The 56,529-nt window shown below is 68.3% G+C and carries 56 protein-coding genes, 1 tRNA gene and 1 other RNA gene (2 of these 58 running past the window's edge); 28 read left to right on the top strand and 30 right to left on the bottom strand.

Translation table 11 applies throughout. From position 1 onward, the window contains the following. The 3 genes from ACFWUR_RS15810 to ACFWUR_RS15800 all read right to left on the bottom strand — a co-directional run. Positions 1-2,124, bottom strand: the 5' portion of a protein-coding gene (locus tag ACFWUR_RS15810; protein WP_378907355.1) for a bifunctional [glutamine synthetase] adenylyltransferase/[glutamine synthetase]-adenylyl-L-tyrosine phosphorylase. It extends 888 nt beyond the left edge of the window; the window shows 2,124 of its 3,012 coding nt (coding positions 1-2,124); the start codon lies at positions 2,122-2,124; its stop codon lies off the left edge, out of view. Positions 2,125-2,175: 51 nt separating this feature from the next. Beyond that, positions 2,176-3,516, bottom strand: coding sequence for a type I glutamate--ammonia ligase (gene glnA, locus ACFWUR_RS15805; RefSeq protein ID WP_378907352.1), 1,341 nt, complete (start codon positions 3,514-3,516; stop codon positions 2,176-2,178). Positions 3,517-3,637: 121 nt separating this feature from the next. Beyond that, entirely contained in the window at positions 3,638-5,170 is a 1,533-nt protein-coding gene (locus tag ACFWUR_RS15800) for an alpha/beta hydrolase (RefSeq protein WP_378907350.1), read from the bottom strand. Between the two features lie 199 nt (positions 5,171-5,369). On the opposite strand from ACFWUR_RS15800, the gene panB reads away from it, so the two are divergent. The 4 genes from panB (at position 5,370) to ACFWUR_RS15780 (ending at position 8,600) form a co-directional block, all read left to right on the top strand. Further along, positions 5,370-6,236: a 3-methyl-2-oxobutanoate hydroxymethyltransferase gene (panB, locus tag ACFWUR_RS15795; RefSeq protein ID WP_378907347.1), complete on the top strand. Its 867-nt coding sequence runs from the start codon at positions 5,370-5,372 to the stop codon at positions 6,234-6,236. A 114-nt stretch (positions 6,237-6,350) separates the two neighbouring features. Then, positions 6,351-6,776 (top strand): hypothetical protein, encoded by a 426-nt coding sequence (locus ACFWUR_RS15790; RefSeq protein WP_378907345.1) that lies wholly within the window; start codon positions 6,351-6,353, stop codon positions 6,774-6,776. Then, positions 6,776-7,738: a prolyl aminopeptidase gene (pip, locus tag ACFWUR_RS15785; protein WP_378907342.1), complete on the top strand. Its 963-nt coding sequence runs from the start codon at positions 6,776-6,778 to the stop codon at positions 7,736-7,738. Before ACFWUR_RS15790 ends, pip begins: the two co-directional genes overlap by 1 nt. 4 nt (positions 7,739-7,742) lie before the next feature. After that, positions 7,743-8,600, top strand: coding sequence for a CHAD domain-containing protein (locus ACFWUR_RS15780; protein ID WP_378907339.1), 858 nt, complete (start codon positions 7,743-7,745; stop codon positions 8,598-8,600). 1 nt (position 8,601) lies between these two features. Here the strand turns inward: ACFWUR_RS15780 and ACFWUR_RS15775 are convergent, their stop codons facing one another. Together ACFWUR_RS15775 and ACFWUR_RS15770 are read right to left on the bottom strand one after the other, a co-directional pair. Further along, positions 8,602-10,038: an RNB domain-containing ribonuclease gene (locus ACFWUR_RS15775; RefSeq protein ID WP_378907337.1), complete on the bottom strand. Its 1,437-nt coding sequence runs from the start codon at positions 10,036-10,038 to the stop codon at positions 8,602-8,604. A gap of 19 nt (positions 10,039-10,057) precedes the next feature. Beyond that, positions 10,058-10,390: a hypothetical protein gene (locus ACFWUR_RS15770; RefSeq protein WP_378907334.1), complete on the bottom strand. Its 333-nt coding sequence runs from the start codon at positions 10,388-10,390 to the stop codon at positions 10,058-10,060. 413 nt (positions 10,391-10,803) lie between these two features. Here ACFWUR_RS15770 and ACFWUR_RS15765 point away from each other — a divergent pair, with 413 nt between their 5' ends. Next, on the top strand, positions 10,804-11,169 hold the full coding sequence (locus ACFWUR_RS15765; protein WP_378907331.1) for a hypothetical protein: 366 nt from the start codon (positions 10,804-10,806) through the stop codon (positions 11,167-11,169). A gap of 61 nt (positions 11,170-11,230) precedes the next feature. On the opposite strand, the gene rnpB is transcribed toward ACFWUR_RS15765, so the two are convergent. Further along, positions 11,231-11,638, bottom strand: an RNA gene (gene rnpB, locus ACFWUR_RS15760) — RNase P RNA component class A. 36 nt (positions 11,639-11,674) lie between these two features. Between rnpB and ACFWUR_RS15755 the strand changes: the two genes are divergently transcribed. Continuing rightward, positions 11,675-12,562 (top strand): alpha/beta hydrolase, encoded by an 888-nt coding sequence (locus tag ACFWUR_RS15755; protein ID WP_378907329.1) that lies wholly within the window; start codon positions 11,675-11,677, stop codon positions 12,560-12,562. 123 nt (positions 12,563-12,685) lie between these two features. Here the strand turns inward: ACFWUR_RS15755 and ACFWUR_RS15750 are convergent, their stop codons facing one another. From ACFWUR_RS15750 to ACFWUR_RS15740, 3 genes are all read right to left on the bottom strand, one after another. Then, positions 12,686-13,375, bottom strand: coding sequence for a S1 family peptidase (locus ACFWUR_RS15750; protein WP_378907326.1), 690 nt, complete (start codon positions 13,373-13,375; stop codon positions 12,686-12,688). A 140-nt stretch (positions 13,376-13,515) separates the two neighbouring features. Further along, entirely contained in the window at positions 13,516-14,655 is a 1,140-nt protein-coding gene (locus ACFWUR_RS15745) for a bifunctional RNase H/acid phosphatase (protein ID WP_378907323.1), read from the bottom strand. Between the two features lie 16 nt (positions 14,656-14,671). After that, positions 14,672-15,409 carry a zinc ribbon domain-containing protein gene (locus ACFWUR_RS15740; protein WP_378907320.1) on the bottom strand — a complete coding sequence of 246 codons (738 nt, stop codon included), beginning with the start codon at positions 15,407-15,409 and terminating at the stop codon, positions 14,672-14,674. 133 nt (positions 15,410-15,542) lie between these two features. Between ACFWUR_RS15740 and ACFWUR_RS15735 the strand changes: the two genes are divergently transcribed. Continuing rightward, positions 15,543-16,145 carry a hypothetical protein gene (locus tag ACFWUR_RS15735; RefSeq protein WP_378907317.1) on the top strand — a complete coding sequence of 201 codons (603 nt, stop codon included), beginning with the start codon at positions 15,543-15,545 and terminating at the stop codon, positions 16,143-16,145. A 6-nt stretch (positions 16,146-16,151) separates the two neighbouring features. Here ACFWUR_RS15735 and ACFWUR_RS15730 read toward each other — a convergent pair whose 3' ends face one another. Further along, positions 16,152-17,267, bottom strand: a complete 1,116-nt coding sequence (locus ACFWUR_RS15730) for a Nif3-like dinuclear metal center hexameric protein (protein WP_378907315.1) — start codon at positions 17,265-17,267, stop codon at positions 16,152-16,154. Between the two features lie 88 nt (positions 17,268-17,355). After that, entirely contained in the window at positions 17,356-18,417 is a 1,062-nt protein-coding gene (gene cobC / locus ACFWUR_RS15725; RefSeq protein ID WP_378907313.1) for an Rv2231c family pyridoxal phosphate-dependent protein CobC, read from the bottom strand. Positions 18,418-18,469: 52 nt separating this feature from the next. Here cobC and ACFWUR_RS15720 point away from each other — a divergent pair, with 52 nt between their 5' ends. Together ACFWUR_RS15720 and ACFWUR_RS15715 are read left to right on the top strand one after the other, a co-directional pair. Further along, complete coding sequence (locus ACFWUR_RS15720; protein ID WP_378907310.1) at positions 18,470-18,964, top strand: low molecular weight protein-tyrosine-phosphatase; 495 nt, start codon at positions 18,470-18,472, stop codon at positions 18,962-18,964. Next, positions 18,964-19,815: an SURF1 family protein gene (locus ACFWUR_RS15715; RefSeq protein WP_378907308.1), complete on the top strand. Its 852-nt coding sequence runs from the start codon at positions 18,964-18,966 to the stop codon at positions 19,813-19,815. Before ACFWUR_RS15720 ends, ACFWUR_RS15715 begins: the two co-directional genes overlap by 1 nt. 95 nt (positions 19,816-19,910) lie before the next feature. Here ACFWUR_RS15715 and ACFWUR_RS15710 read toward each other — a convergent pair whose 3' ends face one another. Further along, positions 19,911-20,831, bottom strand: a complete 921-nt coding sequence (locus tag ACFWUR_RS15710; RefSeq protein ID WP_378907305.1) for a cobalamin biosynthesis protein — start codon at positions 20,829-20,831, stop codon at positions 19,911-19,913. Positions 20,832-20,950: 119 nt separating this feature from the next. Here ACFWUR_RS15710 and sigJ point away from each other — a divergent pair, with 119 nt between their 5' ends. Continuing rightward, positions 20,951-21,877, top strand: a complete 927-nt coding sequence (gene sigJ / locus ACFWUR_RS15705; RefSeq protein ID WP_378907495.1) for an RNA polymerase sigma factor SigJ — start codon at positions 20,951-20,953, stop codon at positions 21,875-21,877. Between the two features lie 86 nt (positions 21,878-21,963). Here the strand turns inward: sigJ and ald are convergent, their stop codons facing one another. Beyond that, a complete protein-coding gene (gene ald, locus ACFWUR_RS15700) occupies positions 21,964-23,076 on the bottom strand; it encodes an alanine dehydrogenase (protein WP_378907302.1) in 1,113 nt (370 codons plus the stop codon). Between the two features lie 296 nt (positions 23,077-23,372). Here ald and ACFWUR_RS15695 point away from each other — a divergent pair, with 296 nt between their 5' ends. The 3 genes from ACFWUR_RS15695 to ACFWUR_RS15685 all read left to right on the top strand — a co-directional run bounded on the left by ACFWUR_RS15695 (position 23,373) and on the right by ACFWUR_RS15685 (position 24,823). Then, on the top strand, positions 23,373-23,888 hold the full coding sequence (locus ACFWUR_RS15695) for a gamma carbonic anhydrase family protein (protein WP_378907299.1): 516 nt from the start codon (positions 23,373-23,375) through the stop codon (positions 23,886-23,888). A 115-nt stretch (positions 23,889-24,003) separates the two neighbouring features. Beyond that, positions 24,004-24,192 carry a hypothetical protein gene (locus ACFWUR_RS15690; protein WP_378907297.1) on the top strand — a complete coding sequence of 63 codons (189 nt, stop codon included), beginning with the start codon at positions 24,004-24,006 and terminating at the stop codon, positions 24,190-24,192. A gap of 7 nt (positions 24,193-24,199) precedes the next feature. Then, the gene (locus ACFWUR_RS15685) at positions 24,200-24,823 is read left to right on the top strand and encodes a TetR/AcrR family transcriptional regulator (RefSeq protein ID WP_378907295.1); all 624 of its coding nucleotides are present in this window, start codon (positions 24,200-24,202) and stop codon (positions 24,821-24,823) included. On the opposite strand, the gene ACFWUR_RS15680 is transcribed toward ACFWUR_RS15685, so the two are convergent. Continuing rightward, positions 24,791-26,563, bottom strand: coding sequence for an Eco57I restriction-modification methylase domain-containing protein (locus ACFWUR_RS15680; protein ID WP_378907292.1), 1,773 nt, complete (start codon positions 26,561-26,563; stop codon positions 24,791-24,793). The genes ACFWUR_RS15685 and ACFWUR_RS15680 overlap by 33 nt on opposite strands. Positions 26,564-26,756: 193 nt before the next feature. Here ACFWUR_RS15680 and ACFWUR_RS15675 point away from each other — a divergent pair, with 193 nt between their 5' ends. Continuing rightward, positions 26,757-28,592, top strand: coding sequence for a VWA domain-containing protein (locus tag ACFWUR_RS15675; protein ID WP_378907289.1), 1,836 nt, complete (start codon positions 26,757-26,759; stop codon positions 28,590-28,592). A 115-nt stretch (positions 28,593-28,707) separates the two neighbouring features. Next, a complete protein-coding gene (locus ACFWUR_RS15670) occupies positions 28,708-29,403 on the top strand; it encodes a nitroreductase (protein ID WP_378907287.1) in 696 nt (231 codons plus the stop codon). An 11-nt stretch (positions 29,404-29,414) separates the two neighbouring features. Here the strand turns inward: ACFWUR_RS15670 and ACFWUR_RS15665 are convergent, their stop codons facing one another. From ACFWUR_RS15665 to aceE, 8 genes are all read right to left on the bottom strand, one after another. After that, positions 29,415-29,879, bottom strand: a complete 465-nt coding sequence (locus ACFWUR_RS15665; protein ID WP_378907284.1) for a winged helix-turn-helix transcriptional regulator — start codon at positions 29,877-29,879, stop codon at positions 29,415-29,417. 73 nt (positions 29,880-29,952) lie between these two features. Then, the gene (locus ACFWUR_RS15660) at positions 29,953-30,609 is read right to left on the bottom strand and encodes an MBL fold metallo-hydrolase (RefSeq protein WP_378907282.1); all 657 of its coding nucleotides are present in this window, start codon (positions 30,607-30,609) and stop codon (positions 29,953-29,955) included. A 170-nt stretch (positions 30,610-30,779) separates the two neighbouring features. Further along, entirely contained in the window at positions 30,780-32,210 is a 1,431-nt protein-coding gene (locus tag ACFWUR_RS15655; protein WP_378907280.1) for an acyl-CoA carboxylase subunit beta, read from the bottom strand. Between the two features lie 121 nt (positions 32,211-32,331). Beyond that, a complete protein-coding gene (locus ACFWUR_RS15650) occupies positions 32,332-33,588 on the bottom strand; it encodes a KasA/KasB family beta-ketoacyl-ACP synthase (RefSeq protein ID WP_378907277.1) in 1,257 nt (418 codons plus the stop codon). Positions 33,589-33,597: 9 nt separating this feature from the next. Beyond that, positions 33,598-33,903 carry a meromycolate extension acyl carrier protein AcpM gene (gene acpM, locus ACFWUR_RS15645; RefSeq protein WP_056821158.1) on the bottom strand — a complete coding sequence of 102 codons (306 nt, stop codon included), beginning with the start codon at positions 33,901-33,903 and terminating at the stop codon, positions 33,598-33,600. Positions 33,904-33,983: 80 nt separating this feature from the next. Further along, a complete protein-coding gene (locus ACFWUR_RS15640; RefSeq protein ID WP_378907274.1) occupies positions 33,984-34,898 on the bottom strand; it encodes an ACP S-malonyltransferase in 915 nt (304 codons plus the stop codon). A 127-nt stretch (positions 34,899-35,025) separates the two neighbouring features. Continuing rightward, the gene (locus ACFWUR_RS15635) at positions 35,026-36,327 is read right to left on the bottom strand and encodes a PucR family transcriptional regulator (RefSeq protein ID WP_378907492.1); all 1,302 of its coding nucleotides are present in this window, start codon (positions 36,325-36,327) and stop codon (positions 35,026-35,028) included. A gap of 44 nt (positions 36,328-36,371) precedes the next feature. Beyond that, positions 36,372-39,161: a pyruvate dehydrogenase (acetyl-transferring), homodimeric type gene (aceE, locus tag ACFWUR_RS15630; RefSeq protein ID WP_378907489.1), complete on the bottom strand. Its 2,790-nt coding sequence runs from the start codon at positions 39,159-39,161 to the stop codon at positions 36,372-36,374. A gap of 308 nt (positions 39,162-39,469) precedes the next feature. On the opposite strand from aceE, the gene ACFWUR_RS15625 reads away from it, so the two are divergent. The 4 genes from ACFWUR_RS15625 (at position 39,470) to ACFWUR_RS15610 (ending at position 41,210) form a co-directional block, all read left to right on the top strand. Further along, positions 39,470-40,018: a hypothetical protein gene (locus tag ACFWUR_RS15625; protein ID WP_378907271.1), complete on the top strand. Its 549-nt coding sequence runs from the start codon at positions 39,470-39,472 to the stop codon at positions 40,016-40,018. Positions 40,019-40,145: 127 nt separating this feature from the next. Then, entirely contained in the window at positions 40,146-40,568 is a 423-nt protein-coding gene (locus tag ACFWUR_RS15620; RefSeq protein WP_378907269.1) for a DUF3052 domain-containing protein, read from the top strand. 73 nt (positions 40,569-40,641) lie between these two features. Continuing rightward, positions 40,642-41,106, top strand: a complete 465-nt coding sequence (locus ACFWUR_RS15615) for a peroxiredoxin (RefSeq protein ID WP_378907266.1) — start codon at positions 40,642-40,644, stop codon at positions 41,104-41,106. Positions 41,107-41,138: 32 nt separating this feature from the next. Continuing rightward, a tRNA-Val gene (locus tag ACFWUR_RS15610) sits at positions 41,139-41,210 on the top strand. 100 nt (positions 41,211-41,310) lie between these two features. On the opposite strand, the gene ACFWUR_RS15605 is transcribed toward ACFWUR_RS15610, so the two are convergent. The 3 genes from ACFWUR_RS15605 to ACFWUR_RS15595 all read right to left on the bottom strand — a co-directional run bounded on the left by ACFWUR_RS15605 (position 41,311) and on the right by ACFWUR_RS15595 (position 44,110). Next, positions 41,311-41,595 (bottom strand): tyrosine-type recombinase/integrase, encoded by a 285-nt coding sequence (locus ACFWUR_RS15605; protein WP_378907263.1) that lies wholly within the window; start codon positions 41,593-41,595, stop codon positions 41,311-41,313. Between the two features lie 124 nt (positions 41,596-41,719). Then, a complete protein-coding gene (locus tag ACFWUR_RS15600) occupies positions 41,720-43,480 on the bottom strand; it encodes a hypothetical protein (RefSeq protein ID WP_378907260.1) in 1,761 nt (586 codons plus the stop codon). A 132-nt stretch (positions 43,481-43,612) separates the two neighbouring features. Further along, positions 43,613-44,110 (bottom strand): hypothetical protein, encoded by a 498-nt coding sequence (locus ACFWUR_RS15595; RefSeq protein ID WP_378907258.1) that lies wholly within the window; start codon positions 44,108-44,110, stop codon positions 43,613-43,615. Between the two features lie 283 nt (positions 44,111-44,393). On the opposite strand from ACFWUR_RS15595, the gene ACFWUR_RS15590 reads away from it, so the two are divergent. Further along, entirely contained in the window at positions 44,394-44,630 is a 237-nt protein-coding gene (locus ACFWUR_RS15590) for a hypothetical protein (protein ID WP_378907255.1), read from the top strand. A gap of 115 nt (positions 44,631-44,745) precedes the next feature. On the opposite strand, the gene ACFWUR_RS15585 is transcribed toward ACFWUR_RS15590, so the two are convergent. After that, a complete protein-coding gene (locus tag ACFWUR_RS15585; protein WP_378907252.1) occupies positions 44,746-45,033 on the bottom strand; it encodes a hypothetical protein in 288 nt (95 codons plus the stop codon). A gap of 149 nt (positions 45,034-45,182) precedes the next feature. Here ACFWUR_RS15585 and ACFWUR_RS15580 point away from each other — a divergent pair, with 149 nt between their 5' ends. Beyond that, positions 45,183-46,361 carry a helix-turn-helix domain-containing protein gene (locus ACFWUR_RS15580; RefSeq protein ID WP_378907249.1) on the top strand — a complete coding sequence of 393 codons (1,179 nt, stop codon included), beginning with the start codon at positions 45,183-45,185 and terminating at the stop codon, positions 46,359-46,361. Between the two features lie 57 nt (positions 46,362-46,418). Next, positions 46,419-47,579, top strand: coding sequence for a helix-turn-helix domain-containing protein (locus tag ACFWUR_RS15575; RefSeq protein ID WP_378907246.1), 1,161 nt, complete (start codon positions 46,419-46,421; stop codon positions 47,577-47,579). Between the two features lie 212 nt (positions 47,580-47,791). Here the strand turns inward: ACFWUR_RS15575 and ACFWUR_RS15570 are convergent, their stop codons facing one another. Together ACFWUR_RS15570 and ACFWUR_RS15565 are read right to left on the bottom strand one after the other, a co-directional pair. Beyond that, complete coding sequence (locus tag ACFWUR_RS15570) at positions 47,792-48,310, bottom strand: hypothetical protein (RefSeq protein WP_378907243.1); 519 nt, start codon at positions 48,308-48,310, stop codon at positions 47,792-47,794. A gap of 183 nt (positions 48,311-48,493) precedes the next feature. Beyond that, entirely contained in the window at positions 48,494-49,456 is a 963-nt protein-coding gene (locus ACFWUR_RS15565) for a helix-turn-helix transcriptional regulator (RefSeq protein WP_378907241.1), read from the bottom strand. 63 nt (positions 49,457-49,519) lie between these two features. Here ACFWUR_RS15565 and ACFWUR_RS15560 point away from each other — a divergent pair, with 63 nt between their 5' ends. Further along, a complete protein-coding gene (locus ACFWUR_RS15560) occupies positions 49,520-50,662 on the top strand; it encodes an epoxide hydrolase family protein (protein WP_378907238.1) in 1,143 nt (380 codons plus the stop codon). Between the two features lie 105 nt (positions 50,663-50,767). Here ACFWUR_RS15560 and ACFWUR_RS15555 read toward each other — a convergent pair whose 3' ends face one another. After that, positions 50,768-51,511 carry a GTP-binding protein gene (locus tag ACFWUR_RS15555; protein WP_378907235.1) on the bottom strand — a complete coding sequence of 248 codons (744 nt, stop codon included), beginning with the start codon at positions 51,509-51,511 and terminating at the stop codon, positions 50,768-50,770. Between the two features lie 119 nt (positions 51,512-51,630). On the opposite strand from ACFWUR_RS15555, the gene ACFWUR_RS15550 reads away from it, so the two are divergent. Continuing rightward, a complete protein-coding gene (locus ACFWUR_RS15550) occupies positions 51,631-52,077 on the top strand; it encodes a Zn-ribbon domain-containing OB-fold protein (protein ID WP_378907232.1) in 447 nt (148 codons plus the stop codon). Continuing rightward, entirely contained in the window at positions 52,070-53,272 is a 1,203-nt protein-coding gene (locus tag ACFWUR_RS15545; protein WP_378907229.1) for a lipid-transfer protein, read from the top strand. The genes ACFWUR_RS15550 and ACFWUR_RS15545 overlap by 8 nt, the downstream gene beginning before the upstream one ends. Before the next feature lie 81 nt (positions 53,273-53,353). On the opposite strand, the gene ACFWUR_RS15540 is transcribed toward ACFWUR_RS15545, so the two are convergent. Continuing rightward, complete coding sequence (locus ACFWUR_RS15540) at positions 53,354-54,007, bottom strand: FMN-dependent NADH-azoreductase (RefSeq protein WP_378907227.1); 654 nt, start codon at positions 54,005-54,007, stop codon at positions 53,354-53,356. A 134-nt stretch (positions 54,008-54,141) separates the two neighbouring features. Between ACFWUR_RS15540 and ACFWUR_RS15535 the strand changes: the two genes are divergently transcribed. From ACFWUR_RS15535 to ACFWUR_RS15525, 3 genes are all read left to right on the top strand, one after another. Next, positions 54,142-54,483, top strand: a complete 342-nt coding sequence (locus ACFWUR_RS15535; RefSeq protein WP_378907224.1) for a winged helix-turn-helix transcriptional regulator — start codon at positions 54,142-54,144, stop codon at positions 54,481-54,483. 166 nt (positions 54,484-54,649) lie between these two features. Then, positions 54,650-56,497, top strand: coding sequence for a hypothetical protein (locus ACFWUR_RS15530; protein ID WP_378907487.1), 1,848 nt, complete (start codon positions 54,650-54,652; stop codon positions 56,495-56,497). Next, positions 56,497-56,529, top strand: the beginning of a protein-coding gene (locus tag ACFWUR_RS15525; protein ID WP_378907485.1) for a hypothetical protein. Its footprint extends 150 nt past the window's final position; 33 of the gene's 183 nt are visible here — the first part of the coding sequence; it begins with the start codon at positions 56,497-56,499; its stop codon lies beyond the right edge, outside the window. Before ACFWUR_RS15530 ends, ACFWUR_RS15525 begins: the two co-directional genes overlap by 1 nt.

The following is a 56,529-nucleotide window of genomic DNA, read 5'->3' as shown; positions in this document are numbered from 1 at the left end:
GGCGCGGATGACGGCGCTCAGCGACGCCTCGAGCACCGCGACCCAGACCGACGACAGCGCCGCGCACACCCGCGGGACGTCGAGCATGCCGAGCACATCGGCCGAGGCGACCCGGGCGAGTTCGTGGCGGCGCAGTGAACGTGCCGCCGCGACTGCGCGTTTCGGGTCGTCGTAGCGGGCGGCCGCGGTCTGCATGCCGCGGGCGACGTCTACGGGTTCGGTGCTGAGCAGCTGCGATCCGCCGGGGCCGTCGGCGTACATGCGGATCGTGTCGGGCGCGTTGATCAGCAGGTCGGGCAGGTACTCCGAGGAACCGAGCACGATCATCAGCCGCTGGGCGACCGCGCCCTCGTCACGCAGTTCGCGCAGGAACCAGATCTGATCGGCGAGTCCTTCCGACACCCGGCGGTAGGCGAGCAGGCCCGCGTCGGGATTCGGTGTGTCACCGAGCCATTCGAGCAGAGTCGGCAGCAGCAGTGCCTGGATGCGGCCCTTGCGCGAGACGCCACCGGTGAGCGCTTTGAGGTGGCCGAGCGCGTTGGCCGGTGCGCCGTAGCCGAGGGCGGCGAGCTGGCGGACGGCGGCGTCGGGGCTCAGGCGCAGTGCGTCGGAATCCATTCGGGCGACCGCGTCCAGCAGCGGGCGGTAGAACAGTTTGGCGTGCAGGCGCCGCACCCGCACGGCGTTGCGGCGGATCTCGGTGTCGAGCACGCCGACCGCGTCCTGGCGACCGTCGGGGCGGATGTGGGCGGCGCGGGCGAGCCAGCGCATACCCTCCTCGTCGTCGGCGGCGGGCAGGGTGTGGGTGCGCTTGAGCCGCTGCAGTTGCAGGCGGTGTTCGAGCAGGCGCAGGAATTCGTAGGAGGCGGTGAGGTTGGCGGCGTCCTCACGGCCGACGTAGCCGCCCGCCGCCAGGGCGCTGAGCGCCTCGACGGTATTGGTGACGTGCAGCGCGTCGTCGACCCGGCCGTGCACCAATTGCAGCAGCTGCACAGCGAATTCGACATCGCGCAGGCTACCCGCACCGAGCTTGAGTTCGCGCTCGCGCATGTCGGCGGGGACCAGGTCCTCGACCCGGCGGCGCATCGCCTGGACGTCGGCCACGAAGTCGGGCCGTTCCGAGGCGGTCCAGACCATCGGCATCAGCGCGTCGCGATACTGCTGTCCGAGTTCCAGATCGCCGGTCATCGGCCGGTTCTTCAACAGCGCCTGGAACTCCCAGGTCCGCGCCCACCGCTTGTAATAGGCCAGATGGGAGTCGAGGGTGCGCACCAGGGCGCCCGCTTTGCCCTCGGGTCGCAGTGCGGCGTCGACCTCGAAGAAGGCCGAGCTCGCGACGCTCATCATCTCCGCCGCCAGCCGGGTCGCCATCGCGTCGGCGGGCTCGGCGACGAACACCACGTCGACATCGCTGACGTAATTCAGTTCTCGCGCACCGCATTTGCCCATCGCGATCACCGCGAGGCGCACCGGCACCGGGCCGTTCTTACATACCCTGGCCACCGCCACCGACAGGGCGGCGGTGAGCGCGGCATCGGCCAGATCCGACAGGTGCTTGCCGACCAGCAGATACGGCGGGACCGGTTCGTTCTCGACCGTGGAGGCGAGATCGACCGCGGCCAGCAACATCAGCTGATCGCGGTACCTGCTGCGCAGGAGCGCGACCGCCTCCGGGCCTGCGATACCGGCGCGGAACAGCATCGGCCCCGCGTTCGGCCCGGTCTCCGGTATCGCGTCGACGGCGTCGAGCAGATCGGCGATCAGTTCGTCGCGGCGCGGAAGTTCTTTCGCGCGCAGCACTTTCCACGTGGCGGGGACGGCGACGAGGTGGTCACCGAACGCCGTCGACGAGCCGAGCAAGCCGAACAGCCTGCCGCGCAACCGGGTATCGGAACGGATCGCCGCATCCAGTTCGGGCCACTCGTCTGCCAGGGATTCGCGCAGCCGGATGAGCGTGGACAAGGCGAGATCGGCGTCGGGCGAACGCGACAGTGCCCAGAGCACGGGCACTCCGTCGACGTTGTCCCAGCCGAGCTGGTGCAGTGAGTCCGCCGCTGTCGGTTCGAGTAGACCGAGCCGGCCGACGCCGGGAACAGCGGAGCGGGCAGTCGGTGGCCGGACCATAGCTGTAGAGCTTAGCGGCTGGCGCCGCGGGATTTCGGCCGCGGGCCGGCCTTACAAGCTCAGGTATTCCTTCAGCTCCCAAGGGGTGACCTGTGAGCGGTAGTCGGCCCATTCACGACGCTTGTTGCGCAGGAAGAAGTCGAAGACGTGTTCGCCGAGGGTCTCGGCGACCAGCTCCGAGCGCTCCATCGCCTGCAGGGCCTCGTCGAGGGTGCCGGGCAGAGTGCGGAAACCCATGGCGCGGCGCTCGGCGTCGGTCAGCGACCACACGTCGTCCTCGGCCTCAGGAGGCAGGGTGTAGCCCTTTTCGATGCCGCGCAGGCCGGCGGCCAGCAGCACCGCGAAGGTCAAGTACGGGTTGCAGGCCGAGTCGGGGCTGCGGATCTCGACGCGACGCGAGGACGACTTGTTCGGGGTGTACATCGGCACGCGCACCAGCGCCGAGCGGTTGGAGCGGCCCCAGGAGGCCGCGGTCGGGGCTTCGCCGCCGTGGATCAGGCGCTTGTAGGAGTTGACCCACTGGTTGGTGATCGCGCTGATCTCGGGCGCGTGCTCGAGGATGCCCGCGATGAACGAGCGCGCGGTGCTCGAGAGGTTGTTCGGGTCGTCGGGATCGGCGAAGGCGTTGTTCTCGCCCTCGAACAGGCTCATGTGGGTGTGCATGGCCGAGCCGGGGTACTGCGAGAACGGCTTGGGCATGAACGTCGCGCGCACGCCCTCGTCGATCGCTACCTCTTTGATCAGGTAGCGGAAGGTCATCACGTTGTCGGCCATCGAGAGCGCGTCGGCGTAGCGCAGGTCGATCTCCTGCTGGCCGGGGGCGCCCTCGTGGTGGCTGAACTCGACCGAGATGCCCATCGATTCGAGCGAGTCGATGGCGTGGCGGCGGAAGTTCGGTGCGGCATCGTGCACGGCCTGGTCGAAGAAGCCGCCGTTGTCGGCCGGGGTCGGCTCGTAGCCGTCCTTGAGCTGGTCCTTCAGCAGGAAGAACTCGATCTCGGGGTGCACGTAGCAGCTGAAGCCCGCGTCGGCGGCCTTGTTCAGCTGGCGGCGCAGCACGTGGCGCGGGTCGGCCCAGGACGGGGAACCGTCGGGCATGGTGATGTCGCAGAACATCCGCGCCGAGTGCTGGTGGCCCTTGGAGCTGGCCCAGGGCAGCACCTGGAAGGTCGACGGATCGGGCCGCGCGACCATGTCCGCCTCGGACACGCGCGCGAAGCCTTCGATGGCCGAACCGTCGAAGCCGATGCCCTCTTCGAAGGCGCCTTCGAGCTCGGCGGGGGCGATGGCGACCGACTTGAGGTAGCCGAGCACATCGGTGAACCAGAGACGGACGAAGCGGATATCCCGCTCTTCGAGCGTCCGCAGCACGAATTCCTTCTGGCGATCCATACCGGCGAGCGTAAGCACCCGGCGTTAAATCCGTGTTACATACGCAGACAGGTTTGCGATCTCGTCACATCGTTCGCACATCTCACCGGGCACGACGGGGCGCAAAGAGGAAAGTCGCCTCTCAGCATGTGAGACCAGGAGCGGGCGCGGCGAGATCGACGAGGTAGTCGATCACCGCGCGGTCGAGGCACTGATCACCGGCGACGAGCGCGGCGGTGTGCCGGTTGCCGCGGAAGGTGATCAGGTCGGCGCCCAGCTGAGCGGCCAGGTCGACACCGGCCTGATAGGGCGTGGCCGGGTCGTCGGTCGTGGAAACCACCACGGTCTTGGGCAGACCCGGCGCCGAGACGCGGTGCGGCGAGCTGGTGTTGGCGACCGGCCACGAGGCACACAGCTCCAGCGGGGCGGCACCGGTGCCCTTGCCGTCGTCGAGGAACGGGGCGGCCTTGCGGTATTCGGTGTCCTGACGGCCGGTCACCGCGGGATCGGTGATGCGGGGATCGTCGACGCAGCGGATCGCGTTGAAGGCGTCCTGGGTGTTGGCGTAGGTGCCGTCCTGGCGGCGACCGTCGTACATGTCGGCCAGTTGCAGCAGCGTGTCGCCGGTTCCGCCGCGCAATTCGGTGAGGCCGTGGGTGAGGATCTGCCACAGGTCGTCGCTGTAGAGGGCCTGTTGGACGCCGGTGATCGCGTCGTTGTAGCTGAGGCCGCGCGGGTCGGCGGTCGGCGCCGGAGACTTCTCCAGCGGGTCGACCAGCTCGCGGAAGCGGGTCACGGCCTGGGCGGGGTCGGTCCCGAGGGGGCAGTCGGCACTGGTGGCGCAGTCGGTGGCGTAGGCGTCGAAGACGCCCTGGAACCCCGCCGCTTGGCGCAACGATTCCTGGACCGGGTCCTGCGAGGAGTCCACGGCACCGTCGAGCACCATCGCGCGCACGTTCTGCGGATACTTCTCGGCGTAGGCGGAGCCGAGGCGGGTGCCGTAGGAGTAGCCGAGGTAGCTCAGTTTCGCGTCACCGAGGACCGCCCGCAAAACGTCCATGTCCTGGATCACCTCACGAGTGCCGACATGTCCGAGCAGGTCGACCCCCGAGCGCTGGGCGCAGCGGTCGGCGTATTCGCGATTGTCGGCCTCGGCGGCGGCGATGCCGGCCGGGGTGTTGTCGGTGGGCGGCTCGGCGCGCTCGGCGTCGGCCTGCGCCGGGGTCAGGCAGACGATCGCAGGCAGCGACGAGCCGACCCCGCGCGGATCGAACCCGACCCGATCGAACTTCTCCGCCAGTTCGGTGCGGTTGCCGACGCCGATCATCGACAGGCCGGAGACGCCGGGTCCGCCCGGGTTCATCAGTAGCGAGCCGACCTTCTCACCGGTGGCCGGGATCCGCGAGAGCGCGATCTGGGCGGTCGGACCGTCCGGTCGCGCGTAATCGATCGGAACGGTGATCCGCGCGCACTCGGCCTTGGGCGGCAGCCGATCCTCCGGGCTGCCGTAGCCCTCGCACGAGCCCCAGCCGATCCGCTGGTCGTAGAAGGCGTTCAGGCCGGGAGGTGGCGGGGGCAGTTCGGCGCGGGGCGCGCTGTCCTCGCCGATCCCGCATCCGGTGACGATCAACGCAGAGACAGCGCCGAGGAGCACGACGAGCCGGCCTCGCTGCACAGTGGGCCCACCTTTCCGCGCCCTGCGACGCACACAACGCACCCGAACGGGCTCGCAATCACGGTAGCCGAATCACCGGTGTGACCGATCACACCGGTGATCGGCCTTAAGCCGAGGCGGGCGCAGGTGGCACACTGGGATTGTCAGAAAAGCCCGGGGACCCGGAATGGGCCTCGAGGAACCGACGAAAGGGACGATGATGTCCGTATCCGATGAGCAGAATCCTGCCTACGGTGCCACTCCCGCCGAAGCTGTCCGCACCGAGCAGCCACGCCGCAAGACCCGCGTCCAGCATCTGCAGCAGATGAAGGCCGACGGTGAGCGCTGGTCGATGCTGACGGCCTACGACTACTCGTCCGCTCGACTGTTCGAGGAAGCCGGGATCCCCGTGCTCCTGGTCGGCGACTCCGCCGCCAACGTCGTCTACGGCTACGACACCACCGTGCCGATCACCGTCGACGAACTCATCCCGCTGGTGCGCGGCGTCGTGCGCGGCGCACCGCACGCGCTGGTCGTCGCCGACCTGCCGTTCGGGACCTACGAGTCCTCGCCGCAGCAGGCCCTCGCTACCGCCATACGCTTCATGAAGGAGGGCGGCGCGCACGCGGTGAAGCTCGAGGGCGGCGAACGTGTCGCCGAGCAGATCGCGCTGATCACCTCCGCGGGCATTCCCGTGATGGCCCACATCGGCTTCACCCCGCAGAGCGTGAACACCCTCGGTGGTTTCCGCGTGCAGGGCCGTGGCGACGGCGCCGAGCAACTGGTCGCCGACGCGATCGCCGTGCAGGAAGCGGGCGCGTTCTCGGTGGTCATGGAAATGGTCCCCGCCGAGATCGCCGGTCAGGTCACCCGCAAGCTGACCATCCCGACCGTCGGCATCGGCGCCGGTGTCGAATGCGATGCCCAGGTGCTGGTCTGGCAGGACATGGCCGGCTACACCAGCGGCAAGACCGCGAAGTTCGTCAAGCGCTTCGGCAACGTCGGCGACGAACTGCGCACCGCCGCGGCCACTTACGCCGCCGAAGTCCGTCAGGGCACCTTCCCCGGCCCCGAACACAGCTTCTGAGATCGCCCACGGCGGCCGCCCTCGCGACGGGGCGGCCGCCGTGTGCTCCGAATGTGCTGATCCACGGCTGATGGCAGACTCGAAGGTGACATTCTTCGACCAGCAGAGGTATCGATGCCGCAACGCCGTTGGATTTCTCGTTCTGTGCTGCTCACGGCGGGTGTACTCACCGTCGCGGGGCTGACCGCGTGTGGAGGGGCGACGCCGGCTCCGACCGGCAGCGCGGGCACCACCACCTCGACCGTGGCGACGCCGACGCCCGCGGGGACCTTGGAGATCAGTCCCTCCTCCGCCGCGCAACTGTGCGACATGATCAGGCCCGAGCTGTCGAACTTCCGGGTGCAGGGCCCGACCCTCGGGAGGATCTCGCTCAACGCCATGGTGCACGACTGGGGGCTGCGCAACGGCGGCATCAACGGGCACGTGCTCGCCGACAAGGCGATGATCGACAGGGTGACCACCGAGAGCTGCCCCGACGTGCGCACCGAAGCGCTCACCGCACTCGAATTGCCCTCCCTCGCCGCGGGATTGGCATTCTGATGCGCTCTCTGTACCCCGAGATCGAACCGTTCGAGCAGGGACTGCTCGACGTCGCCGACGGCCAATCAGTGTACTGGGAGGTCAGCGGCAACCCCGACGGCAAGCCGGTGGTGTTCGTGCACGGTGGACCCGGCGGCGGCACCGGGCCGCTGCAACGGCGCTTCTTCGACCCCGCCGTGTACAAGATCGTGCTGTTCGATCAGCGCGGATGCGGAAAGTCCATGCCGCACATCGCCGATGGGGCTTCCCTGGAGACCAACACCACGCCGAACCTGATCGCCGACATGGAACTGCTGCGGGTGAGTCTCGGCATCGAGCGCTGGCAGGTTTTCGGCGGTTCGTGGGGGTCGACCCTGGGCCTGGCCTATGCGCAAGCCCACCCGCGGCGCGTGACCGAACTGGTGTTGCGTGGCATCTTCTTGTTGCGGCGCAAGGAAATCGACTGGTACTACAACGGTGCCGCGGGCAACGTCTACCCCGCCGAGTGGGCGAAGTTCCTGGCGCCCGTGCCCGTCGAGGACCGCGACGACGACCTCGTCGAGGTATACCATCGCCTGCTGCACTCCGCTGACCCGCAGGTCGCACTGGATGCGGCGGTCGCCTGGTCGACATGGGAAGGCGCGACGAGTTCGCTGCTCCCGCAACCGGATCGGGTCGCCGAAACCGCCGAGGCACGCTTCGCCCTCGCGTTCGCCCGGATCGAAAACCACTATTTCCGCCACGGTGGATTCCTCGACGAGGGACAGTTGCTACGAGACATAGATCGGATCGCCGACATCCCCGGTGTGATCGTGCAGGGCCGCCACGACATCGTGTGCCCCGCGGTGAGCGCATGGGATCTGCACACGGCGTGGCCGGCCTCGACCCTGCACATCGTCGAGGACGCCGGGCACACCGCGCACGAGCCCGGCATCACCCACCACCTGGTGGAGGCGACCGACGCGTTCGGGAAGCGAGGCTGACACCATGGCGCCCAAAGCCGGAAAAGCCGTTGTCGCGGCACTGCGCGAGGACATCGACCGGCTGTTCGCCGCCGAACCCGATGTCCGCGCCGACGCCGACGATTCGGTCCACCAGATGCGGGTGGCCACGCGCAGGCTCCGTAGCGTTCTGCGCTCCTATCGCAAGCTGTTCGATGCCGACGAAGCGGCCGCCACCGAAGCGGAACTGAAGTGGCTGGCCGACCTGCTCGGCGTAGCCCGCGACGCCGAGGTCCGCGCCGACCGGTTCACCGATCTGCTGTCGGACTTCGACGACGCCCCCACCGTGGTCACCGATTCCCTGGTCGGCGCCTCCCGCGAGGCCTACACCGAGGCCCACGCCGAGATACTGACTGCACTGGACGGCAAGCGCTACCGGCGCCTGCGCAAAGTCCTGAAAACCTGGCGCACCGATCCCCCGCTCGCCCCCGAACTCGCCCGCGACAAGGCGAAACACGTCTTCGGCCGAGTTCTACGCCGCGACCGAAAACGATTGCGCAAGTTGGTCTTCGCCGAACCCGCGGCTACCGCGGCCGACCGGGTGGAGCTTCTGCACGACATCCGCAAGGGCGCCAAACGCCTGCGCTATTCCTGCGAAGCCGCGGGCACGGTTCTCGGCTCCGACGCCACCGATCTGGGCACCCGAGCCAAACGCCTGCAATCGGTGCTGGGCGACCACCGTGACGCCGTCGAATCCCGCGCGGCGATCCTGGCCGTCGCCGCGGGCACCCGCGCCCCCGCGGCCACCGTCTACGAACTCATGGCCGACACCGAGGAGGCGGCCGCGGGCCGAGCGCTGGCCCACTACCCCGCGGCGGCGGCCTTCTGCTCTGCCACCCCGTGATTCAGCGGGTCGTCGGGGAGCTGTCGTAGGCGAAACCGATCGTCCTTGTGTCCGGATCGGCGACAGCCAACCGCACCGTGACGGTCTTGCCCTCCGGCGGCTCCCCCGCACACCGTGCGAGGACCGGCGGTTCGCTGACGAAGATCTCGGCCGGGCGCGAACCGTTGGCATCACGCAGAACCACGGCGGAGAACTCGCTGCCGACCCGTGGGGCGAGAACGGTGGCCTCGGTCAGATCGACGCATGCACGATCCACCTTGTTCGCCACCGCGTCGGTGCGCCGCATCGTCTCGGCCGCGCCCTTCAACCCGTCCACCGCCCATCGCGGGACCTCGACCCCAGCGCTGTAGGCCAGACAGATCTCGGTGGTGAACCGGTCGGCCAGCCGCCGCAGCGGTGCCGTCACGTGCGCGTAGGGCGCCCCGATCGCACTGTGCGTCAGCTGCTCCGGAGCCGGATCGTCGAGTTCTGCGAGCAGCGTATAACCGGCCCCACGCAACAACCCGGTAGCTTCCGACATGAGCACCAGCGCCGTGGGCGTATTCGCGTCGAGCCCGGCGAGCATCCGCCCCACCGGCATCTCGGCGGGCCATTCGACCCCCAGCGCCGCCGCCGTACGCCGCAACGATTCGATCGCGCTCTCCGGCGGCGGGGGCATGGTCCGCAGCAACCCGGCACCCTTGTGTTCCACCATGATTCGCGCCGCGCACATTCCGGTGAGCAGCGAGACCTGCTCGTTCCAGTCGTCGGCGGCGGTCCGCGGCTCCACCCGCAGGCGCCAGCCGTCACCGTCGGGCACCACCTCCTGCGCGGGCAACCGCAGCGAGACAGCCCCTCGAGCCAACCCCGCCTCGATCCGCAGTCGCCCGAATTCGGGCAGCGCGAGCAACGACGGCGGCAGCGCGCCCGCGTCGGCGGCGGCCTGCACCTGTGCGTAGTCGAACCGCTCCCGGGAGCGCACCAACGCGCGCGTCACCGAAAAGCTCAGCGGCACAGCCTCGTTGTCGAGTTCGATGGTCCACAATGCCGCGGGCCGGTCGACACCGGGCAGCAGGCTCGCGGCTCCCTCGGAAAGGACCGTCGGGTGGAGCGGAACAGAGCCGTCGGGCAGATAGAAGGTCTGCCCGCGCACGTCGGCCTCGGCGGCGAGCGCGCTGCCCGCCACGATCACCGCGCCGAGATCGGCGATCGCGTAGTGCAGGGTGAAGCCGGTGGAGGTGCGAGCGATATGCAGCGCCTGGTCCAGATCCAGCGCGCCGGGCGGGTCGATGGTCACCAATTCGATATCGGTCCGATCGACCCGGGTGCCCGCGAACGCGTCCACCGCGTCGCGGGCGTCGGAGACGGCCTCGGCCGGATAATCCGAGGCCAGTCCGAATTCGGAACGGATGGCGCCGAAGTCGACCGGCGCCGAGACGATCCGCTGATGAAGTTGCATTCTCGCAGACTAGCGAGTCCTACTGCAGAGCGAGCATGGTGCCGTTGAGCTGATCGAGCGGGCCGTACACCGTGAAAGTGACCCGACCGTTGGGAACGGCGGAGGACACGGTCGCAGCCGCGTCGAGCGCCTGACCGAAGGAGGCCGCCGAAGGATGCGGCAGACCGGCCACGGTCAGGCCGAATCGGGACTGATGCACCCAGGCGGTGTCAGCCGGGCTGAGGTCGACCTGGACCCCGCCGGCGAGCGGCGTCACCGCGACCGCGCTCGCCGAACCGGCACTTAGCGACGCGAAAACCGCAGCGGCTCCGGCGATCAGTGCACCGGCGACAATGGAACGAACTACCCGCATGTAAATGTGACCTGCTTCCGCGATCGAATGTATCGGGCTCGAGGATTGGCAGCGAGCCCTGCCGACGGCGATCACTCTATGACCTCGCTCACGTTCCCGGCGAGTTCCAGCGCATTTTCACCGTCTCGACACACGAACGCCGAGTCCGCGCGGGCAATTGTTACTGTGGCCCCGGCGCACTCGGCAGCTGCCGAGTTGTGCGGCACTCACGTCGATAAATGGGAGTTTACGAACGTATGTCGTGGCTGATTTTCGATTACCTGTCGCCGATCCTCGGACCTGACGCGGCCAGCTATTGGGCGAATCTACTGGCGATCAACCCCGGATAGCTCACCACCTCGATCCAGAACATGTCGCTTCCCGTCAGCCACAGGGGAAGCGGCGTGTTTCCTGGACCGCTAGCATCCCGCTGCGTGAGTAGAACTACCGCCGCCTTCGCGGCCAGCGCCACCGTCCTCGCCCTGCTTCTGGCCGGGTGCGGCGACGACTCTTCCTCCGCCGAGGCCTCCGCCCCGGCCACCACCCCCACCTTCCAGGTCGAAGCCAGCAAGGCCGGCATGTTCGTGGTGAGCTACCGCAATGCCTTCCCCAAACTGGCGCAGGGGCGTGACGACGCGGCCGTGGCCGCGGTGCTGAACCATTCCTGCTCCGACATCAAGGCGGGCAAGTCCGAGGCCGACACGATCGCCACCGTGCTCGCGGCGGCCGAGAACGGCGACACGGCCGCGACCACCGAAGAGGCCACGGCCATTTACCAGATGGCCAAGCTGATGTGCTGAGCAGCGACGAAACGAGGCGGCGGCTCCCGGTGGGAACCGCCGCCTTTCTCGTACGCGTGGGCGGGCGAGCCGGCCTGTAAGCCGGATCCTGTCCCCGATTCGCATCGGGGGGCGACCATCCATCTGGACACACCGTCGCCGGGTGCCTCGAGCGGTCCACCCGCAGGCTCGGGCGAGCAGCCCTCGAACACCTGCGCAGCCGCACCGTTGCCGATGCGACCTTCGACCTTGCTCCGGGCGGGGTTTACCTAGCCGCCCCGGTCACCCGGGGCGCTGGTGCGCTCTTACCGCACCGTTTCACCCTTACCGCACTCGCGTGCGGCGGTCTGTTCTCTGTGGCACTGTCCCGCGGGTCGCCCCGGGTTGCCGTTAACAACCGCCCTGCTCTGTGGAGTCCGGACTTTCCTCGGCACCGGGCAGCGGCACTGTTCGTGCCCGTTCCCGTCACCGCGGTCGCCCGACCGACTCGCCCGCCGGTACAGAGTACTCGCTACGGTATTGACTCATGGAACGTGTCGACGTCAGTTTCCCTTCGGGTGAGCAGCAGTGCGCCGCGTGGCTCTACCTGCCCGACGGCGCGCCTCGGCCGCGCCCGTTGGTGATCATGGGGCACGGGCTCGGGGCCACCCGTGACATGGGGTTGGATCGGTATGCGCGGCGGTTCGTCGCCGCGGGGATGGGGGTGCTGGCGTTCGACTACCGGGGTTTCGGTGCCAGTGAGGGTTCACCTCGCCAGGTACTCCATATCGCCCGTCAGCGGCAGGACTGGAAGGCCGCAATCGCCTACGCGCGCAGCATCCGGGGCTTCGACGCCACGCGGATCGCGTTGTGGGGCACCTCGTTCGGTGGTGGGCATGTGCTCGCGGTGGCGCCCGACGACGATTACCTCGCCGCGGTGGTGGCCCAGGTGCCGTTCACCAGCGGTTGGGCGTCGGCTGTGGCCAAGGGCCCGATCAGCTTGACCAAGGTCTCCGTCCTCGCCGCCACCGACCTGCTCTTCGGCCCGATCCGCCGCAAGCCCATCCGAATCCGACTGGCCGGGCGCAAACGCGCCGCCGCACTCATGAGCGCGGTGGATGTTCCGGAGGGCTACGGCAGGCTCGCCGAGGAGAGCGCGAGCTATGACCCCAAAGTCGGTGCCCGCGTGGCCTTCTCGACTCTCTTCGACGCCCCCGGCCGCCGAGCCAAGACCTTGAAGATCCCCGTCTTCTACGCCATCGCCGAAAACGACTCGATCGCCCCCGCCGGCCCCACCCACAAAGCCGCCGAGCGCACCAAACACGCTGTGGTCAAGCAGTATCCGGTCGGCCACTTCGACGTGTACTTCGACGATGTCTTCGAGCAGGTGGTGCGCGACCAGACCGACTTCCTGGTGTCGGTCCTTCGCCCCTGACTCATGCCCGACACCACGGCCGCGGCCCTGCGCGCAATGGGCGACTCGCAGCCACGCCGATGATCGACGACAAGGGGCGCAGCACCTGTACGGTGCTGCGCCCCTTGTGGTTTCGTGGGTCGATCAGATGGGCTGGAAGCCCGCGCCCACGCCGCCCGCGCGGTTGAGCACATCGAGGATCACACCGATGGGCTGGAAGTAGGCGGGCGAGTGGATCGGGTTGGCGCCGCCGGTGCAGGGGACGTCGAAGTCGACGGGACCCAGGCCGGTGAGGCGGCCCTGGTTCATGCCGACGAGACGGTCACCGACCACGACGGGGCCACCGGAATCGCCTGGCTGCGAGCAGTACTGGTTGATGGAGGTGCCTTCGAGCTCACCCCACACCACGCCGCAGCTTCGACCGCTGGTGCGGCCGTCCGAGCACACCGTGGCGCCGGGTCCCGGCGTTGCGCCGATGCCCGCGACGGTGGTCTGCCCGATGGTGCGCACCGGCAGTACTTTCGACGCATCCAGTTGCAGCACAGCGAAATCCAGATAGTCACCGTCGTCGGAGAACGCGACGGTGCCGATCACGCCCGCCTGCAGCGCCTGCTCGGCGCCGACGCGAGAACCGGTCGGCGCGCAGTGTCCCGCGGTGAGACCGACAAGGCGGCCCGCGCTGTCGTGGCCGATGGCCGTGAGCGAACAACCGGAGTTGTTGTCGAAGACGATGCCCGAAGCCGCGCCGAGCACCACGCTCGGATCGGCCGTCACGCTACCGGCGCCCGCGGACGCGGTGAGCACCCCCGCGATGGCCGCCGCAAACGCCGCCATCCGTAGAAACCTCATCAAGTACCTTTCCTGTGTGGCCGCGCATTCCGCACGCCCGAAGATCTTTCGGGCGATACGGCGTGGTCGTTACGCCGACCCTGCGCCGGGGCGACCGTACCGTGCCCGGGTGACAAGCGGCCAGCTCACAGGTAGGAGGTGTCGTTGACCAGGCGCACCGAAGCGCCACCGTCGGGATAGAACTCGGCGACACACAGCGACGCGAGGTCCAGGTGCAGGCGGTAGAGCAGCGACGGGCCGACGCCCAGCGCCAGCTGCAACAGGGTTTTGATCGGGGTGACGTGGCTGACCACCACCACGTTCCGACCCGGGTACAGCGCGACCAGATCGCGGCGCACCCCTTCGACGCGTTCGCGCACCTGATCGAAGCTCTCACCGCCGGGCGCGGGGATCGACGGGTCGCCGAGCCAGTCGCTGTGCAGCTGCGGATCGCGCTGGGCGGCTTCGGCGAAGGTGAGACCTTCCCAGTCACCGAAGTCGGTCTCGGTGAGGCCGTCGAGGATTCGCAGCGGCACCTCGAGGGCGGCCGCGGCGGCTTCGGCGGTGGACCGTGCCCGCTGTAGTGGTGAACTCACGACGGCGGCGATATCGCCTTTGGCGGCGAGCGTTTTCGCGGCGCGATCGGCTTGCTCGCGACCGAGGTCGGTCAGCGGCGGGTTACCGCGACCGGAGTAGCGGCGCTGCACCGACAGCGCGGTCTGGCCGTGACGCAGCAGCAGCAGGCGGGTCGGCTTGCCGACGGCGCCGGTCCAGCCGGGTGAAACCTTGCTCGCGTCCACCGGTTCCGACGGCTTCGGCACGGCCACTTCGTCACCGGCCGCGTATCCGGCACCGACGGCCTCGCGCACGGTCGCGGTGAGTCCGCCGTCGTCCATCGCCTCGTTCGCGAGCCGGTCGGCGTGTGAGTTCTGCGCACGGGGAATCCAGGTGAAGCTGACCCGATCGAAGCCGGCGACCAGTGCCCGCGCCTGTTCGGCGAGCGGAATCATCGAGGCGTGCTTGATCTTCCAGCGTCCCGACATCTGCTCGACGACGAGTTTGGAGTCCATCCGCACCGTGACAACCCGCGCGCCGAGTTCGGCCGACGCGGCCAAACCCGCGATGAGACCACGGTATTCGGCCACATTGTTGGTGGCGACGCCGATGAACTCTTTGCGTTCGGCGAGCACCCGCACGTGATCGGCGGCGAACACGACCGCACCGTAGCCGGCCGGACCGGGGTTGCCGCGCGAGCCACCGTCGGCTTCGACGATCACCTCGAGCATCAGCGCGCCGCTCCGGTCACAGCCCCGATTCCTTGGTGCGCACCATGATCGCGCTGCACTCCGGGCAGCGCAGGACCGCGTCGGGAGCGGCCTTGGCGATGCGCTGCATCTCGCCGCGGTCGATCTCGATCCGGCAGGCGCCGCAGCGACGCGCCTGCAGCAGGGCCGCACCGACACCGTGCGCCGCGCGCTGCTTGTCGTAGACGGCGATCAGCTCGCCGGGGAACAGGCCGATCAGCTCGGCGCGATCCTTCTCGCAACGCTGTTGCGCCACTTCGAGATCGGCCATCGCCTCGTCGCGCAGGCGTTCGGCGTCTTCGAGGTCTGCCTCGGCCTTGCTCAGCCGCGCTCCCGCGTGGTCGTGGTCGGCGAGCATCGCCTCGCGCTGCTCCATCACGGTCAGCAACTCGTCCTCGAGCACCGCGCGGCGGCGCTCCAGGCTGCCCAGTTCGTGCTGGAGCTCGGAGAGCTGCTTGGCGGCGACGGTGCCCGCGGTGAGCATGCCGCGATCGCGGTCCTCACGCTTGCGGACGGCGTCGACCTCGCCCTCGAGCTTGCGGATGTCGCGATCCAGATCGTCGATGCCGATCTCCACCGCCACGGCCGCGTCCTTGTAGCCGTTGCGCTCGGCCGCCAGCCGCGTCACTTCCTGCTGCTCGGGCAGCGCGGAACGACGATGGGCGATGCGCGTCAACTCGGCATCGACTCCTGCGAGCTGCAACAGCTTTGTCTGGACCGACGGTTCGACATTCAACGCGCACGAACTCCTACAACACAGTGGACGGATGGATCGATCAACCGTACCGCGCCGCAGGGTGTGATCACGCCATGACCCGAAGATGGCCGAACGAGGGAACCGAATGGGCGCAGGGCGCGTCCAAGCAGGTGTGACCACAGCGAACCCGAGAATCGACCTGGTACTTCCCCTCCGACCGCATGTCTTCGACTCCCATGCCGAACAGCGCCAACGTCAGCTGACGGTGGCGGGGTCGCTGCCCCCGGTGTGTCTCGTGCACGGGCGAGCCTCGATCGGAGACAAAAGCCAGAACCTGCGGTTCTGGGGGAAGCCGGGCGCCTACCGCCAGGAAGGTATCGGGCGGCTGCTGTGGGAGCTGCCGAAGAGTTCCCTCGGCGCGCTCGTGGTCGACTGCAACGAGCCCCTCGCGATCGTCGCGGCGCGGTGGCCGGAATGCGAGCAGTGCGCGGCGCGGGCGGACGCACGGATCAAGAAGCTGATCGTCTACTACGTGGGCAGTCTGGTGCCGCTGTTCGTCGGAGGGACGCTGATGCTGGCCCGTCCGTCCGCGTTCGCGTGGATTCTCTGCGCGGCCGGAGTCGGGGTGCTGCTGCTCGCGGTCGCGATCGGCTCCGCGGTGTTCGCGCGTACCGACCGCTACCTCGAGGCGTCACTGGCACCGGACGCGACCGCGGTCACCGTGCGCGCCCATCCCGACTTCGCCCGGGCGTGGTCCGGGCGGGTGCAGTGGTGAGTCCGCTCAGCCGCTGACCGTCCACGGGTCGGTGCGCAAGGTGCAGACGCGGGTCCGCACCGCGGGCAGGGCGGCGTTGACGAACCCTTCGGCCTGCCCGCACCAGGGGAACTCGGTGGCCCAGTGCGCGGCGTCGACGAGCGCGGGGCCGCCACGGCGCAGGTGTTCGTCGACGGGGTGGTGGCGCAGGTCAGAGGTGAGATAGGCGTCGACGCCGGCCCGGATGGCCGCGTCGAGGTAGGAATCACCGGCGCCACCGCACACGGCTACCCGGTGGACGATGCGCTCGGGATCACCGGCGGCGCGCACGCCCCAGACGGTGCGGGGCAGGCCGACGCCGACGCGGGCGGTGAATTCGGCCAGGGTTTCGGGCTGCGGGAGTTCGCCGATGCGGCCGATGCCGAGTGTGGAGGGCAGGGGTGCGCGTTCGGTGACGTGGTAGGCGGGTTCCTCGTAGGGGTGCGCGGCGCGCAGGGCGGCGAGTACGGCGAGGCGGGAAGTCGGGGGCGCGACCACCTCGACCGCGTCCTCGGTGACGGTTTCGACGGTGCCGATCGCGCCGATCGCCGGGTTCGCGCCGGCGATCGGGCGGAATCGGCCGGTCCCCGCGGTGTACCAGGCGGCTTCGCGATAGTCGCCGATCGCGCCCGCGCCCGCGGTGAACAGGGCAGACATCAGGGAAGCGGTGTGGGTCTGTGGCACCTGGATGACCCACTTGTCCACGGAGACGAGCGGTTTGGGATCCAAGGGGCCGGTGACCGTCAGGCCGACGGCCGCGGCCAGCGCGTCGGAGACGCCCGGGTCGGCGGAGTCGGCGTTGGTGTGGGCGGAGAACAGGGCACAGCCCGATCGGATCAACCGGTGCAGCAGTGCGCCTTTCGGCGTATCGGCGGCCACGGTGTCGACCCCGCGCAGCAACAGCGGATGGTGCACGACCAACGCCTGCGCGCCCCAGCCGATCGCCTCGTCGACGACATCGGCGGTCGTGTCGACCGCGAACACGACCTTGTCGACTTCCTGCGCCGGGTCACCACAGACCAGACCCACCGAATCCCACGATTCGGCCAGTCTCGGCGGGTACGCCGCGTCGAGGACCCCGATCAGTTCGGCCAGGTCGGTCACCGCCGCCTCCTTCGTCGCGTGGGAATTTTCGTCGAGGTGCTCATACGCACCGGGTGGATCGCCCGACTCTCGGGTATTCGGGGTCGAGTCACCACAGCGCCGCATTCAGCGCGTCGATCAACCGGTCGACCTCGGCTGTGCCGCGAACCGCAACGCGGAGATGGTCGGGACCGAGTCCGGGAAAGGTGTCGGCGCGGCGGACCGCGATGCCGCGGTCGGCGAGCCGTTTGCGCAGCAGGGCGCCGTCGGGAACGCGCAGCAGGAGAAAGGGCCCGGTGGCCGGGGTGTGGACGTCGAGGCCGAGCGCGGTGAGGCGGTCGATCATCGCGGCGCGGTCGGCGGCGATGCGGTGTGCGTGTCGGCGGGATTCGGCGACGGCGACGGGTTCGGCGGTGGCGATGATCGCCTCGAGCTGGAGGGTGCCCAGCGGCCAGTGCGGGCGGCCATGGGCCAGTCGGGCCAGAACCTCGGGAGCACCGAGCGCGTAGCCGCAGCGCAGACCGGCCAGCGCCCAGGTCTTGGTGAGACTGCGGAGAACGACGACATCGGGGGCCGACAGACCGGCCAACGACTCCGGTTCCGCAGCGTCGGTGGGCGCGCGCCCACCGACAACCGCGTCGGCGAAGGCTTCGTCGACCACGATGATCCGGCCGGGGCGGCGAAGTGCCCGCATCGTCGCGGCGGGATGCAGGATCGAGGTGGGGTTGGTGGGGTTGCCGACGACCACGAGGTCGGCGTCTTCGGGGACCAGGGCGGGGTCGAGGGTGTACGGACGTTCCAGGATCACCCGGGTCACCGCGACGTCTGCCTCGCGCAGTGCCAGCTCGGGCTCGGTGAAGGACGGGTGGATGACGGCGGCCAGCCGGGAGGCCAGGCGCGGCAGCATCGCGAACCCCTCGGCGGCGCCCGCCAGCAGCAGCACCTCGTCGGGTGAGCGGCCGTGGCGGGCCGCGACGGCGGTGCGGGCGGCGTGTTCGTCGTCGGCACTCGGGTAGCGGCCGAGGTCGGTGAGACGAGCGGCTAGGCGTTCGCGCAGCCATCGCGGTGGCGCGAGGCCCTGGACGTTCACCGCGAAATCGAGCATGCCGGGGCGCGCTTCCACGTCGCCGTGGTGGCGCAACATCGCGGGGTCGACGGAGTCCTCGAGCACAACTGAACACCCTACGTGGCGGCGATCGGGCGCCACGGGCGACAATGGCTGTGTGGGTCCACTACATGTCTCGTTCATTTGCACAGGCAATATCTGCCGGTCACCGATGGCCGCGAAGATGTTCGAGGCGCACCTCTATCGAGCCGGTCTCGCGAACCGGGTCCGGGTGAGCAGCGCGGGCACCGGATCGTGGCATGTCGGCGATGCGGCCGACCCGCGCACCGAGTCGACCCTGCGCCACGCCGGGTACCCCACCGAGCACGTCGCGGCCACCTTCGGTCCCGAGCACAGTGACGCCGACCTGATCGTCGCCTTGGACACCGGCCACGACCGCGAGCTCGCCCACCGCGGCGTCCCCACCGATCAGCGCAGGCTGCTGCGCAGCTTCGATCCCGCTGCCGACGGTCCGGACGTGCCGGACCCGTACTACGGCGACCAGTCCGATTTCGACCTGGTGCGCGACCAGATCGAAGCCGCTGTCCCCGGCCTGCTCGACTGGGTCCACGCCGAACTCGCCGCCCGCGACACCGCCGACGCGCAGCTGTGATGCGCAGACTCACATTCCTGCTGCGCCCCAGCTGGCTGATCCTCGCGGTGATCGTGGCGGCGTTCGCGTACCTGTGCTTCACCGTCCTCGCGCCGTGGCAGCTCGGCAAGAACGACAGCACCGAACACCGCAACCAGCTGATCGCCGACTCCGTCCGGGCAGACCCCATAGCCGTGACCGAGGTCCTCGACGACGACTCCGGCGCCCACACCGAATGGCGCAAGGTCACCGCGACCGGCGCCTTCGTCCCCGAGTCCACCGTCCTGGTCCGGCTACGCCACCTCGACGGCGCCCCCGGTTACGCGGTCCTCGCCGCCTTCCGGCTCGACGACGGTCGCACCCTGCTGGTCGACCGCGGTCTGGTCGCCTCGGTGGAGGGCACCCGCCCACCCGCGATCGCGGACCCACCGGCGGGCCCGCAACGCATCGAAGCCCGGGTGCGCGCCTCCGAAGGCGTGGTGCCCGACAAGACTCCCACCACCCAAGACGGATTCCGCCAGGTGTACACCGTCGACACCACCCAGGAATCCACCGTCCTCGGCACCCCTCTCACCCCCATCCCGACCGGCACCGACAAGGGCGGCTACCTCCAACTGGCCGCCGACCAACCCGGCGCCTTCACCCCAACCCCCCTCCCACAACTCGACGCGGGCCCCTACCTCTCGTACGGCCTGCAATGGCTCGCCTTCGGCCTGATGGCCCCCCTCGGCCTCGGCTATTTCGTGGTAGCCGAAATGCGAGCCCGCCGCCGAGACCGCGCACAGCCGGCCACCGCCGAGCCCACCCAGACCACCACCCCGGCGCCACCCACCACCGAAGCCCGCCTAGCCGACCGCTACGGCCGCAACTGACCCTCCGGGTCCCCGCGAACGCACTCAGCCACCGGGGCTCGACCCTCAGCCCTCGGTCCGTGTGACGCACGGACCCATCTCGCCGAAGCCGGCCGTCATCTGCCGCGCAGCACGGTGATCGCGGCAGCAACCGCGAGCGCCCCCACCTGCACCGCCGCCGACATACGCACCGCACGCCGCAGGTCCGCGGGCCCCGGCGTCGGCCCGTCGCCCAGCGTGGGACGCAGTTCCGTGCCGTGCCGATACTGTGTCCGGCCCCCGAGCCGGATACCGAGAGCACCGGCCATCGAGGCCTCGACAACACCGGCATTGGGACTCGGATGCCGGGCAGCATCACGCCGCCAGGCGCGCACCGACGACATCGGAGTACCGCCGACCAGCGGAGCGAGACCGGCCGTGAGTAGCCCGGTAACGCGGGCCGGGAGCAGGTTGGCGATGTCGTCGGTCCGGGCTGCGGCCCAGCCGAAGTTCTCGTAGCGCTCGTTCCGATACCCGATCATCGCGTCGAGCGTGTTCACAGCGCGGTACCCGAGCAGCCCGGGGACCCCGGCCACCGCACCCCACAGCAGCGGCGCCACCGCCGCATCCGAGGTGTTCTCGGCGATGGATTCCAGCGCGGCCCGCGCCAACCCGTCGGCATCGAGCACCGAGGGATCGCGTCCGCACAGCGACGGCAGCAACTGCCGTGCCCCGTCGATATCCCCGGCGTCGAGCCGATCCGCCATCGACCGACCCGCCCGCACCAGGCTCCGGCCCCCGAGCGCGGTCCACGTCGCCAATGCCGTGGCCGACACACCGCCCCGGGCGCCGATCACTGCGATCCCCACCACAGAACCGACCGCGACGACCTCGTGCACCACCCCGGCCCACCGATCGTCGGCATAGGTCACCTTCTCCAATGCCACTGCCGCCGAACCGAATCCGGCCACCGGATGCCCGCGCCGCGGATCGGCGAAGACCCGATCGAGCACAAATCCCAGCACCAGCCCGGCCGCCGCCGATGTCGCTTTTCGCACCGGCCGAGGGTAGCGGGCGGCGGAAATGTCACACCCGCAACCGCTGGTTCGTCATCATCGTGACGGCACTTCTAGACTCGCCGGAGCCGAGCAAGATCACACCGGAACGGGCGCACACCATGACCTCACCGCAGCCTCTCGATCAGGCCGAACTGGCCCGTCGCTTCGAGGAACATCGCCCCTACCTGCGGCGACTCGCCTACAGCACGCTCGGCAGCATCAGCGACGCAGAAGACGTGGTGCAGGACGCGTGGCTGCGACTACAACGGCAGTTCGAGGCAGGCAAGGCCGGCGAGATCGACAACCTGCGCGCCTGGCTCACCACGGTGATCGGCCGCCTCGCCCTGGATCAACTCGGGTCCGCGCGCGCTCGCCGCGAACAGTACGTCGGCGAGTGGCTGCCGGAACCGGAGGTCACTTCCTGGGACGACCCGGCCGACCGCATCTCCCAGGACGAACGCGTCACCACCGCACTGCTGGTTGTACTCGAGTCGCTCTCGCCGGCCGAACGCACCGCGTTCGTACTGCAGGACGTGTTCGGTATGACCGGCCCCGAGGTCGCCGACGTGGTCGGGCGCACGCCCGCCGCGGTGCGACAGCTCGCTTCCCGCGCGCGCAAACATGTGGAGAACGGCACCCCTCGTTTTCCCGCTTCCCCGGCCGAGCAGGAGAAGGTCGTCTCGGCGTTCGCGTTGGCCTGGCGCTCGGGTGATCTGAGTTCGCTGCTCGGCGTGCTCGACGAGAACGTGGTCCTCACCGCCGACGGCGGCGGCAAGGTGCCCGCCATCCGTCAGCCGGTGCGCGGTGCGGAGCTCATCGCCAAGATGCTGCTCGGTTGGTACAACACCGCCGATGGCTGGGGCCGGTCGGTGCTGGTCAACGGCATGCCCGGCCTGGTGGTCTTCGACGGTAAGAACGTCGGCGTCTTCTCGTTCACCATCGACGCCGGTCGGGTCGTCGCGATCAACGTCGTCCGCAACCCCGACAAACTGCGCGACGTGTCAGTCGAGGGCGCTCCGGACTGGTACCTGGGCGGCGGCGAATAGCCACCGACCGGGGTTCTCCACCACGGACGAGCACTTGTGCGATGTCGGGCGAGTGGGCATCGGCGCCCAGGTACCGACGGACCCGGTCAGGCATCGAGGGCGTACCCGTGCGCGGCCGCGACCTCGGCGGACAGCAACGTGCCGTCGACCGCCGTGAGACCTGCGGCCAGACCGGGGTCCGCGGCGCAGGCTGCGCGCCACCCCTTGTCGGCGATCACCGAGGCGAACGGCAGCGTGGCGTTGGTGAGCGCCACCGTCGACGTGTGCGGCACCGCGCCGGGCATGTTCGCGACGCAGTAGAACAGCGAATCGGCTACTCGGAACGTCGGATTCGCGTGCGTGGTCGGCCGGGTCGAGGCGAAGCACCCGCCCTGGTCGACGGCGATGTCGACGAGCACCGAGCCGGGCCGCATTCGCGCGACGAGCTCGTCGGAGACCAATTTCGGCGCCCTGGCTCCCGGCACCAGCACCGACCCGATCACCAGATCTGCCGCGAGCACAGCCTTCTCGATCTCGAGTACGTGCGAGGCGAGAGTGCCGACCCGGCCGGCGAAGCGTGCGTCGAGCGCACGCAAGCGCGCCGAATTCGTATCGAGCACGCTCACCCTGGCGCCCATCCCGACCGCGATGCTCGCCGCGTTCGTCCCCGCGACACCGCCTCCGAGCACCACCACATCAGCCGGGCGCACCCCGGGCACGCCCCCGAGCAGCACCCCGCCACCACCCATCGGCGCCATCAGGTGATAGGCCCCCACCTGGGCACTGAGCCTGCCTGCCACCTCGCTCATCGGCGCGAGCAACGGCAGTGATCCGTCGGCCCCGCGCACCGTCTCGTACGCGATGGCGACGATCCCCGAGGACAGAACGGCGTCGGTGCACTCCTTCGACGCCGCCAGATGCAGGAAGGTGAACAGCACCTGATCGCGGCGCATCAACGAATATTCCTGCGCGACAGGTTCTTTCACCTTCACCACCAGGTCCGCCCGGGCCCAGACCTGGTCGGCGTCGGCCACGATCCCAGCACCGGTGGCGCGATAGTCGTCGTCGGCGAATCCCGACCCGACACCGGCGCCCGCCTGCACGAGCACCTCGTGCCCGTGCGCGACCAGCTCGGCGGCACCCGCGGGCGTGAGCGCCACCCGGAATTCCTGCGGCTTGACCTCCGTCGGCACCCCGACGATTACGCCCGTTCGCGTCATCGGGCAAGCCTAGGACCCGTGCCGGAGCTCGACGGCCGCCTCGATCGCGTGTCGCGGCCGAGGCATCACGCGGGAGCCGGGACCGTCGGTCCGGAGGTGGATTCCGGGCCGGTCGCCGCGACGGCGGTGCGGGCATTCGACGTGACATCGCTGTCGCCGAAGCGCCTCGGGTCGGCCCGTCGATGGTCGACACCGCGCCCAACGGTCCGCCCGATCCGCGCTACCGACGCCACCGACGTGGCGTCTGTGACGGCCCACCGCGCGCGGTTGCGCGGTGGGCCGCAATAATCACGTTCATGATCATCAAGGTGAGCGGGTTCACTCCCGAGATCGACGACACTGCCTGGATCGCGCCGAACGCGACCGTGATCGGCCGGGTGCGCCTGGGCGCCGAGGTGGGTATCTGGTATTCGGCGGTGCTGCGCGGCGACCTCGAGCAGATCAGCGTTGGGGCTCGCACCAATATCCAGGACGGCAGCGTGCTGCACGCCGACCCCGGTTTCGAGCTCTCCATCGGCACCGGGGTCTCCGTGGGACACAATGCGATTCTGCACGGTTGCACCATCGGCGACGATGTTCTCGTCGGCATGGGCGCCACGGTGCTCAACGGCGCGGTGATCGGCGCGGGCAGCCTGATCGCGGCCAATGCCCTGATTCCCGAGGGCGCGCAGATTCCGCCCGGCTCGCTCGTGGCCGGCGTACCGGGCAAGGTGCGTCGCGAACTCACCCAGGCCCAGCAGGACGGGATCAAGCTCAACGCGGCGGTGTATCTGCACAATCTGACCAATCATCGCGACGCCGAGGTGTTGTGACCCGTCACACTGAGCAAGTGACCAGTAGGGAACCCTGATAGCATTTGTCCTGCGTATTGCGTGGCGATCATGAGAGCGGCGATCGGACCGGATACGCGAGGCAGGAGGTATCACGGTGGCATACGTACATTCCGGTGTGCACCGAACGGCGAGTCGGCTCAGCGTGGCCGACATCGCGGCACAGCCCGGCGGGATCGAGGCACTCCAATCCCGCGTTCACGAACTCCGTTCTCGCGGGGTACATTTCGCGGCCAACGCGATCGAGCAGGAGATGGCTGCGTTGGATCTGCCCCCACAGGGATAATGGGGTAATGCCTACCGTTTCGTCGATCCTCGCGCGGATACTCGACAAACCCGTCACCGACGGTGAGAAACTGCTCGACAGTGCGCTGTCGGCGTTTCTGGACTTCGGGATCAAACGCACGAGCATGGGCGAGATCGCCCGGCGGGCCGGCATCAGTCCGGCCACCCTCTACCGGCGTTACGAATCCAAGAACGACCTGGTCGAAGCCGTCGGTGTGCGCGAGGCGCAGCGCTATGTGACCGACATCGACGAGCGGGTGCGCGCGGTCACCGAACCCGGCGAGCAGCTCATCGAGATCTTCGTCGCTTTCGTCACCACCATCGCGGGCAACGAACTGCTGCGCCGGTTGCTGAGCACCGAGCCGGAGATCATCCTGCCCCGACTCACCACCGAGGCCGGGCCCATCCTCGCTGTCGGGCGCGCGTATCTGGCCGAGAAGCTGCGCGAGCTACAGGTCAGCGCGCCGGTGCCCGAATTCGACCCCGATCTGGTCGCCGAGGTCATGGCGCGCCTCGCCCTGTCGCTGGCACTGACCCCAGACGGACTCATCCCGCTCGACGACCCGGAGGCCGGGCGCGAGTTCGCGCGGCGCACGCTGCTACCGATGGTCGGCATCCGCGATATCCACTGAGACCCCGAAGGCGTCCGCCACCACCTCGTCGATGCCCGAGTCAGCTACTGCCACACCGTCTTCCAGCAACGCTCGCACCTTGCGCACGATCTCGCCCGCCGCTGGACCGGCGGGATCGGGCAGCGGCAGTCGCCCTACGTACTGGGTGATCCAGCGGCGTCGACCCGAGTACAGCCGGTTGCCGCAGACGGCATCGTAGAACCGCAGTCCCAGCGCCGAATTCGCCACGCCCATCAGCAGATACGCCAGATCGGTGGCCGACCGGCCCGTGCCGAGGTCGGTGAGCGAGATCCAATAGCAGTCACCGTTGACGACCGCGCCCGATCGATCGAGGGCGAATCGCGGGCGGGCACTGATGTCGGGGAACACCAATTTCGGAGCCCCCCACAGGTGCGGTCGCTGCGGGACCCAGATCTCGAACCACTGGCGGCCGCCGTCGAGCACGTACCGCCGACCCGACAGCGCCTGTTCGTGGGACCGTAGATAGGCTGCCGCGCCGGGGAATTCAGCGAGATCGATCGGGGTGCGGCGGGGTTGCCGCAGATCGTAGGGGTAGAGCACCCTCGTGCCACGCCCCGTCGCGACTCGCCACGGTTGCAGGTCGTGGTGAGTGATCAACTCCCGCAACAGTTCCGGCTCGGGCGTCGGATCCATGTGATCCCATCGGTCCGAGATGAACACCCGATCCGCCGTGGTCTTGATCCCCACTCTGATCCGCGCGACCTCCCCGAACGAGCGCCAGGTGCGATCGGCGATCCGGCCGAGCCACTGATCCACCGAGGGGCGGGACATGCGCCAGGCGGTGTCACCGTGACGTTCGGACCGGGCACTGTCGACCGGTCGCGAGTCGGCGCGCGGGGCGACCGGCGCGGTCGGCGCCGGTGCGAGAACCGCCGGTCCTTGCGCCCTCGCATCACCGGTCGCCAGCACCCCGACCTGCACCGCGAACACCCGCCCCCCGGCACCGACGCGACAGGCACGCTCGCCGGCGAGGGCGTCGAAGAGCTCGGTAGCACAGTCGGGTTCGACACCCAGCTCCTCATAGACCGAGACGTAGCGGCATTCGGGCGGGCCGGTGGCACGCAGGGCGACGGTGATCGCGGGCAGCACCGCGGCGGCGAAGAGTTTGGTGTCGCCGAGGTCGTAGAGCTCCACCGGTGTCAGTTCACCGGTGAGTATCCGACGTAGGTTGGCCCCCGCCCGAGTGGTGAGAAACCTGTTGGCACAGAGCAATCCGAGCACTCCCCCGGTGGCCAACAGTCGCGGCGCGACAGCCACGAAGGGATGGGTGAGGTCGATGCGCCCGCGTAGGCCGAACTGCTTGCTCAGCAGTTGGGCAGTCGCACCGCCCAACTGCTGGGTCCGGACATACGGCGGGTTGCTGATGATCACGTCGAACGAGCCGTCGCCCAGACGGGCGGACGCGGCCAGGAAATCGCCCGTGTGGCAGTCTATTTCGACTCCGAGCGCACCTGCCCGTCCGACGGTTTCGGCGACGGCCCGTCGATCCAGGTCATATCCGGTGAGCTGGACCGCGACATCCGGGGCGTTCGCGGCGATTTCCCGAAGCACCGCGAGCAGCAGTTCGCCGTCCCCGCAGGCCGGGTCGAGCACACGCAACATCGCGGCGGGCGGCGCGTGGCGCAGCGCCCGTCGCGCCAGGAACCGCGCGAGCTCCGGTGGCGTGTAGTGCCTGCCGTGCCGTTTGCGCTCCTGCGCGTCGCGGGCTTGCAAAGCCATGCGTTCGATTGTGCCCCGCAACTGCGGCGATGCGCGGCAGGCGCGAGTCGAGGCACCGAGCGAGAATCCCACCTGGGTGAACGAGCCGACGTGTTTCAAACAGTGGGTTGCACCACTTCGGCAGCGGTAGTGCGGGCATCGGCCGAACTGTATCGTCTGTCCAGTTTCACCCGCTGTACCGAAGTCGAGGACGATGTCGAGACTCAGCACGCCGACCGCCGCACTCACCGCCGTAGCGCTCACCGTGCTGTCGGCGTCGCTTCCGGTCGTCGCACAGGCCGACCCCGGGCACTACGCGCCGACCATGCTCGTCCTCGACGCCTCGGGATCGATGGAGCGGCCCGATCGAGGCGCCACCATGATGGATGCCGCGAAGCGGGCCGTGCGCGCGTTCGTCGCCTCGGCGCCCGCCGAATCCTCGGTCGGACTCACCACCTACGGCACCGGCACCGGCAATTCCGAGGCCGACAAAGCGGCAGGCTGCCAGGACGTGCGGGTGCTGCGGCAGCCGACGACTCTCGACAAGCCCGCCCTCACCGCCGCCGTCGACAGCATCCACGCCCGAGGCTGGACCCCGATGGGCAGCGCGCTGCGTCAGGCGGCCGACGCACTACCCGATACCGGGCCGCGATCGATCGTGCTCGTCTCCGACGGTGACGACACCTGTTCCCCGCCGGATCCGTGCGAGGTCGCCAGGGAGTTGAAGCAGCAGGGCCTGGACCTGATCGTGCACACGATCGGATTCGCCGTCGACGACAAGGCGCGCGCCCAGCTGACCTGCACGGCCCACGCCACCGGCGGCACCTACAGCGACGCCGCCGACGGCGTCGCGCTGGAACGCATGCTGCCTCGGGTGAGTTCGGCGGCGCTGCGCGATTATCACGCCACCGGCACGCCCATCACCGGCACCGACGACCACCACACCGCACCGGTGACGAAGCCGGGCCAGTACCTCGACACCCTCGGCCGAGGGCAGAAACGGTTCTACGCGGTCGATGTGCCCGCGGGCGCCACCGCCTACTTCACCGGGATCGTGTCGTTTCCGCGGGCGAAGGACGTCGCCATGACCGAGGACATGAACGCGCTGGAACTGCGCGTCTACGGCCGCGACGGCGTGGACTGCGCTATCCGCGAACGCGTACTCGAGACCAGGGCCGGTGACGGTGTCGCGCTCACCGTCGCCAAGGCATTCGAAGGAGCGGCGCAGGAACCCACCGACAGCGGCTCCGCGCAGTGCACGGGCGCGGGCCGCTACTACTTCGAGCTGAACTGGGATCTGGTATCGCAGGGCTCGCCCGCACGACTGCCGCTGGAGGTACTCGTCGGCATCGAGCCCGGGGTCACCGATCCCGGACCCGCCGCGGTGAGTACCCCCGTCACCTTCACCGATCCGGCCGGGCCCGCCCAGCCGACCAGCGGCGGCGGCTCGTTCACGACCGCCTCCACGCTGCCCGGCGGCGGCACCTACACCGACACCCTGCAATCGGGCGAGTACGTCTTCTATCGCGTGCGCCTCGACTGGGGCCAGGGGCTGGCCTATCGCGTGCGGTTCGCCGAGACCGGCGGCGCGAACAGTACCGCGGCCTCGAATGTGCAGACCACCCTGTATTCGCCGCTCGGTCGCGAAATCGACTCCGACACCACCGCCTACACCGGCAGGTCCAGCGCCGAGCTCGACCTGGCGTCGGTCCCGGTCCGCTACGCCAACCGGGACCGGCCCGAGTCGCGGATCCAACGCCAGCCGGTGGCCGGATGGCATTACATCGCGGTGAAACTCGGCCTGCCCCTGGGCGCCGACGCGATGCCGCCGACCCCGGTGCGGCTCGACGTCACCGTGTCGGGGGCGACAGAACCCGGGCCGACCTATTCCGGTGTCGACGCGCAGCCGGTCCCGGAGCAACCCGTCGCCGTGAGCGGTCCGGCGACAGTGGCCCGTCCGTGGGCCGTGTACACGTTGATCGGGGCCGCCGTGGCACTGGTCGTCGGCATCGGCGCCGCGATCTTCGTCGTCGCCCGCCGACGTGCTTGACCACCGTCGCACCGACAGCCGGATCGGTGGTCCAAGCGGGTTCCGCAGCGCTGACCCAACTGCTAAGTTAGTCTCGAAATGAGACCAGTTCTCCGCAACCCGAGGGAGCCGCGCGATGGCGCAGACCGACCACGACAGCAGTGATTTCGCCACCCTCCAGCGGCTGGCCGACGAACGCTGGACCTGCCGCCAGTTCACCTCCGAACAGGTCGACCGCGCGAAGATCGAACAGCTGCTCACCCTCGCGCAGCGCACCCCCTCCTGGTGCAACACCCAGCCGTGGCAGGTCGAGGTGACCACGGGCGAAGGCACCGACCGGTTCCGCAAAGAACTGCTCGAACACATCCGAACCACCGGCAGCACACCCGATTTCGAGTTCCCGGCCGCCTACGAGGGTGTCTACCGAGACCGTCGCCGCGCCTGCGGTTTCCAGCTCTACGACAGCGTCGGCATCGTCAAGGGCGACCACGAGAAGACAATGCGCCAGATGGTGCGCAATTTCGAATTCTTCGACGCCCCGCACGTCGCCATCGTCACCTCCGAAGCCGACCTCGGCGTCTACGGCGCCATCGACTGCGGCCTCTGGCTCGAGAACTTCCTGCTCGGCGCACAAGCCCTCGGCCTCGGCGCCGCACCCCAGGCCGCGCTGGCCTCCTACGCCCCCTTCATGCACGACTACTTCGCCATCCCCGACACCCGCAAGGTCGTGTTCGGCATCTCCTTCGGCTACCCCGACACCACCCACCCCGTCAACACCTTCCGTACCGCTCGAGCCCCCCTCGACGACCAGATCACCTGGCACAATTCCTGACCGACGGCGCGTCAGGCGGACCGCGACGCAGCGGACATGCCAGGACCGGGTGCCGGCTCCACATCGCGCGCGGTGACCTCCGCGCCGCACTCGTCGCAGGTCAGATGGGCGTGCGCCGCACCCGTGCAGCCTCGATGCCGGTACTCCACGGGCGGTCCGTCCGGCGCCATATAGGCATCGCCCCAGTCGCGGATCGCCATCAGGACGGGGTAGATCGCATGGCCCTTCTCGGTGAGCCGGTACTCCTCGTAGGCGCCGTCATCGACGGGGCGCTTCACCAAGATCTCGTGTTCGACCAGGCGATCGAGGCGGTCGTGGAGTCGGCTGCGCGAAATGCCGAGCGCGCCCTGGAACGCGTTGAACCGGCGCACTCCGGCGAAGCTGTACTTCAGGATCAGCAAGGTCCAGCGATCGCCGAAGATCACCAGCGGCCGCGTGATCGAGCACGGGACGTCTGCGAGTTCCTCATAGCGCACCCTGCCATTATGCGCGTGGATGCCCGCGGGGCGACCGTCGAGCCGGAAGTCGCACCCGGCGCCGCGCCGAGACCTAGAGCACGACCGGCCTGCCCACCGGAAGGCGCCGGTACATCCCGTCGCCGGGGAATATCGCGCTCATCTGGTCGGTCAGCGCCTTGCCCGCGTCGATGAGGTCTCCGTCGTGGATCGGGACGATGACGCTGGGCCGCAGTGCCGCCACGTAGTCGACGGCATCGGCGAACCGCATCCACGGCCCGCTCACCGGCAGCAACAGCACCTCGACATCGTGGTCGGCACGCATAGCCGGGAACGCGTCACCGGGGTGCAGGATGCGGCCGTCGATCAGATACGCGATGTTCACCGACGACGGGAGCGTGTGGTAGATCTCGGCGTGCTCGCCGACCACGGCCACTACCGGCAAGCCCGCGGCCTCGAACGTCTCGTCGTCGCCGACCACGCGGATCTGGTCCGCCGCGGCGCCCGCATCGGCGAGTTGGGCGGCGACCTCGGCGCACACCCACGCACGGCACGCCGGATTCGCCGCCAGCGCCGGGGCCAACCGCTCGACATCGACATGGTCCTGATGGTCGTGCGTGATCAGGAACGCGCTGACATCGTCGAACGCGGCGGCGGGCGCGAACGCTCCCGGGTCGATGACGAGCGACTGACCGTCGCGCTCGAGGCGCACCGTGGAATGCCCGAAGGAAGTGACCGCGATCTGTGCCATTCTCGCTCTCCCAGTTCTGCTGACCGTCGACGGATGCCAGACCAGTGGATCACGACGAACAGCCGTCGCACGACCGCCGGGCCGAGCGGCACCCTCGAAACTCGTCGCAGAACAGCGTCGGGCCCCGGGAGATTTCCCGGGGCCCGAAGCATGCGCTGTTTCGATTCAGATCACAGCGGGATGTTCTTGTGGTGGCTCTTGCGAGCGGGTGCCGAGGCCAGGGCCGCGGCGATGATGCTGCGGGTCTTGGCGGGGTCGATGACCTCGTCGACGACGCCGATGGCCACGGCGCGTTCGACACCGCCCGCGAGCTGTTCGTGTTCGGCGGTGAGCCGTTCGTGCAGGGCTTCGCGCTCGGATTCGGGGGCCGCGGCGAGTGCCTTCTTGTGCAGGATGCCGACCGCGGCTTTGGCGCCCATGACCGCGACTTCGGAGCCGGGCCAGGCGTAGACGGCGGTGGCGCCGAGGGAGCGAGCGTTCATCGCGATGTAGGCGCCGCCGTAGATCTTGCGGGTCACCAGGGTCACGCGGGGAACGCGGGCTTCGGCGAAGGCGTGCAGCAGCTTCGCGCCGCGACGAACCACGCCCTCGAGTTCCTGGCCGACGCCGGGCAGGTAACCGGGGACATCGGTGACCACGATCAGCGGGATGCCGAACGCATCGCACAGACGCACGAAACGGGAAGCCTTCTCGGCGCTTTCGGAGTTGAGGCAGCCGCCGAGACGCAGCGGATTGTTGGCCAGTACCCCGACGGTGCGACCGCCGAGCCGACCCAGACCGGTGACCATGCTGCGGGCGTAACCGCCTTGGAGTTCCTCGAACGAGGACTCACCGTCGACGTTGTCGAGCAGCTCGTGCACGATCGGCTTCACGTCGTAGGCGCGCTTGGCCGACTCCGGCAGCATCGCCTTGAGGTCGACATCGCCGTGCGCGGCCGCGACCAAGTCGAACTCGCCCTGCTCGGCGAACATCGACACCAGTCGGCGCGCGCGGTGCATGGCGTCGGCCTCGTCGTCGGCGGCGATATGGCAGACGCCGGACTTCTTGAAGTGTGTGGTGGGACCACCGAGGGTCTCCATGTCGACGTTCTCGCCGGTCACCGAGCGCACGACGTCGGGTCCGGTGACGAACACACGGCCCTCGGGCGCCATGATGACCACGTCGGTCAGCGCGGGTCCATATGCGGCGCCACCGGCGGCGAAGCCGAGCACCACCGAGATCTGGGGCACCAGGCCCGACGCGCGAACCATGGCCTCGAAGACCAGGCCCACCGCGTGCAGCGCCTCGACGCCCTCGGCCAGGCGGGCACCACCGGAGTGCCACAGCCCGACGACGGGAATGCCGGATTCGATCGCGGTGTCGATCGCATCGACGATGTGCCTGCAGCCCTCGACGCCCATCGCGCCACCCATCACGGTGGCGTCGGAGCAGTAGGCCACGGTGCGGACACCGTCGACCTCGCCGATCGCGGCGAGCACGCCGGAGCGGTCACGCGGATGCAGCGGCAGGACGGTGCCGGGGTCGAAGAAACGTTGGAGCCGACCCAGTGGGTCGCGCGGATCGGTGGTGGTGTCTTGAAACGCGGGAGCAATGATGGTCATCGCGCTCACTCCTTCGAAAAGATTGCCGCGGCGGCGGCTGCTGTGGCGAACCGCCGGTGGGGGTCGAACCATTCAGTTGGCACGACCCCCAACCGGGGATCGGATGTGCAGTCGGCGGCGTTTACGCCCGACCGAAGGCGAGCGCGACGTTGTGCCCACCGAAACCGAAGGAATTGTTGATCGCGTACTCGATTTCCTGGCGACGGGCTTCCCCGTGCACCACATCGAGATCGATCTCCGGATCCTGGTTGTCCAGGTTCAGTGTCGGCGGAACAATGCCGTCCCGGATCGCGAGCACCGTGAGGATCGACTCGAGGGCGCCGACGGCACCGATCGAGTGACCCAGTGCCGACTTCGGCGCGTACACCGAAGCGTGCTTGCCGATCGCCTTGTGGATCGCGTTCGCTTCGGCGGAGTCACCGATGGGCGTCGCGGTCGCGTGGGCGTTGATGTGGGTGATGTCGCTGCGGGTCAGACCGGCGGTCTGCATCGCGCGCGTCATCGCCCTGGCCGCACCGGTGCCCTCGGGATCGGGAGCGACCAGGTGGAAGCCGTCGGACGTGATACCGGCACCCAGCAGACGAGCGTGGATGGTGGCACCGCGCGCCTTGGCGTGCTCTTCGGTCTCGACGACCATGAGCGCGCCGGCCTCACCGAACACGAAACCGTCGCGATCCTTGTCGAAGGGACGCGAAGCACCCTTCGGATCGTCGTTGCGGGTACTCATCGCGCGCATCATGGAGAACGCCGCGATCGGCACCGAGTCGATGAAGCCCTCGACACCACCGGTGACGACGATGTCGGCGTCACCCATCACGATCATCCGCCACGCGTTGGCGATGGCCTCCGAACCCGACGAGCACGCCGAGACCGGAGTGACCACTCCCGCCCTGGCCTTCAGCTCGAGACCGACGACCGCCGACGGACCGTTCGGCATGACCATCTGAACAGCCAGCGGCGAGATCTTGCGATAGCCACCGTTCTTCAGCTTGTCGACCGAGTCGATCAGGGCGTCGCCGCCGCCGAGTCCGGTGCCGATCGCGACGCCGAGACGGTCGTTGTCGACCTCAGGGCTGCCCGCGTTCTTCCACACCTCACGACCGAGAACGGTCGCCAGGCGCTCGACATACGCCATGCGGCGGATCTCGACCCGGCTCAACAGCGTGTCGGGGCTGACCTTCAGGTGACCGCCGATTCGCACCGGCAGGTCGTATTCCTCGATGAAGGAATCCTCGAGAACGTCGATTCCGCTCTCACCGTTGAGGAGTCCCTTCCACGTCGCATCGACATCACCAGCGATCGACGTGGTCGCCGCCATCGACGTGACGACGACGTTGGGGAAGTTCCCGTTCAAAGTACTGGGAGCAGGAGTGGTCAAAGTTCGGCCCTACTCGCCGGCGCTGTCGAACTTGGCCTTGAGCTCGGCGGCGACGTCGGCGTTCTCGGCCTCGAGCTTCTGGACGTAAGCGACGGAGTCACCGACAGTCTTCAGGCTGGCCAGATCCTCGTCGGGGATCTTGACGCCGTACTTGTCTTCCATCTGCACAGCGATCTCGACCATGGACAGCGAGTCGATGTCCAGGTCGTCGACGAAGGACTTCTCGAGCGTCACCTCGGAGGGTTCGATACCCGTAACCTCTTCGATGATCTTGCCGAGTTCTTCGACGATCTGTTCCTGGGTCAGAGCGGCCACTTTGGTGGCTCCCTTCTTGTTTCTATTTGTAGGGTCGTGAACGGCCTGCACTTCGCTGTGCATCGGCCGCCGGGGGAAAGCTAGCCCGAGGTGGTCAGTTCGGCCAACGCGGGGAGGTCTTCGGGGGTCTTGAGGGCCAGATTGGGCGTGCCCTTCAATTCCCGCTTGGCAATGCCGACCAGCGTGCCTGCCGGGGGCAGTTCGACCACGGCCGAGACGGCCGCGGTGCGAATGGTCTCGTTGCACAGGTCCCAGCGCACGGGGCGAGTGACCTGGGCGGCAAGTTTTTCGATCGCGTCGGCGGCCGAGGTGACCGGTCGTCCGTCGAAGTTCGACAGCAGCGTCCGGATCGGGTCGCTGGGCGAGATCTGGGCGATGGCATCGGCGACAGCTTCCTGTGCCGGGGCCATGAAGACGGTGTGGAAGGCACCGGCGACGGGCAACGCGCGGACCCGTGCCTTCTCCGGCGGGTTCGCGGCGAGCTCCGCCAGAGCTTCCAGGCGGCCCGCTGCCACGATCTGGCCTACCGCGTTGCGGTTGGCCGGGACGAGATCGAGTTCGGCGAGCCGTGCGAGCACGGTGGCCTCATCGCCACCGAGCACCGCGGACATGCCGGTCGGCTCCAGCGCACAGGCCTTGGCCATCTCCCGGCCGCGAATGGCGGCGAGGGCGACTGCCTCGTCGGCGGTGATGACACCGGCGACAGCGGCTGCGGCGAATTCGCCGACCGAGTGTCCGGCGACGACTGTATCCGCCGGAATCGACCCGGGGGCGATTTCGGCGAACGCGAGCAGTGCGGCAGCGACCACGAGCGGCTGCGTCACCGCGGTGTCGACGATCTCCTCGGCCGTCGCGGTGGTACCGAGACGGACCAGGTCGAGGCCCGCGGCCTTCGACCAGAGCTCGAGGCGATCAGTCGCACCGGGAAGTGCGAGCCACGGCGTGAGCATGCCGGGTGTCTGGGACCCCTGTCCAGGGGTGAGCAACGCGATCACCCCCTAAGACAACACTGTGACCCCCGCCGCAAGAGATGTCGGCGCGAATGAAGCTTTCCGATCGCTTTTGTAGGGGTCCCACAAAATCCGAGGTGGGGTGTCGGGATCGACCGATTCACCGATCCCGTTACAGGGGGTCGTTGGCCAATGGGATGGACGGGGTTTCTGTGACGGGAGGAGACGATTCGTTATGCGTTCGTGTCAAACGGCCCACTGTGGCTGCGATTCGGAGCACATACGCGTCGCGAGGATTCATCGGATCACGGCCGGTGACTTCGCCGATTCGTTTGAGTCGGTACCGAACGGTATTTGGATGGACGTACAGCTGCCGAGCGCAAGTTTCTACTGCTCCGCCACAATCCAGATACGCGTCGAGTGTGTCGGATAACGAAGATCCGGCAGCAGCCAACGGGAGCACAAGATACTCGTTCAACGCCTCTATCGCAGCTCTATCGCCCAGCAACGCGCGTTCGGGCAACAACTCCGTGGCGTGAACGGGTCTTGGCGCCCCCCGCCAGCCGACGACGGCCTCCATCCCCGCCAACGCCTCGATCGCCGACGCGTGCGCGGCGCCGAGCGTGCGCATCGTCGGGCCGATCACCACCGGGCCGTCGGAGAACACCTCGGCCAGCAGATCGGTGAGGAACGGCGAGCCGATGCCCGACTCCCCCAGGTGCCCGCTGACCACCATGACCAGTCGCGCACCCTGCACCACCGCCAGCGCGGCCCTGCCGTGCTTGGTCGCGATGGTGTGCACCACGCCGACCGTCGACACACCCTGATCCAGCGGGGGCGTGCCGACCAGCACCGTGGCGGGCGCCGTGGCGTCCCAGTTCAACGTGGCGGCCCGGGAAAGCATGTCCGGACCCGTGTCGCCCCGGACCACCGCGTCGACCACCAGGGCCTCCAGGCGGGTATCCCACGCACCGCGCGACTCCGCGGCGCTGGCGTACACCGAGGCGGCCGCGAAGCCGAGCTCACGCCCGTATCGCAGCACCGCCTCGGTGAGCGCCACCAGCTGGCGATCGTTGCGCGCCAGCGCGGGCAGCCACTGTTCGAAGAAGTCCATGGCCACCCGCACCATGTCCACGGTCTGGCGCAGCGTGAGCCGCCGCGCCAGATCCTGCGGAATCACCTGGAACGCGTCCAGGCTGAAGCGGATATCAGAGTCGGGATCCTGCAACCACTCCAGGAAGTTCACAACCGCCGTCTGCACCAGCATCTGCACGCCCGCGCGCTGCGCTGCGTCCAGATCGGCGAAGAACGGCAGCCGATCCTGCATCGACCCCACCGCCTCGGTGGACAGCCGACCCGAGAACTGCTTGACCCGCTTGAGCAGCGTGTCGGGCAGCGGATCACGGGTCTGCCGGTTCGGGGACAGTGCCCCCGTCGGCAGATAGACCTCGTGTTCGCTGGTGCCCTCGGTGATCCGACGGGGCCGCGGCGGTTTGCGCTCCACAGTCCAATAGTCCGCTACGCGAGTTCCTCTGCCGCGTCCGCACTCGGCTTCGGCGCGGCGGCCACGCTGTCGATGCCGTATTTCGCGGCCGCTTCCACCGCCTTGGCCTTGTCGAACGTGCCGTCGCGCACGAGCCCTTCGAGCGCCGCGACCACGATCGACTGCGCGTCGACGTTGAACACCCGGCGCGCGGCCGTGCGGGTGTCGGAGAAGCCGAACCCGTCGGTGCCGAGGGTGATGTAGTCGCCGGGCACCCACTGCCGGATCTGGTCGGGCACCGCGCGCATCCAGTCCGTGGCGGCGACCACCGGTCCACGCGCGGCCGAGAGCGCCTGGGTGACGTAGGCCGAGCCCGGATCGGAATCGGGATGCTTGAGCGCGGTGATCTCCTTGTCGAGTGCCTCCCGGCGCAGCTCGCCGAACGAGGTCACCGACCACACATCCGCGGCCACACCCCACTCCTGGGCCAGCATCTCCTGCGCGCGCAGACCGTCGGGCACGGTCACCCCGGAGACCAGGATCTGGGCGCGAACCTCACCCTCACCACCGCGCTGGTACAGGTACAGGCCTTTGAGCAGACCGGCCACGTCGAGGTCGTCGGGCTCGGCCGGCTGCTGGTAGGGCTCGTTGTACAAGGTGATGTAGTAGAAGATGTTCTCCCCGCCGAACGTGCCCACCGCGGGCACGTCGGTGCCGGGCAGCAGACCGGCCGGGGCCTCGCCGCCGCCGTACATCCGGCGCAGACCGTCGCGCATGATGTGCGCGATCTCGAACGAGAACGCCGGATCGTAGGTGACCACCGCCGGATTGGTGGACGCCAGCAGCAGCGAATGCCCGTCGTTGTGCTGCAGGCCCTCACCGGTGAGCGTGGTGCGGCCCGCCGTGGCGCCGAGCACGAACCCACGCGCCAGCTGATCGGCCGCGGCCCAGAAGCTGTCGCCGGTGCGCTGGAAACCGAACATCGAATAGAAGATGTAGAGCGGGATCATCGGCTCGCCGTGGGTGGCGTAGGAGGTGGCGACCGCGGTGAACGACGCGGTGGAGCCGGCTTCGTTGATGCCCTCGTGCAGGATCTGGCCGACCGCGCTCTCCTTGTAGGCGAGCATCAGTTCCGCGTCGACCGAGGTGTAGAGCTGGCCGTTGCGGTTGTAGATCTTCAGCGTCGGGAACCACGAGTCCATGCCGAAGGTGCGGGCCTCGTCGGGAATGATCGGCACGATGCGCTTGCCGATCTCCTTGTCGCGCAACAGCTCCTTGACCAGGCGAACCAGCGCCATCGTGGTGGCGACCTTCTGCTTGCCCGAACCCTTGCGCACCGAGCGATAGGCCTCGTCGCCCGGTAGCTTCAGCGGCTTGGCGGGCGAACGACGCTCCGGCACGAAACCGCCGAGCGACTTGCGCCGGGCCAGCATGTACTCGATCGCCGGATCGTCCATGCCGGGGTGGTAGTACGGCGGCAGGTACGGGTCCTTCTCGAGCTCGGCATCGCTGACCGGGATGCGCTGCAGATCGCGGAAGTCCTTGAGGTCCTGCAGCGCCAGCTTCTTCATCTGATGGGTGGCGTTGCGGCCCTCGAAGTGCTTGCCGAGGGTGTAGCCCTTGATCGTCTTGGCCAGGATCACCGTCGGCTGGCCCTTGTGCGCCATCGCCGCCGAGTAGGCCGCGTAGACCTTGCGGTAGTCGTGGCCGCCGCGCTTGAGATTCCAGATCTCACTGTCGGACATGTTCTGGACCAGCGCCTTGGTGCGCGGGTCACGGCCGAAGAAGTGGTCGCGCACGTAGGCGCCGTCGTTGGCCTTGTAGGTCTGGTAGTCACCGTCGGGGGTGGAGTTCATCAGGTTCACCAGCGCGCCGTCGCGGTCGGCGCCCAGCAGCGCGTCCCACTCGCGACCCCAGACGACCTTGATCACGTTCCAGCCGGCGCCGCGGAAGAACGACTCCAACTCCTGGATGATCTTGCCGTTGCCGCGCACCGGGCCGTCGAGCCGCTGCAGGTTGCAGTTGATCACGAAGGTGAGGTTGTCGAGCGCCTCGTTGGCCGCCACCTGGATCAAGCCGCGCGACTCGGGTTCGTCCATCTCGCCGTCGCCGAGGAACGCCCAGACGTGCTGGTCGGAGGCGTCCTTGATGCCGCGATCGGTGAGGTAGTGGTTGAACCTGGCCTGGTAGATCGCGTTCATCGGGCCGAGGCCCATCGACACCGTCGGGAATTCCCAGAAGTCCGGCATCAGCCGCGGGTGTGGGTAGGACGGCAGTCCCTTGCCCAGGCCGCCATGGCTGTATTCCTGACGGAATCCGTCGAGGCGGTCCGTGCTCAGGCGACCCTCGAGGAAACCGCGCGCGTAGATGCCGGGCGAGGCGTGGCCCTGGATGTAGACGTGGTCGCCGCCGCCGGGATGGTCCTTGCCGCGGAAGAAGTGGTTGAAGCCCACCTCGTAGAGCGCCGCCGAGGACGCGTAGGTCGAGATATGTCCGCCGACACCGATTCCCGGACGCTGCGCGCGATGCACCATGATCGCGGCATTCCACCGGATCCAGGCGCGGAAGCGGCGCTCGACTTCCTCGTCACCGGGGAACCACGGTTCGTTCTCGGTGGGAATCGTGTTGACGTAGTCGGTGGAGGTGAGCGCCGGAATCGAGACACGGCGTTCGCCCGCGCGCTCGAGCAGGCGCAACATCAGGTACCGGGCGCGGCCCGGGCCTTCCCGGTCGAGCATGTGGTCGAAGGATTCCAGCCATTCGCTGGTCTCCTCCGGGTCGATATCCGGTAGGTACGACGCCACTCCTTCGCGAATGACCCGCACCCGTTCACCGGTGGGTTTGGTGGTGGATTCACCGCCCGCGGTGGGAGTCTCGACGGGATCGTTGGAAGCTGCAGAGTGGATCAGGTCGGTCAAATCTGCTCCTCGTGATGGGGGCGGAACTGCTTGGTCGGCGTCGCTGTCCCCGGGCCTGCCCGCTTGGTGTGCGGACCACCCGTGACGAAAGGTTCGGGTGCACCCCCATCCTTACCGAAACGGCTGCCCAGGTCATCACCCCAGCGGGAATACCATTAGGTAGGTTCTGCGGGGAAAGACGAATCGCGCACGTGATCGAGAGGGAACGCCGAACGATGAGGGTGCTGCACGCGCGCCGGCTGGGGCTGATCTGTGCCGTTGTCGCCGTGACCGCGGGCTCGGTGGTGGCGGGTTGCGCCGAGCAGATCCCCGGCACACCGACGACCGACGCGGCCGAGGTGGCCGCCTACAAGACCGCGGCCGCCGCGTCGTCGTCGGCAGCCGCGTCCTCGCGCGCCGCGGCCGCGCGCGAACGGGCGATCACCGACAACTGTGGACAATTCGCCACCACCACCGGCGCCGGGGTCACCGCCTACAACGACTTCGTGTCCGCGCACGACGCCAACGCCCCCGACTACGCCGCCAAGCGCGAGTCCGCGGCCACCACTCTCGACAACGCGGCGACCAAAGTCGAGGCGGGCATCGTCACCGCGGCAGGCGCGTTGCCGACCGAGTTGGCCGACAAGTTCACCGCCTATGTCGTCGCGGCGCGCGAGCTGGCGGCGCAAACCAGAAAGATGACCTACAACTCACCTGTCGGCAAGCTCAACGAAGCCAGCCGAGCGATCAACCAGGCTCGCACCGCAGTCCACGACGCCTGTTGAGGCGGTCGATTCAACCCTTCCGACACGCGGCGTACGGTCCCAATTCATCCGATCAGCTTGCGCTACGGCCGATAACCATGTTCGCTTGCACCTATCTTACTGTCGGCAGTTTAGGGAGGACACCACCGTGGTCGCCGCGGCGGACGCGCAGAACTACGCTCAGAAGCTTGGCATTTCTCACGGCTTGGTTGTTCAGGAATTGGGCTGGGACGAGGACACCGACGACGCATTGCGCGCCGAGATCGAGGAGGTCAGCGGCGGCGAAATGGTCGACGAAGACTCCGACGAGGTCGTCGACGCCGTCCTGCTCTGGTGGCGAGAAGGTGACGGCGATCTCGCCGACGAGCTGATGGATGCCATCAGCCCGCTGGCCGATGAAGGCTTCATCTGGGTCCTCACCCCCAAAACCGGGCAATCAGGCCATGTCGATCCGAGCGAGATCGCCGAAGCCGCACCCACGGCCGGCCTGACCCAGACATCCACCATCAGCCTCGGCGGTTGGACGGGCTCACGCCTCGTTCAGCCGAAGGCACCATCGAAACAGCGCTGAATCCGCCGTTCGCTAGGGTCTCAGTTGGGCTCGTATGCCCGGCTGGGACCCGACACGACGGAGGATTCGTAGTATGCCGCTAGAGGTTGGCACTCTCGCGCCGGATTTCACGCTCAAGGACCAGAACAACCAGCCCGTCACCCTGTCGGACTATCGCGGCAAGAAAAACGTGCTGCTGGTGTTCTATCCGCTCGCCTTCACCGGCATCTGCCAGGGCGAGCTGTGCAAGGTTCGCGACGAGCTGCCCAAGTTCCAGAACGACGACGCCGAGATCATCGCGATCTCCGTCGGCCCCCCACCCACCCACAAGATCTGGGCCGCGGAACAGGGCTACCTGTTCCCCATGCTGTCGGATTTCTGGCCGCACGGTGCCGTCACCCAGTCCTACGACGTCTTCAACGAGAAGTCCGGTTACCCCAACCGCGGAACCTTCGTCGTCGACAAGTCCGGCTACATCACCTTCGCGGAGATGAACGGCCCCGGACAAGCCCGTGACCAGGCGGCTTGGGAGAAAGCGCTAGCCGCGCTAGATTCATAACCCGACACCGCCGGTTCTCCCCGGCGGTGCCAGGGCGTATAGCTCAGCGGTAGAGCACTGGTTTTACACACCAGCGGTCGGGGGTTCGATCCCCTCTGCGCCCACCTATGAACGGCAGGAAATAGTCCTAGCCACCTGTTCCCGCCCCGCCCCCGATTCGGGATCACCGGGCGAACTCTCCAAGAACTCACCAACGGCGGCCGGTCAGATCACCCGCCAACGGCCGGTTTCTGCTCGGCGAACAGTGCTGCCGCTTCCATCGCCTCGTCGTCGGCGCGCGTAGCAGCGCAGCAGGATAGCCGGACCGTGGCCGAGCCACTTCGCCGCCGGTGCGACCGACACCCCGGAGTCGAGCAGGATGGTCGCCGCGGTGTGCCGAGCATCGTGCAGCCGGGTCACGGGAACGCCCGCAGCCTTCGCCTGCCGCTGGAACCAGTCGGTGAACCACTCCGGCCGGATCGGTTTACCGTCCTCGCTCACGGTGACCAACCGCTCATCCTGCCAGCCAGGGCGGCATCGCCGGCTTGGCCGTTCACGCGCCGGGCGGGCGAACTGCCGACTCAGCAGTCAGCGTGTCATTGCGGTGAGAGTTCCTCAGCCCACCGGACCGTAACTACCTCCCGCGTTCGATCCCGCGTTCCTTCCCTCGTTCAGGTCCTTGACGGGCCCGCGATTTGCCCTCGGGATGCCGCTCGCGTTGCCGCACCCGCTCCCGCTCCAACTCCTCTCGTTGCCGCTCCAACTCCTCACGCGACACCGCTACCCCCGCCGACGATCTGCCCTTGTCCACCAACAACCGAACCTGCACCGTCTCAAGGCTTGTGCCGCGCTCGACCATCTGAATCTGCTTCGCCAGCGCCACCTCCTGACTCGCCTTGTCCACCCACCGAACCCCATCGCTGACCTCGACGACCATGGCGTTCGCTTGATCATCCGACCGTGCCATCCCCCGAGCGATCGCATCCACAACCTGCGCGTCGATACCCTTATCTGCCAGGCCTTTCGCGTCCATCTGCAACACCTGCGCTAGTCCTTGCATCCGGGCTCGGCGCTTGGCGTCATCGAGTCGGTCCCATCCGCGGGGCTGTGCTTGCTCACGGGCGGCCTTCGCCAACTGCTTGTTGTAGGCGTCGGCGACGCGGGCCATCATCTCCCGGTTCTCTCGCTCGCGTGCCTCCCGCGCTTGGACCTGGCGGGCCTGCTCCAGTTCGCGTGCCTCCCGCTCCCGAACGGTCTGCTCCGCGCCCTTCACATGCTCGACCGTCAAGCCCTGGCCGGGAGCGTCACGCTGCTGGGCGAGTACGACTTCGGCGACCTCACGATGCATCGGCGTCGGCAATACCAGACCGGCCAACACCTCCCGCTCCAACACGGCGCGGTCCTTGCTGTCGCGCTGGTGCATCAGGTGCAACATGCCGCCCATCGCGCGCGCCATCTCGGGATCGAGCCCCGGCGCGTCCAGTTGTTTCACGGGGGCCTTGGCAGGCAACTGCGCACGTACAGCGGTCACCGCGGACAACACGATCTCCCGGTCAACCCGCGCGACCTGCTGCCACAACACCTGCGCGCGTTGGTCGCGTTGCTGGGCTTGTACCTGCTCGACGATCTGCGATTCCTTCAACCGCAACTGCGACGCTTCGCGTGCAGCTTTGTCGACACGCTGGGTGAACACTTTGTCGGCCTCTACCAGGTAGGCCAGATCATCGCGGGCCTGGACTAACGCCTCCAACCCGATTGGGTTGCCTCTCTCTTTCGCCATCTCGATCTCGCGGGTGAACTGCTCCAGCGCGCGCGGCACGGTCCTCAACTCGGGAGAGTCACGCACCTTCTCGATCAGGTGGCCGAGCTTCTCGACCGTTTTTGCGCGCGCGATCGGGCGCCCCGCCTCCACAGCCCGGATGAATTCCGGCTCCGACATCTCGATGACGACGAATTTGCCGGGAAAATCCTTCGCGAGCTGCTGGGCTTCGCGCATCACCTCTGGATGCGGGGGACGTGACTCACGAATGATGTACTCGCTGCGGTCCTGCGTCAGGCCCTTCGCGAGGAGTTCGCGTTCCTTGTAGAGCTGCCGCAGCCCTTCCTTCTTGCTGACCCACCCGGCCTTGAATTCGGTGGTGGTGCCAACGATCTCCACCCCGGCGACCCGGACGACTTGCGCGGCGTCGTGCCTGCGAGGACCCAACGTCGTGGGTTGCGGGTGCTCGTGCCGCCACCCTTGCGCCTCTGTGCGGCCCTGGAGGTGCTGGTGGCCGTGCATCATCATGTCGTGCAGTAGCTTGCGGTCGCCCCACAGCTCGACCTGACGTTCCCAGTCCAGCGGGCCACGGATCTTCTCGACCTGGGTGGCGGCTTCTGCGATCTTCGCCTGCACATATGCCTTGTGCCCCGCGTCACCGGCCTCAGTGAGACCGTGGTCTGTACGGGGGACTACATCACGCGGCGGCTCGGCGCCGGGTACGGGGTCAGTCACCGTGCGCCCCCGTCACCGGGGACGGGGACCGGGCTACACCACGGAGCGGGTCGCGGCCTCGCGGGTCCAGGCGACGAGCCGGTCACGTTCGCGCACCAGCTCGCCGGCATTCCGGTAGAGAATGATCTTGCGGATCGACAGGCCAGGGTCAGTCCAGAACGTGTGGCCCGGAAGTTCGATCGCGGGGCCGATCGGGAGTGATTCGTACAGCTTGACCCACACCCAGTGGCCCTCGCCCATGGTGCGCAGGTAGATGTGGCCGATGCCGCGGGCGCACAGTGCGAGGTAGGCCATTTCCTCCGGTGTGGCGTCCTCTCCGATATGAGGGAAACGAGCCAAGGCCGCGTCCTCGATCGCGGACAGCCCTGCATCGGTCCACGGGTCATCCAGATCGGCCAAGCCGGGAACCACACTGACGAGCTCGGCGAGGTCGTCGGCCTCGCGTTTCTGCCACGCCCGGAATTCCGGTGACCGCTGCTGTTTGGCCAGGCGTCGGATCTCGATCTCTGAGTACGGTCGGTCTTCGCCCACGATGCCCTCCCGGCATGCTTGGTGTGCTGTCGATCCGTGCAGGTTGCCAGCATATCCAGAGTCCTTCGGTGAAACGGGCAGTCCCCGGAATGTCAGGCGCCGCCGACCTACTTCGGGCCTGTGCGCGCCGACTGCCCTCGCTCTGGCAAGGTCGGGCAGCCGACGCGCGCAGGGTTCTATCCGTGACGCTCGGGTGTGCACCCCCAGGCCGTCACGCTCATCCCCGGGCCGGGGTAGTCAGAGGTCCGCCGCTGGGGCGCGGCTGTTCTAGCGCGATCACAACATGAGCGACGTCGACGGTTATGGCACCACCGTCGCGTGCAATGCGCTCGGCGACCTCGAGGAGGCGTTGCAGGGCAAGCGAATACAGCGGGTCGACGTCGATCACGATGGGCTCGCCGAGCACGGCGAGAGCGGCAGCAGCGGAGGTGAACAAGTCGCCGCCGTCCTGGCCCTCATCGACCGGGCCGACTGCGAACACCGGCCCGACCTCGCCGCGGTCATCGATGGGCGCCCATGATCGGTCCTCACTGTGCAGCCGGCCCGCAACCTGGCGCGTGTGGGCGCCGACGATGCGTGACGCGGCGTGCGCTTCGGCCATTGCTTCGGTGACTGCGTGGCGCGCGCGATCGAGTTCAGTACCCGGCACGACGGTCCAACCGCATCACGCCCGCGCCAACGAGCACGTTGACGGCGGCCATCTTGCGCGGACAGGTAGTGCGGTCACATCCACGGTGCACCTGCATCATCCGGTGCGCCTGGTATGGCGTGAACATCTTCGCCGGTGCCGAGTGGACGATCACCGTGGTTCGGCCGGTCTGCTCGTCATCGCGGGCGATCGCGTCGCGGGTGTCCTCGCCGGCGATCCGCGCAGCGATCGCGTCAACCGTCAGCGCGCTGGGTTCGATCCTCTTCCCCCACACTGCGGGCTCCCCTCGTCGGTGAATTGCTCCCGCCGCCGGGGATTGCTCGACCCGGCGGCGGGGCTGCATCAGATTCGCCGCGTGTAAGGGCATGGAGGGACAGAAAAGGGACAGAGACAGGACAGGACGTATCGATCTACCCTCGGACTATGGGGACACACGTAGGGCAGGCCATCGCGTCCGAACGCAAGATCGCGGGTCTGAATCAACGCCAGCTGGCCAACCGCGTCGGCTACTCGCTGTCGATGATCAAGGCCGTCGAGCAAGGCCGAGAAGTCGCGTCCCCGGGATTCATCGCTGCGGTTTCTCGTGTGCTCGGCGTCGATCCTGACCGGCTGTTCGGCACGCCCTTCCTCGACGCCCTCGAGGAGGACGGTCCGCTTGCCGGTCTGGCCGAGCTGCGCGCTGTCCTGGCCGAAGGTGCGTACGTGCAGCCGATCGACCCGCCGTCCGACGCCGAGCTGGCGCGGGAGCTGGTCGCGGCCGAGGCCGCCCTGCGCAACGACCGCACCCGCCGCGCGCTGGCCGCTCTGCCCGCGTTGTTGCGCAAGGCGCACGGTGCCGTGCAGGTGGCCGCTGACGACACCGCCCGGGAGCGGGCCTATGAACTGCTGTGCGCCGCCTACATCGCCGCCGAGGGCGCGTGCTGCCGACTCGGCTACTCATCGCTGACCGCGCTGGTACTCGACCGGCTCGACGACGCGGCGACCCACACCCCCGACTCGGCGTATTCGGTGCGCTCGCTGATGAAGCGGTCCCGGTTGCTGATGGCTCACGGATCGACCGATGTGGCGATGTCGTTGGTAGATCGGGGTATCGGCCTGGTCCCTGGCGACACCGAGGGCGAACGTGTGCTGCGCGGTTACGCCCACCTGCGCGGCGCGATCGTCGCGGCCCGCGGCCGGCGCCTCGAGCCGGCGCGCGACCACATCGCCGAGGCACGCGCGCTGGCCCGGCCGATGGGCCACGAGAGCGACCTGTACACAACCGACTTCGGACCGGGCAACGTCGAGGTGCACGCCTGCGCTGTCGAGCTCGAGGCAGGCGACCCGGGCAAGGCCGCACACGACGGGGCCGCGCTGGTCCTGCCCGCCGACATGGCCGCGCCCCGCGCCGGACATCACTGGCAGGACAACGCGCGAGCCTGGCTCATGGCCGGGAAGCACGACCGCGCGCTGGCCGCGTTGAACAAGGCGCGCGCGGCGGCGCCCCAGCAGACCCGCCTGCACCCGTCGGTGCGCGAAACGGTGTACGGGATCGCGGCGGCACAGCGGCGGCAGTCGGACAGCCTGTTGGGGTTCGCGCACTGGCTCGGCGCGGGCCTGTAGCAGTAACCACGCTGGACAGGGCGGGACAGAGCAGACGTATCGATCTACCCTCGGCCTATGGGGACACACGTAGGGCAAGCACTCGCGGCGGAACGCAAGATCGCCGGCCTGAACCAACGCCAGCTCGCCGAGCGCTCCGGGTACAGCCTGAGCATGATCAAAGCCGTTGAGCAGGAGCGCGAACCCGCCTCGGCGGGGTTCATATCTGCCGTGGCGCGCGCCCTCCGGGTCACCCCCGAACAGCTCACCGGCGCACCGTTCAACGACGGCAAGCCGCTCGCCGACGCGGTCAACGAACTGTCCGTGCTGCTCGCCGAGGGTCGCTACGCCCGCGCCGAGGAACCGGCCCCGCTCGCCCAGCTCGAGGCCGACCTCACCGCAGCACAGGACCTGTACCGCAGCGACCGCACCCGCCAAACCATCGAGCTACTGCCCGCGATCATCCGCCGACTGCACGGTGCCGCCCGCGAGCTCACCGGCGACGACCAGGCGCACGCCTATGGGCTGCTGTCCTCGGCCTACATCCTCGCCGAGTGGTCGGCCCGCCGTACCGGGCATCTCATGCTTGCGTTGCCCGCGCTCGACCTCGCCGACGGATACGCGCCCCTCGGCGACGATCCGAACTACGGGGCATTCTCAGCGCTGGCGCGCGCCCGGATCCTCACCCACTACGGGGAGTCGGCCGTGGCCGCCCAGCTCATCGACAGCGCCATTGCGGCCGCCGATGACACCGCATCGGGCATGGTCCTCGCCGGATACTCGCATCTCGCCGGGGCGATCAACGAGGCGCGGAAGTTGAACTATGCCGGCGCCGTCGGTCACGTCGAGGCAGCGCGCGAACTCGCCGCCCGCACCGGCGAATCCGATATGTACATGACGGCGTTCGGCCCGCTGAACGTCGAGATCCATGCGCACGCCGTCGAGCTGGAGGCAGGCGACCCGAACCGGGCCGCGCTCGCTGGCGCCGACCTGACCTACTCGACAGAATCCCCGCCGACCAGGATCGCGCACCACTGGCAGGACAACGCCCGCGCCTGGCTCATGTCGGGCAAGCCGGACAAGGCGCTGGTGTCGCTGAACAAGGCTCGCTCGGCTGCCCCGCAGCAGACGCGCCTACACCCGTCGGTGCGTGAAACCGTGTACGGCATCGCCGCAGCGCAGCGTCGGCAGTCGGATAGCTTGCTGGGGTTCGCGCACTGGCTCGGAGCGAGCCTGTAGCCCGCGGATAGGGCGCAGCGACCGAAACCCCCGACTCACCAAGACAGGCAGAAACTACAACACCAGCGGGCGTAGGTTCGATCCCTACTGCGCCCACCAGAACAGGTTGCAACCAACCATGCGGGCAGCCACATGACGAGAACATCACCTCCGCCGGGCGTTCCAGATCGGGCTGCGAGGCATGGTGGTTGGCTGAGGTTGGCGACGTGCGGTCAGGGCGACTGCTGGGTGGGACAGGAATCGACGGGGACGGCGAGCTCCAGGGTTCCAGCGCGGTCGAAGGTGAAACGAATGTCGAGGTGGCGGCCGGGTTCGACCCAGTCCTGCAATTGATTCACCTGCACCGTGATCGGCTCCTCACTGCCGGGGCGTTCGGGCTGGGCAACGGGTTGCCCAGCGGCGAGTGCGCCGTCGGCGGGAATGGCCAGTTGCTCAGCGGTGGCTTGGAGCTGTACCGACGCCGCGGCTGGGCTTTCGATCGCAATGAGGCGGTCCGGCTCGAGGGCGTTGTTGGTGGCGGTGAACGCCAACTCGGCGGGTGCCTCGTATTGGATTATGCAGGTGCCCGGGACCAGCGCGGGCACGAGATAGGCGTTCTGGACGGTGATCGCCCCGATCTCGCCCTCGCTGCCACGGGCATGGCTGGAGTTCTCGCCGGCGTTGTCACTACATCCGGTGAGAGCGACCGCCGCGAGCACGGTGATCGGCATCAAAAGTCGTCGGCTCCGCATGCCTGGAGGTTAGCCACGCACGCCGATTCCAATCTGTCCGATCGGGTGGGATCTGCGCCGAGACCGCGCTCACCCCATCACTGTGGCACTTTGCCCCACTCCGGAAAAACTGTTCTTCGGGTGGGCTGCGGAGGTCGCCGGCGGGGTCACGGACCCCAGGCCGCACCCACTGAATCAGGCGATTCACGGCGCGGATGCGCCACCGGCCGCGCGGCGGAACCTTGTCGCGAGGCGATCGAACGCCACCGCGAGCTCGTCTCCGTCGATCACCTCGATATCGACGTCGAGCTGTGTCATCCACAGCGCGAGCCGGTCCGGGTCGTCGGAACCCAGCTCGACACGGCACGTGGCGTCGTCGACCACCTCGATGTCGATCGGGAGGGGGATCTTCGCGGCGATCTCGGCGGCGGGAGCATGCACGAGAAGCCGGGCGCGGTACTTCCAAGCTCCCTTGCTGATACGCCCGACGACGTACTCGACGACATTGTCCGCCGGGATCGCGCGCGGCTGGAACCGCGCACCCGTGAGTGCGTGCGAAACCATGCGGTCGACCCGAAACACTCGCCAGTCATCGCGGTCGAGATCCCATGCGAGCAGGTACCAGAGCGGCCCCCAGCTCACCAGCCGGTGCGGTTCGGTGTGACGGGCCCCTTCGCTGTCCCCGGGCTTCGTGTATCCGAACCGGAGCCGTTCGCGACCGCGGATCGCGGCAGCGACCGCGCCCAGAACCGAGAGATCGAGCGGCGGCCGAGCCGCTGGAACGACGCTTGTCGCCTCACGTACCGCCTCGACCCGCCGACGCAGGCGCGAGGGCAGCACCTGCTCCAGCTTCGCGAGCGCGGTGAGCGAGGTCTCTTCGACTCCGAGCCCTTGGGTCGCGACCGCACCCAGTCCGACCGCGACGGCGACGGCCTCGTCGTCGTCGAGCAGCAGTGGGGGCATCGCTGTCCCGGCGGCCAGCCGGTATCCGCCCGCGACGCCGGGGCGCGCGTTCACGGGATAGCCGAGCGAGCGCAGCTTGCCGATGTCGGCGCGCACAGTCCGCGTGCTCACAGCGAGCCTGCCCGCGAGCTCCGAGCTCGTCCAATCGCGCTTGAGCTGGAGCAACGACAGCAGTTCGAGCAGGCGGGCCGAGGTCTCCAACATGTTCTCGATGATTCCAGTAATTGCGGAAGCTGACCTGCCGCATTACCCGCGACCCTGGGTGTCATGACCGAGAACAACGCATTCACGCCGTTTCGCATCGACATCCCGCAGGCCGACATCGACGACCTTCGTCACCGTTTGGCACACACGCGCTGGCCGGTTCCCGTGCCGGGCCGAGACGACCGCACCGACTTCAGCCGGGGCGCCCCGTCGGTGTACCTGAAAGAGCTCGCCGAGTACTGGCGCGACGGGTTCGACTGGCGTGCGCAGGAGGCGAAGCTCAACGAGTACAACCAGGGCACGACGGTCGTCGACGGCCAGACGTTCCACGTCGTCCACGTGCGATCGGCGAACCCGGAGGCCACCGCGCTGATCCTGAACCACGGCTGGCCCGGCTCGTTCGTCGAGTACCAACGGCTCGTCCCACTACTGACCGACGATTTCCACGTGGTCATCCCGTCGCTGCCCGGCTTCGGGTTCTCCACTCCGCTGTCGGGGACCGGCTGGGAGCTGGCGCGGACGACGGAAGCCTATGCCGAGATCATGACGCGTCTGGGCTACGAGAGGTTCGCGGCCCACGGCACCGACATCGGTTCCGGCACCACCTTCCGCCTCGCGGCGCTGCATCCGGAGCGCGTCATCGGCACGCACATCGGCTGCGATCGCCGATTGCTCGGGTTGGTCGGCGACAAATTCCCTTACCCCGATGGCCTGTCCGAGGACGAGATCGCCCAGATCGAGGCAGTGCGCACCGAGGATGCGGCCGATCACGGGTATCTCTTGATGCAGAATCACCGCCCCGACACGATCGGTGCGGCGCTCACCGACTCGCCGGTGGGCCAGCTCGCGTGGATCGCCGAGAAGTTCGAGCCCAGGGCCGGCGGTACCTACCGGACGCCGGACGAGTCGGTCGACCGCGACCAGCTCCTCACCAACATCAGCCTGTACTGGTTCACCCGCAGCGGCGAGTCGAGCGCGCAGTTCTACTACGAGGCCGAGCACTCCGGGACCGCTGTGGTCATGGCCTCCGGCGTGCCGTCCGGCTGGGCCGTGTTCGACACGCACCCGCTCATCCGTCGCGCGATGGACCCGTGGAAGGCGATCCGACACTGGAGCGAGTTCACCGAGGGCGGTCACTTCCCCGCGATGGAGGAGACGGAACTGCTCGCGGACGACATCCGCACCTTCTTCCGCGGCATTTCCTGACCCAGCATCGGGGCCGGCCGGTCCGCGAAGACCCATTCGCGGCCCGGCCGGTTCGGCGCGTCGAGGATGCAGTCAGGTTCGGCCGCTCGTCCCCAGCACGGGCAGTCAGTAGTCAAGGGCGTGTTCCGGCTGGCAGACGTACAGGGGTGACGGCAGATAGCGGACGATGGCGTCCAGGAGCGGGGCGATGTCGTCGTTCGCGAGGGGTGTGCCGCACAGGATGGGCACGACGTCGCCGTTGCGGGTGCGGCGGCGGATGCAGTGGTGCGGGTCTGCGAGGGTGAGAGACCGCGCGGGGTCTTGTTCGGTCAGGGTCTGCACGAGTTCGCGGTACCACCGCTCGGCGGGCTCCCCGTGGCTTGCCGGGGTGGGTGCGAGTGCCGACCTCGGGACCAAGTCGACGACATCGGCGAAGTCGGCGCCGATGCCGACGGGGATCTGCAGCACCAACGGTGCCGCCCCGCGAGTCTCGGCGATCGTGCGAACACAGCGGTCGAAGTCGGCGGTGGGTTGTTCGAGTCCGTCGACCAGGCACAGTCGGGCGACCTGGTGATCGTCGGCGACGCGTAACATGGTTTCGAGTCGCGGGGTGCTGTGCGCGGCGGCGTTCACGACGACGACCAGTCCATCGGCTACGCGGATGGCGCGTTCCAGCTCGGCGATGCGTGCCCGGCTCGACAGCTCGGTGACGCGAATCGTGTGCTCGAGGCGATCGGTCGACCAGTGGACGGCGTTGTCGGTGTCGCCGAAACATCGGCGCAGACGGTGGACCACCCGTGTCGTGTCGTCGGGATCGCCGATGATCGTGACGTTGCGGATCGACTGCGGGTCAATAGCTTTGGTGCCCATCGCGCGGTACTCCAGATCGATGTCAGCGCATCCTCGATCCGCTCACCGTACCCGCGCCCGAGCAGCGCCGGAACGGAATTCCGCCCCAAAGTAGAACGTGTTCCTATACCGTCGGCCACGTGCAGAAAGAACAACGCCCCGCCGTGGCTGACTGGTTCACTGCGGACGACGGCCAGGTACGTCTCACCGGGACTCGCTGCAACGATTGCGGCACGCCGTACTTCCCGAAGAACACCCTCGCCTGCCGCAACCCGCAATGCACAGGTACCCACGACGGCTCCGAGCTCGTCGAGTACCTGTTCTCCACCCGCGGCCGGATCTGGTCGTACGCGGACGCGCGCTACAAGCCGCCCGCGCCCTACGTCTCGGCCGATCCGTTCGTGCCCTACGTCGTCGCGGCGGTGGAGCTCGAGGTCGAGCAGATGGTGATTCTCGGGCAGGTCGTGCGCGGTCTCACGGTGGACGACCTGGCTGTCGGCATGCCGGTAGAGCTGACCGTCGGCACGCTGTACGAGGACGAGGACGCGGAGCACACGGTGTGGATGTGGAGGCCGGTCAATGACTGACACGAATGATCGCGACATCGCCGTCCTCGGCGCGGGCATGCACCCGTGGGGCAAGTGGGGGCGCAATTTCGTCGAATACGGTCTGGTGGCGGCGCGTGCGGCGCTGGCCGACGCCGGGTTGGACCACCGCGACGTCGGCTACATCGCCGGCGCGGACACCATCCGCAACGGCTACCCCGGGTTCGTCTCGGGCGCGACTTTCGCGCAGGCGTTGGGGTGGTCGGGTGCGCAGATCTCCAGCAGTTACGCCGCTTGCGCCTCCGGCGCCCAGGCCATCGCCAACGCGCGCGCCCAGATCTTGGCCGGGCTGTGCGAGGTGGCCCTGGTGGTCGGCGCGGACACCACCCCGAAGGGTTTCTTCCAGCCGGTCGGTGGCGAACGCCGCGACGACCCCGACTGGTTGCGCTTCCATCTGCTCGGCGCCACCAACCCCATCTATTTCGCGCTCTACGCCCGCCGCCGCATGGCCTTGCACGGTGCCACCCTCGACGACTTCGCCGCGGTCAAGGTGAAGAACTCCCGACACGGCCTGAACAACCCGAATGCCCGCTACCGCAAGGAAGTCTCGGTCGAGGAGATCTCCGCCTCGGCGATCGTGTCGGACCCGCTGCGGCTGCTCGACATCTGCGCGACCAGCGACGGCGGGGCCGCGCTGGTACTCACGTCGATGGATTACGCACGCCGCCACGGCATCGCTGATCCGGTGCGGATCTCCGCGCTGTCGACGGTCACCCCGACGTTCCCGAAAACCGTGCTCGATCTGCCGGATTTCTCGACCGATTCGGCGGTGGCCGTCGAGCCCCCGTCGCGCACCTTCCGGTCGGCCATCGCGCACGCCGCCTACGAAGAGGCCGGAATCGGTCCCGCCGACCTGTCCTTCGCCGAAGTCTACGACCTGTCCACCGCGCTGGAACTGGACTGGTACGAAGACATCGGGCTCTGCGAGACGGGCGAAGCAGAGGCTCTGCTCCGCAGTGGCGCAACGACATTGGGTGGACGAGTACCGGTCAACCCCAGCGGTGGCCTCGCCTGCTTCGGTGAGGCCATCCCCGCACAGGCCATCTCCCAGGTCTGCGAACTCACCTGGCAGTTGCGTGGCCGGGCCGAGGGCCGTCAGGTGGAGAACGCCCGCGCGGGCATCGCGGTGAATCAAGGCCTTTTCGGCCATGGATCGGCGATCATCGCCACACGCTGAACCTCGGGATCGTCTCGACCGAAACCCCGGCCTCGCCTCCCGGGGTTTCGGAATCACCGCGCACCGACAGCGGCGATGCTCTCAGCCCGCTACATCGGCGGTTTCGCGCTCGGCGGTCAGTTCGGCCACCTGGTCGCGAGCGCGCTCGAGTGACCGTCGCAGGCGTTCGCCGCCGAATTCGTCGTTGCCCGTGTACACGAACTCGACCTCGTCGATGCCGATGAAACCCAGCGCCGTGCGCAGGTACGGCTCTACGTGATTCGCGCTCGCCAGCGGACCGCCCATCTCGTAGCCGGCGTCGCCGGTGCCGACGATGACGAAGGCGCGCTTGCCGGAGGTGAGTGCTGTGTAGGGAGCCGCGGCGTCCGGGTCGAAGGAGAAGGTGCGCCCGACTCGGACGATCTGGTCGATGTAGGCCTTCAGCATCGCCGGGACCCCGAAGTTGTACATGGGGACGCCGAGCACGAGCACATCGGAGGCGAACAGCTCGTCCACCAGTTGGTCGCTGTAGGCCAGGGTCTCGCGCATCTGCGGGGTGCGCTCCCCGGGTGTGGTGAAGGCGGCGGCGATCCAGTCCTCGGTGAGGTGCGGGGGCGGCTCGTGGCCGAGGTCGCGGCGGATCACCGTGTCGGCGGGTCGGCCCTCGCTCCAGCGTTCGACGAACTCCCGGACCAATGTGCGGGTGTGGGAGCGCGACCGGCGCGGGCTGGCATCGAGCTGCAGCAGTTGGGCCATCTCTGGTACTCCTGTCGGGGCTGGGTTGGCTTGCTGAACCGAGCGTGCCCGATGGGGAACATTCGCGTAAGAACGCACATTTCTGTTACCCGGTACCCTTTTTCATACCTTTGCCGGTGAGACGAGGATGTGGCATGGCCAAACGTAAGCTGGATCTCGATTTCGACTGCCCGGTCGAGGTGACCCTCGACGTGATCGGCGGCAAATGGAAGGGCATGATCGTCTTCCATCTGAGTGAGGCAACGGCTCGGTTCAACGAGATGCGCCGTGCCATGCCCCACGTGACTCAACGGATGCTGACCGCGCAGCTGCGCGAACTCGAGCGCGACGGTGTCCTCACTCGCACCGTGTATCCCGAGGTTCCGCCGCGAGTCGAGTACGAGCTGACCGACTTCGGCCGCGGTCTGGTCCCGATCATCCTGCTGATGGAGACCTGGGGAGAGCAGTACCGAGAGCAGTTCAGCCAGGCCGGGTAAGCAACCCCGGAGACCACCGGCGATCGACCGCTCCCCCGCGGCTGAGCACTGGATCCGACCCTCGACCCGTTCGCGTGGGGTATCGGCGCCGCGGGTAATTCGGGATACTGTTCGGTACCCCGCAGACCGGGCGCTTGGACATCGGAGGACTGCCGTGGCCACAGTGATGACCGATCCGTCGACAATCCTGGCCGCGCCGGGCACCGAAGGCGGTGGCGCCGCCCTCGATCAGGTGGCGTTGATGACGGGCGCGGCCGCGGTGGTCGGTGCGGTGCTGCTGTGGGTGGCGTACCTGCATCGAACGCGTCGCATCACCTGGCTGCGGCGGCTGGCCGATTTCAGCGGTCGCATCATGAACCGTCCCGGCTGGGTGGCGCTGCCGATCGCGATGTTCCTGGCCACCATCCTGACCGCGTTTCTCGGCTTCATCTGGGATGTGAGCCTGCATATCGGCGACGGCCGCGACGCCGGACCGCTGGCCAACCCGGCGCACTACTTCATCCTGGTCGGGCTGTTCTTTCTCTTCATGGCCGGCATGCTGGCGGTCGTCCTGCCGCTCGACGAGAAGCCGGGCATGGCCGCGGTGAAGATCACCCGCGACTGGTACGCCCCGGTGGGCGGCATCTTGATCGCGGGCGCGGGCTTGTACGCGCTGATCGGTTTCCCGCTCGACGACATCTGGCATCGGCTGTTCGGCCAGGACGTCACCCTCTGGGGACCCACCCACTTGATGCTCATCGGCGGTGCGGGCCTGTCGCTGATCGGTGTGCTGCTGCTCGAGCTCGAAGGTCGATACAACCGGCCCGATCCCGAGCGGACCGACGGGCGGATGCTGTGGGCCATTCAGGCCTTCGCATTCGGCGGGCTGTTGATCGGGCTGTCGGTGTTCGGAGTCGAGTTCGACTTCGGGGTCGAACAGTTCCGGCTGGTGCTGCAACCGATGCTGATCGTCTTCGCCGCCACGATCGCCCTGATCTCGGCGCGGTTGACCCTCGGCCCGCTCAGCACGCTGCTGCTCGTGGCCTTCGCCTTCTGTGTGCGCGCCGTCGTCGCGGTGTTGGTCGGCTCCGGATTCGAGGCGCCGCGCAACGTGTTTCCGCTCTACCTGGGTGCCGCGATCGTGGTCGAACTGCTGGCTCTCGCCCCGCTGATCCGCCGACCGATCTGGTGGGGCGCGCTCACCGGGTTCGGTGTGGCGACGGTGGGCATCTGGCTCGAATCGCTGTGGATCGAGCGGATGTTCGTCAATCCCTGGGTCGGCGGGATGTGGCCGGAGCTGCTCGCGATGGCGGTGCCGGTCGGTGTGGCAGGCGGTGTGATCGGTGCGATGCTCGGCACCGTCTTGCGCGGCGAGGCGTTGCCCAAGCCTTCGGTGCGGCGTGCGATCGTGGTCGTGGCCGTGGTGATCGCGGCCGCGGCGACCACGAACGGGCTGATCATCCGGGTACCGGAGAACGCGTCGGCCACCGTCACACTCACCGACGCGGCTCCCGAACCGGGCGGGCGGATGGTCACCGCCGACATCCGGCTCTCCCCCGGCGACCTGGTCGGCGCCGATCCGGAATGGATGGAGATCCTGTCCTGGCAGGGCGGTACCGGCAACGACAGTCCCGGCCACGGCCTCGTCGTGGACAAGCTCCGCCGCGTCGCCGACGACCATTTCGTCTCCACCCGGCCCGTGCCCGTGCACGGCACCTGGAAGACGGTGCTGCGCGTGCAGGACGGGCGCATGCAGACCGCGCTCCCGATCTTCATGCCGCTCGATCCCGGCATCGGCGCCGAGGAGGTGCCCGCGGCGGCGAGCTTCACGCGACCGTTCGTCGAGGAGATCTCGGTCCTGCAGCGCGAGCGGTCCTTCGACCATCCCAGCTGGCTGATCGCCCTCGCCGGGCTGGTGGTGCTGGCGTGCAGTCTGGCCCTGATCGCGGCGATGTCGTGGGGCGCGGCCCGCGTCAACGACCGTTATCTGGCCGCGGGCAGCACACCGGACCAGAAGACATCGGTCGAACCGTGATTCGCCAGGAGAACGTCGATATTCTCGCCGAC

The sequence above is a fragment of the Nocardia sp. NPDC058633 genome, assembly GCF_042717045.1.
GTDB lineage: Bacteria > Actinomycetota > Actinomycetes > Mycobacteriales > Mycobacteriaceae > Nocardia.
Note: the sequence above shows the minus strand (reverse complement) of the source record. Positions and strands in the feature narration are given on the sequence as shown.

Bases quoted from the DNA above. Each gene is read 5' to 3' on its own strand.
- glnA (WP_378907352.1), bottom strand. From the start codon at position 3,516: ATGGATCGCCAGAAGGAATTCGTGCTGCGGACGCTCGAAGAGCGGGAT.
- panB (WP_378907347.1), top strand. From the start codon at position 5,370: ATGTCCGTATCCGATGAGCAGAATCCTGCCTACGGTGCCACTCCCGCC.
- ACFWUR_RS15790 (WP_378907345.1), top strand. From the start codon at position 6,351: ATGCCGCAACGCCGTTGGATTTCTCGTTCTGTGCTGCTCACGGCGGGT.
- pip (WP_378907342.1), top strand. From the start codon at position 6,776: ATGCGCTCTCTGTACCCCGAGATCGAACCGTTCGAGCAGGGACTGCTC.
- ACFWUR_RS15780 (WP_378907339.1), top strand. From the start codon at position 7,743: ATGGCGCCCAAAGCCGGAAAAGCCGTTGTCGCGGCACTGCGCGAGGAC.
- ACFWUR_RS15775 (WP_378907337.1), bottom strand. From the start codon at position 10,038: ATGCAACTTCATCAGCGGATCGTCTCGGCGCCGGTCGACTTCGGCGCC.
- ACFWUR_RS15770 (WP_378907334.1), bottom strand. From the start codon at position 10,390: ATGCGGGTAGTTCGTTCCATTGTCGCCGGTGCACTGATCGCCGGAGCC.
- ACFWUR_RS15755 (WP_378907329.1), top strand. From the start codon at position 11,675: ATGGAACGTGTCGACGTCAGTTTCCCTTCGGGTGAGCAGCAGTGCGCC.
- ACFWUR_RS15750 (WP_378907326.1), bottom strand. From the start codon at position 13,375: ATGGCGGCGTTTGCGGCGGCCATCGCGGGGGTGCTCACCGCGTCCGCG.
- ACFWUR_RS15745 (WP_378907323.1), bottom strand. From the start codon at position 14,655: ATGCTCGAGGTGATCGTCGAAGCCGACGGTGGCTCGCGCGGCAACCCC.
- ACFWUR_RS15715 (WP_378907308.1), top strand. From the start codon at position 18,964: ATGCGCAGACTCACATTCCTGCTGCGCCCCAGCTGGCTGATCCTCGCG.
- sigJ (WP_378907495.1), top strand. From the start codon at position 20,951: ATGACCTCACCGCAGCCTCTCGATCAGGCCGAACTGGCCCGTCGCTTC.
- ald (WP_378907302.1), bottom strand. From the start codon at position 23,076: ATGACGCGAACGGGCGTAATCGTCGGGGTGCCGACGGAGGTCAAGCCG.
- ACFWUR_RS15695 (WP_378907299.1), top strand. From the start codon at position 23,373: ATGATCATCAAGGTGAGCGGGTTCACTCCCGAGATCGACGACACTGCC.
- ACFWUR_RS15685 (WP_378907295.1), top strand. From the start codon at position 24,200: ATGCCTACCGTTTCGTCGATCCTCGCGCGGATACTCGACAAACCCGTC.
- ACFWUR_RS15680 (WP_378907292.1), bottom strand. From the start codon at position 26,563: ATGGCTTTGCAAGCCCGCGACGCGCAGGAGCGCAAACGGCACGGCAGG.
- ACFWUR_RS15675 (WP_378907289.1), top strand. From the start codon at position 26,757: ATGTCGAGACTCAGCACGCCGACCGCCGCACTCACCGCCGTAGCGCTC.
- ACFWUR_RS15670 (WP_378907287.1), top strand. From the start codon at position 28,708: ATGGCGCAGACCGACCACGACAGCAGTGATTTCGCCACCCTCCAGCGG.
- ACFWUR_RS15660 (WP_378907282.1), bottom strand. From the start codon at position 30,609: ATGGCACAGATCGCGGTCACTTCCTTCGGGCATTCCACGGTGCGCCTC.
- ACFWUR_RS15655 (WP_378907280.1), bottom strand. From the start codon at position 32,210: ATGACCATCATTGCTCCCGCGTTTCAAGACACCACCACCGATCCGCGC.
- ACFWUR_RS15625 (WP_378907271.1), top strand. From the start codon at position 39,470: ATGAGGGTGCTGCACGCGCGCCGGCTGGGGCTGATCTGTGCCGTTGTC.
- ACFWUR_RS15615 (WP_378907266.1), top strand. From the start codon at position 40,642: ATGCCGCTAGAGGTTGGCACTCTCGCGCCGGATTTCACGCTCAAGGAC.
- ACFWUR_RS15590 (WP_378907255.1), top strand. From the start codon at position 44,394: ATGAGCGACGTCGACGGTTATGGCACCACCGTCGCGTGCAATGCGCTC.
- ACFWUR_RS15580 (WP_378907249.1), top strand. From the start codon at position 45,183: ATGGGGACACACGTAGGGCAGGCCATCGCGTCCGAACGCAAGATCGCG.
- ACFWUR_RS15575 (WP_378907246.1), top strand. From the start codon at position 46,419: ATGGGGACACACGTAGGGCAAGCACTCGCGGCGGAACGCAAGATCGCC.
- ACFWUR_RS15570 (WP_378907243.1), bottom strand. From the start codon at position 48,310: ATGCGGAGCCGACGACTTTTGATGCCGATCACCGTGCTCGCGGCGGTC.
- ACFWUR_RS15565 (WP_378907241.1), bottom strand. From the start codon at position 49,456: ATGTTGGAGACCTCGGCCCGCCTGCTCGAACTGCTGTCGTTGCTCCAG.
- ACFWUR_RS15560 (WP_378907238.1), top strand. From the start codon at position 49,520: ATGACCGAGAACAACGCATTCACGCCGTTTCGCATCGACATCCCGCAG.
- ACFWUR_RS15555 (WP_378907235.1), bottom strand. From the start codon at position 51,511: ATGGGCACCAAAGCTATTGACCCGCAGTCGATCCGCAACGTCACGATC.
- ACFWUR_RS15545 (WP_378907229.1), top strand. From the start codon at position 52,070: ATGACTGACACGAATGATCGCGACATCGCCGTCCTCGGCGCGGGCATG.
- ACFWUR_RS15540 (WP_378907227.1), bottom strand. From the start codon at position 54,007: ATGGCCCAACTGCTGCAGCTCGATGCCAGCCCGCGCCGGTCGCGCTCC.
- ACFWUR_RS15535 (WP_378907224.1), top strand. From the start codon at position 54,142: ATGGCCAAACGTAAGCTGGATCTCGATTTCGACTGCCCGGTCGAGGTG.
- ACFWUR_RS15530 (WP_378907487.1), top strand. From the start codon at position 54,650: ATGACCGATCCGTCGACAATCCTGGCCGCGCCGGGCACCGAAGGCGGT.